Origin of the sequence: Paraburkholderia sp. SECH4 (assembly GCF_030511745.1) — a bacterium.
GTDB classification, from domain to species: Bacteria; Pseudomonadota; Gammaproteobacteria; order Burkholderiales; family Burkholderiaceae; genus Paraburkholderia; species Paraburkholderia madseniana.
In genome coordinates this window covers 113,216-170,886 of the sequence record NZ_JALOCP010000007.1, presented here as the reverse complement: position 1 = coordinate 170,886, position 57,671 = coordinate 113,216, and the positions used below count along the sequence as shown (strand labels likewise).

General features: G+C 63.0%; 41 protein-coding genes (2 of these 41 running past the window's edge). 25 read left to right on the top strand and 16 right to left on the bottom strand.

Annotated features, from left to right (window positions below; genetic code table 11):
• The 3 genes from M0D67_RS12935 to M0D67_RS12925 all read right to left on the bottom strand — a co-directional run.
• Nucleotides 1–1,459, bottom strand: the 5' portion of a protein-coding gene (locus M0D67_RS12935) for a ShlB/FhaC/HecB family hemolysin secretion/activation protein (RefSeq protein WP_154565226.1). It extends 251 nt beyond the left edge of the window; 1,459 of the gene's 1,710 nt are visible here — the first part of the coding sequence; it begins with the start codon at nucleotides 1,457–1,459; its stop codon lies beyond the left edge, outside the window.
• 249 nt (nucleotides 1,460–1,708) lie between these two features.
• Nucleotides 1,709–3,160, bottom strand: a complete 1,452-nt coding sequence (locus M0D67_RS12930) for a collagen-like triple helix repeat-containing protein (RefSeq protein ID WP_154565225.1) — start codon at nucleotides 3,158–3,160, stop codon at nucleotides 1,709–1,711.
• A 168-nt stretch (nucleotides 3,161–3,328) separates the two neighbouring features.
• Nucleotides 3,329–4,852, bottom strand: coding sequence for a collagen-like triple helix repeat-containing protein (locus M0D67_RS12925; protein ID WP_171926855.1), 1,524 nt, complete (start codon nucleotides 4,850–4,852; stop codon nucleotides 3,329–3,331).
• A 657-nt stretch (nucleotides 4,853–5,509) separates the two neighbouring features.
• Here M0D67_RS12925 and M0D67_RS12920 point away from each other — a divergent pair.
• The 14 genes from M0D67_RS12920 to M0D67_RS12855 all read left to right on the top strand — a co-directional run bounded on the left by M0D67_RS12920 (nucleotide 5,510) and on the right by M0D67_RS12855 (nucleotide 19,406).
• The gene (locus M0D67_RS12920; protein WP_154567920.1) at nucleotides 5,510–5,692 is read left to right on the top strand and encodes a Flp family type IVb pilin; all 183 of its coding nucleotides are present in this window, start codon (nucleotides 5,510–5,512) and stop codon (nucleotides 5,690–5,692) included.
• Between the two features lie 141 nt (nucleotides 5,693–5,833).
• Complete coding sequence (locus tag M0D67_RS12915) at nucleotides 5,834–6,334, top strand: prepilin peptidase (RefSeq protein ID WP_154567918.1); 501 nt, start codon at nucleotides 5,834–5,836, stop codon at nucleotides 6,332–6,334.
• Nucleotides 6,331–6,828, top strand: coding sequence for a TadE/TadG family type IV pilus assembly protein (locus M0D67_RS12910; protein WP_154567916.1), 498 nt, complete (start codon nucleotides 6,331–6,333; stop codon nucleotides 6,826–6,828). The genes M0D67_RS12915 and M0D67_RS12910 overlap by 4 nt, the downstream gene beginning before the upstream one ends.
• A gap of 91 nt (nucleotides 6,829–6,919) precedes the next feature.
• A complete protein-coding gene (gene cpaB, locus M0D67_RS12905) occupies nucleotides 6,920–7,864 on the top strand; it encodes a Flp pilus assembly protein CpaB (RefSeq protein ID WP_171926854.1) in 945 nt (314 codons plus the stop codon).
• Nucleotides 7,865–7,905: 41 nt separating this feature from the next.
• Nucleotides 7,906–9,303: a type II and III secretion system protein family protein gene (locus tag M0D67_RS12900; protein ID WP_171926853.1), complete on the top strand. Its 1,398-nt coding sequence runs from the start codon at nucleotides 7,906–7,908 to the stop codon at nucleotides 9,301–9,303.
• A gap of 132 nt (nucleotides 9,304–9,435) precedes the next feature.
• A complete protein-coding gene (locus M0D67_RS12895) occupies nucleotides 9,436–10,677 on the top strand; it encodes a fimbrial protein (protein WP_154567852.1) in 1,242 nt (413 codons plus the stop codon).
• A gap of 3 nt (nucleotides 10,678–10,680) precedes the next feature.
• The gene (locus tag M0D67_RS12890; protein WP_171926852.1) at nucleotides 10,681–12,063 is read left to right on the top strand and encodes a CpaF family protein; all 1,383 of its coding nucleotides are present in this window, start codon (nucleotides 10,681–10,683) and stop codon (nucleotides 12,061–12,063) included.
• The gene (locus M0D67_RS12885) at nucleotides 12,056–13,090 is read left to right on the top strand and encodes a type II secretion system F family protein (protein WP_266238901.1); all 1,035 of its coding nucleotides are present in this window, start codon (nucleotides 12,056–12,058) and stop codon (nucleotides 13,088–13,090) included. Before M0D67_RS12890 ends, M0D67_RS12885 begins: the two co-directional genes overlap by 8 nt.
• A gap of 2 nt (nucleotides 13,091–13,092) precedes the next feature.
• Nucleotides 13,093–14,106, top strand: a complete 1,014-nt coding sequence (locus tag M0D67_RS12880) for a type II secretion system F family protein (RefSeq protein WP_154564907.1) — start codon at nucleotides 13,093–13,095, stop codon at nucleotides 14,104–14,106.
• Nucleotides 14,107–14,116: 10 nt separating this feature from the next.
• On the top strand, nucleotides 14,117–14,998 hold the full coding sequence (locus tag M0D67_RS12875) for a tetratricopeptide repeat protein (protein ID WP_233465013.1): 882 nt from the start codon (nucleotides 14,117–14,119) through the stop codon (nucleotides 14,996–14,998).
• A gap of 37 nt (nucleotides 14,999–15,035) precedes the next feature.
• A complete protein-coding gene (locus tag M0D67_RS12870; protein WP_154564905.1) occupies nucleotides 15,036–15,431 on the top strand; it encodes a DUF3613 domain-containing protein in 396 nt (131 codons plus the stop codon).
• Between the two features lies 1 nt (nucleotide 15,432).
• A complete protein-coding gene (locus tag M0D67_RS12865) occupies nucleotides 15,433–17,247 on the top strand; it encodes a TadG family pilus assembly protein (protein ID WP_171926397.1) in 1,815 nt (604 codons plus the stop codon).
• A gap of 15 nt (nucleotides 17,248–17,262) precedes the next feature.
• Nucleotides 17,263–18,654 carry a sigma 54-interacting transcriptional regulator gene (locus M0D67_RS12860; protein ID WP_093632485.1) on the top strand — a complete coding sequence of 464 codons (1,392 nt, stop codon included), beginning with the start codon at nucleotides 17,263–17,265 and terminating at the stop codon, nucleotides 18,652–18,654.
• 47 nt (nucleotides 18,655–18,701) lie between these two features.
• Nucleotides 18,702–19,406, top strand: a complete 705-nt coding sequence (locus tag M0D67_RS12855) for a DUF2968 domain-containing protein (protein ID WP_154564901.1) — start codon at nucleotides 18,702–18,704, stop codon at nucleotides 19,404–19,406.
• A 501-nt stretch (nucleotides 19,407–19,907) separates the two neighbouring features.
• Here the strand turns inward: M0D67_RS12855 and M0D67_RS12850 are convergent.
• Complete coding sequence (locus tag M0D67_RS12850; RefSeq protein ID WP_154564899.1) at nucleotides 19,908–20,099, bottom strand: hypothetical protein; 192 nt, start codon at nucleotides 20,097–20,099, stop codon at nucleotides 19,908–19,910.
• Nucleotides 20,100–20,418: 319 nt separating this feature from the next.
• Between M0D67_RS12850 and M0D67_RS12845 the strand changes: the two genes are divergently transcribed.
• Nucleotides 20,419–20,646: a hypothetical protein gene (locus M0D67_RS12845; RefSeq protein ID WP_154564897.1), complete on the top strand. Its 228-nt coding sequence runs from the start codon at nucleotides 20,419–20,421 to the stop codon at nucleotides 20,644–20,646.
• A gap of 20 nt (nucleotides 20,647–20,666) precedes the next feature.
• On the opposite strand, the gene hfq is transcribed toward M0D67_RS12845, so the two are convergent.
• The gene (gene hfq, locus M0D67_RS12840) at nucleotides 20,667–21,176 is read right to left on the bottom strand and encodes an RNA chaperone Hfq (protein ID WP_154564895.1); all 510 of its coding nucleotides are present in this window, start codon (nucleotides 21,174–21,176) and stop codon (nucleotides 20,667–20,669) included.
• Nucleotides 21,177–21,528: 352 nt separating this feature from the next.
• Between hfq and M0D67_RS12835 the strand changes: the two genes are divergently transcribed.
• From M0D67_RS12835 to M0D67_RS12810, 6 genes are all read left to right on the top strand, one after another.
• Nucleotides 21,529–21,666 carry a hypothetical protein gene (locus M0D67_RS12835; RefSeq protein ID WP_166618265.1) on the top strand — a complete coding sequence of 46 codons (138 nt, stop codon included), beginning with the start codon at nucleotides 21,529–21,531 and terminating at the stop codon, nucleotides 21,664–21,666.
• Nucleotides 21,667–21,681: 15 nt separating this feature from the next.
• The gene (locus M0D67_RS12830; protein ID WP_168435880.1) at nucleotides 21,682–22,224 is read left to right on the top strand and encodes an RNA polymerase sigma factor; all 543 of its coding nucleotides are present in this window, start codon (nucleotides 21,682–21,684) and stop codon (nucleotides 22,222–22,224) included.
• Nucleotides 22,224–23,066 (top strand): anti-sigma factor, encoded by an 843-nt coding sequence (locus tag M0D67_RS12825; protein ID WP_154564891.1) that lies wholly within the window; start codon nucleotides 22,224–22,226, stop codon nucleotides 23,064–23,066. Before M0D67_RS12830 ends, M0D67_RS12825 begins: the two co-directional genes overlap by 1 nt.
• A 269-nt stretch (nucleotides 23,067–23,335) precedes the next feature.
• Nucleotides 23,336–23,824 carry a hypothetical protein gene (locus M0D67_RS12820; protein WP_171926399.1) on the top strand — a complete coding sequence of 163 codons (489 nt, stop codon included), beginning with the start codon at nucleotides 23,336–23,338 and terminating at the stop codon, nucleotides 23,822–23,824.
• A gap of 39 nt (nucleotides 23,825–23,863) precedes the next feature.
• Nucleotides 23,864–25,441, top strand: a complete 1,578-nt coding sequence (locus tag M0D67_RS12815) for an FAD-binding oxidoreductase (protein WP_171926400.1) — start codon at nucleotides 23,864–23,866, stop codon at nucleotides 25,439–25,441.
• Between the two features lie 45 nt (nucleotides 25,442–25,486).
• A complete protein-coding gene (locus M0D67_RS12810; RefSeq protein ID WP_154564885.1) occupies nucleotides 25,487–25,894 on the top strand; it encodes a hypothetical protein in 408 nt (135 codons plus the stop codon).
• A 4-nt stretch (nucleotides 25,895–25,898) separates the two neighbouring features.
• Here M0D67_RS12810 and M0D67_RS12805 read toward each other — a convergent pair whose 3' ends face one another.
• From M0D67_RS12805 to M0D67_RS12770, 8 genes are all read right to left on the bottom strand, one after another.
• Nucleotides 25,899–26,948: a DUF1571 domain-containing protein gene (locus M0D67_RS12805; RefSeq protein ID WP_233465012.1), complete on the bottom strand. Its 1,050-nt coding sequence runs from the start codon at nucleotides 26,946–26,948 to the stop codon at nucleotides 25,899–25,901.
• Between the two features lie 62 nt (nucleotides 26,949–27,010).
• Nucleotides 27,011–28,816 (bottom strand): AMP-binding protein, encoded by a 1,806-nt coding sequence (locus tag M0D67_RS12800; RefSeq protein WP_154564883.1) that lies wholly within the window; start codon nucleotides 28,814–28,816, stop codon nucleotides 27,011–27,013.
• Between the two features lie 150 nt (nucleotides 28,817–28,966).
• Nucleotides 28,967–30,268, bottom strand: coding sequence for an acetyl-CoA C-acetyltransferase (locus M0D67_RS12795; protein ID WP_171926401.1), 1,302 nt, complete (start codon nucleotides 30,266–30,268; stop codon nucleotides 28,967–28,969).
• Between the two features lie 179 nt (nucleotides 30,269–30,447).
• Nucleotides 30,448–31,368, bottom strand: coding sequence for a MaoC/PaaZ C-terminal domain-containing protein (locus M0D67_RS12790; RefSeq protein WP_154564879.1), 921 nt, complete (start codon nucleotides 31,366–31,368; stop codon nucleotides 30,448–30,450).
• Between the two features lie 2 nt (nucleotides 31,369–31,370).
• Nucleotides 31,371–32,783: a 3-oxoacyl-ACP reductase gene (locus tag M0D67_RS12785; protein ID WP_171926402.1), complete on the bottom strand. Its 1,413-nt coding sequence runs from the start codon at nucleotides 32,781–32,783 to the stop codon at nucleotides 31,371–31,373.
• A 124-nt stretch (nucleotides 32,784–32,907) separates the two neighbouring features.
• On the bottom strand, nucleotides 32,908–35,406 hold the full coding sequence (locus M0D67_RS12780) for an acyl-CoA dehydrogenase (RefSeq protein ID WP_266238900.1): 2,499 nt from the start codon (nucleotides 35,404–35,406) through the stop codon (nucleotides 32,908–32,910).
• A 282-nt stretch (nucleotides 35,407–35,688) separates the two neighbouring features.
• Nucleotides 35,689–36,555 (bottom strand): TetR/AcrR family transcriptional regulator, encoded by an 867-nt coding sequence (locus M0D67_RS12775; RefSeq protein ID WP_154564873.1) that lies wholly within the window; start codon nucleotides 36,553–36,555, stop codon nucleotides 35,689–35,691.
• A 437-nt stretch (nucleotides 36,556–36,992) separates the two neighbouring features.
• Entirely contained in the window at nucleotides 36,993–38,213 is a 1,221-nt protein-coding gene (locus M0D67_RS12770; protein ID WP_154564871.1) for an MFS transporter, read from the bottom strand.
• 478 nt (nucleotides 38,214–38,691) lie between these two features.
• Between M0D67_RS12770 and M0D67_RS12765 the strand changes: the two genes are divergently transcribed.
• On the top strand, nucleotides 38,692–40,023 hold the full coding sequence (locus tag M0D67_RS12765) for a chloride channel protein (protein WP_266238899.1): 1,332 nt from the start codon (nucleotides 38,692–38,694) through the stop codon (nucleotides 40,021–40,023).
• Nucleotides 40,024–40,123: 100 nt separating this feature from the next.
• Here the strand turns inward: M0D67_RS12765 and M0D67_RS12760 are convergent, their stop codons facing one another.
• The 3 genes from M0D67_RS12760 to M0D67_RS12750 all read right to left on the bottom strand — a co-directional run bounded on the left by M0D67_RS12760 (nucleotide 40,124) and on the right by M0D67_RS12750 (nucleotide 45,597).
• On the bottom strand, nucleotides 40,124–42,340 hold the full coding sequence (locus tag M0D67_RS12760; protein WP_266238912.1) for a TonB-dependent siderophore receptor: 2,217 nt from the start codon (nucleotides 42,338–42,340) through the stop codon (nucleotides 40,124–40,126).
• A 124-nt stretch (nucleotides 42,341–42,464) separates the two neighbouring features.
• Entirely contained in the window at nucleotides 42,465–44,780 is a 2,316-nt protein-coding gene (locus tag M0D67_RS12755) for a sensor histidine kinase (protein ID WP_171926442.1), read from the bottom strand.
• Nucleotides 44,781–44,787: 7 nt separating this feature from the next.
• Nucleotides 44,788–45,597: a response regulator gene (locus M0D67_RS12750; protein WP_171926405.1), complete on the bottom strand. Its 810-nt coding sequence runs from the start codon at nucleotides 45,595–45,597 to the stop codon at nucleotides 44,788–44,790.
• 446 nt (nucleotides 45,598–46,043) lie between these two features.
• Here M0D67_RS12750 and M0D67_RS12745 point away from each other — a divergent pair, with 446 nt between their 5' ends.
• The 3 genes from M0D67_RS12745 to M0D67_RS12735 form a co-directional block, all read left to right on the top strand.
• Nucleotides 46,044–48,011: a YadA family autotransporter adhesin gene (locus M0D67_RS12745; RefSeq protein ID WP_171926406.1), complete on the top strand. Its 1,968-nt coding sequence runs from the start codon at nucleotides 46,044–46,046 to the stop codon at nucleotides 48,009–48,011.
• 1,279 nt (nucleotides 48,012–49,290) lie between these two features.
• Nucleotides 49,291–57,363: an ESPR-type extended signal peptide-containing protein gene (locus tag M0D67_RS12740; protein ID WP_171926407.1), complete on the top strand. Its 8,073-nt coding sequence runs from the start codon at nucleotides 49,291–49,293 to the stop codon at nucleotides 57,361–57,363.
• A 32-nt stretch (nucleotides 57,364–57,395) separates the two neighbouring features.
• Nucleotides 57,396–57,671, top strand: partial view of an OmpA family protein gene (locus tag M0D67_RS12735; RefSeq protein WP_233468809.1) — the 5' portion only. It continues 492 nt past the right edge of the window; the window shows 276 of its 768 coding nt (coding positions 1–276); the start codon lies at nucleotides 57,396–57,398; its stop codon lies off the right edge, out of view.

Below are 57,671 nucleotides of genomic sequence, written 5' to 3'. Positions count from 1 at the left end.
GCCGGTTGACTTCGAACATTGCGCCCCAGCCCGAATCGCCCGACGCTTCGCCCGGTTCATAACCCTGGGCAAAACGTTGCGCGCCGAACGAGATCTGTTCCGACGTCGGCAGCGAGACGCCGCTGTACTGACCGGTCAGCGAAACCGCGGTGCCGATCTTCAGCGGCCACTCGTTGGTTTGCGAAAAGCTTGCACCGGTCCGCACGAAGTTGATCGACGCCGGATTCGTGACCGTCGTGCCGGGAACGTTCGAGTCGCCGGATTTCGACGCACCAAGGATATCGAAAGCCTTCGCCACGTTAATACTCGCGCGACGCACCTGGCCAGTTTCCACGTTGGTGTAGTCGGCCTGCAGTTGCAGCACCCGCACCTGTGAGCGAAAGCCGATCTGCGCGCCGGTGTTATGGTTGTTGTAGCGATCTTCGTCGTGCGACGCATAGACCGAGGCCGTGCCGATCACGCTCTGCTTGTTGCTCAACAGGATCGGATACGCCAGCGAGCCGCCGACCTTATCGTTGATGACCGTACGCTCGATAAAGGAGGGCAGGCCGGGATTGTCGGTGGGATTGCCGCGATAGTGCGACGCATCGATCTTCCCGATCAGTCCATTGCTGCCGATCGGCACCGTGGCGTGCGCGGCGAGATAGGTGACGTTGTCGCGGCCCTTCGGCAGCAACGCAGACACGCTCAGTTGTTCGCCAAGCGCGGTCAGGCCGTTTTCGGTGGCCGTCAACAGGCCTTGCACGCCGGGGTGATTGAAGTCGATACCCGTGCTGAGATCGAACGGTTTGCGGTCCACGTTCAATTCGAGTGTGGTGGCGCCGTCGGTATTTTGCGGTGGCGCCACGTTGGCCGCGACTTTCACGCCGGGCAACAGACCCAGCACGTTGATGTAACGCTCGAAGGTGGCACGCCGCAACGGCCGGTCGGCGACGATATGGTCGGCGATCGCGCGGATCTTGTCTTCGACCGCGCCCGGCTTGCCTGTCACCTTGACCGCGGACACATAGCCTTCGACCACCGTCACGCGCACCACGCCGTCGTCGAACGTCTGCGCGGGAATGAACGCAAACGAGAGCGCATAGCCGCGATCCTGATACAGCTTCGTAACGCCGTTGGCGACCTGAATCAGATCGCCGATGGTGGTGTCTTTGCCGACGAGCGGCGTGAAGCGCTGCGCGACTTCGTCGAACGGAATGGACTTTACGCCCTCGACCTGAATCTTTGAAGGCGTCAGATGGCGGGCGAGCAGTTCCTGAAGTTGGGGGGCTTGCGGCGTGACCTGCATGGTCACGTTCGGGCCTTTGTCGGGCGCCTTGATCTGCGGCAGCGAATCGAGAGGATTGCCGCCGACGGTCGGGCCGGCTGGGCGTGACTGCGCGTGTGCTGCTACTTGCATCCCGCTTGCCGCGATCGCCGCGAGCAGGAGGGTCCATTTACTACCGTACCCGAGTTTCATCGGATTTTCCTCGTATGCCGTTCTTGTCTTGCGGACGCGCCGCCAGGCCGGGCTGGTCGCGATCGCTTATGTGTGGCTCGACGCATACTGCCATGCTTGCATGTATTACGTCACGTGCTCCGTGGGGCTTGAGCATTGGCTGCAAAAAGCGCGGAGCACGTGATGAGGCGGACTGCTTATGCACGCTACATAGCGGGACGTCCAACGGGACGCCTTCTATGCGCGGCATCAACGAGCGACTTATGCGGACTACTTATGGCTCACCGGCACCAGGCCGCCGAGCAATGTCGTCAAGCCGCCCGTCGCACTACCCGAGCCGCTTGTCGAACCTGCCGCCGAGCTGAGCGTGCCGGTCAACTGGCCGACGAGGGCGGTCACTGGGGCGAGCGGGTTGCTGCCGCTGCTGCCCGAGGCGCTGCTGGTGACGCCGGAGAGCGCGCCGGTCAGCGTCGACAACGGATTCGATGCGCTACCCGAGCCGCCCAGCGCCGAGGTGAGCGAACTCAAGGGCGTGCCACCCAGCACCGAAGTCAGCGAACTCAGCGGCGAGCCACCCGAAGTCAGCGAACTCAAGGGCGAGCCACCCGAAGTCAGCGAACTCAAGGGCGTGCCGCTCAACGCCGAGGTCAGGCCGGACAGCGGTGTGCCGCCGAGCAGCGTCGACACGGAACCGAGCGGGTTGCTGCCGAGCCCGAGACTCGCGAGCGAGTTTTGCAGCGGGCCGAACGGGCTGCCGTTAGCAGGCGGCCCATTGACGACGGCCACGTTCGTGCTGCCGACGAGGCTCGTAATCAAGCCGGGAATCGGATTCGCGCCATTCGGGCCGTTCGGATTGACGAGGCCGCCGGCATTCGTCACCGTGTTGCCGAGCGAGCCGACCAGGTTGCCGAGATCGGCGCCGATCGGGTTCTTCGTTGCCGCGCCGACTTGCGAGCTGGTCGAACTCAACGTGCCGCCGATTTGCGCGAGCAGGCCGCCCACCGGCGCGCCGAGGCCGGTCTGCGTGCCGACCGTCTGCGTCACGAGTCCGACGGTCTGCACGATCGGCGTGATCGCGGTGCTGATCGGCTGGGTGATCTGCTGCACCGGCGCGGAGGCCAGCGAATTGCCGAGCGTCACGCCACCGGCGTTCAGGGCACCGGCGGTAGTGGAGAGGACCGTTGCCAGCGGCGTGGTGAGCGGCGACAGCGGCGCGAGATTGCCGGTGCCGAGCCCGCCGACCGCGGTGCTCAGACCTTGCACGACGCCGCTTGTCGAACTGACTACCGAGCCGAGTCCGGCGACCGTGGTGCCGACCGGATTGGAGGTCGTGCCGATTTGCCCGACGCCGCCGCTCACTGCGTTGGCGAGTGAATTCAGTGTGCCGCTTGTGCTCGACACCGCGTTGCCGAGACCTTGCGTGACCTGCGGGCTGAGGCCCGGGATGGTCTGCGAGGCGATCGTGTCGCCGAGGTCGCTGGTGGTCTGCGCGGCGGCGGTGGCGACGCCGGTCGTGCCCGACGACGTGCTGGGGGTCGGGCCGCCGCTCGTCGAACCCCCGCCGCTAGAGCTACCGCCAGCGGCTACGCTCGGTGGCGCAGTGACGCCATTGCCGCCACACGCGGCGAGCAAGCCTGCGACTGCAACGGCGATCAACGGTGCGCGCAACGACGACACTGTCGCGCACGCCGCATGGAGAGTAAAAAAACGTTGGCTGGACATAGGTGCTCCTCAGTATCTTCTAGGTGTCGTGTGCGTGGTTTGCGTGCGCCTGTGCAACGGGTGTCCGAGCGGCGCGGCTCAATTTCATTCAGGTTCCGGCGGAGCCGGGGGACGGCTGGCGGGCCGCACTCCGGGTGCCGGTCACTGCGCTTCTTTCGACGGCGCTGCTTACTTCTTCGTCAGGCCACCAAGCAGGCTACCGACGAGCGACGTCACCGGAGCGAGCGGGTTGCTGCCCGATCCTTTGCCGCTGGTGCTCGACAGCGACAGGCCGGGGCTCGAGGTGGTGGTCGTCGTCGCGGACGGCGTGGCGGCCGCCGTTGTCGTGACGCCGCCGAGCGCGCCGGTGACGCTCGCCAGCAAGCCGGTAACCGGGGCGAGCGGGCTGCTGCTGCCGCCGGTCGCGCTGCTCAGGCCGTTGGTCACGCTCGAGAGCAGACCCGTGACAGGCGCCAACGGGCTGCTGCCACTCGATGCACCGCCCAGCCCCCCTGTTACGCTGCTGAGCACGCCGGTGAGCGGAGCAAGCGGGCCGCTGCTGGTGCCGCCGGTCAAGCCGCCGAGCACGCTGGTGAGCGGAGCGAGCGGGCCGCTGCTAGTACCGCCGGTCAAGCCGCCGAGTACGCTGGTGAGCGGACCAAGCGGGCCGCTACTGGTGCCGCCCGTCAGGCCGCCGAGCGCGCTGGTGAGCGGAGCGAGCGGATTGCCGCCCGTGCTGCCGGTGAGCAGGCCGCCCACCGACGCGACCGTGGTGCCGGTGTCCGTCACCGTATGGCCAAGAGCCGCCGTGATCGGATTGCCGCCGGTTGCGCTGATCAGCGTGCCGGCTTGGCCGAGGCCGCCGCCGAGGGTCGCGAGCAGGCCGTTCAGCGGTGCGCCGAGGCCGGTCGTGTTGCCGACCGTCTGCGTGGTCGCCGCGACCATCGACGTAATCGGCGTGATCGCGGTGCTGAGTGTTTGCGTGATTTGCTGGACCGGGCCCGTCGAGAGCGCGGTGGTGAGCGTGCTGCCGCCATTGGTGACCGCATTGCCAAGCGTATTGACGACGCCGCCGAGCGGCGTGGTGATGGCTGCCAGCGGCGCGAGCGGGCCGCTGCCGAGGCTCGTCACGAGGCTGCCTGCATCCGTCACAGCGCCGCCGACATGACCGACCACGCCACCGAGGCTCGAGACCGTCGTGCCGACCGCGTCACCGCCGGTGCCGAGCTGGCCGAGCCCTTGCGATACACCGGTGCCGAGCGTCGAGACCGCCGAGCCGACTTGCTGCACGATCCCGCCGGCGGCCTGGGTGGTTTGCGAACTCACGCCGGGCAAGGTTTGCCAACCGATCACGGTACCGATGCTCGAGACCGTCGAGCCGGTATCGTTGACCACGCCGCCGGTGTTGCCGACGACCGTGCCGAGCGCATTCGCGACCGGGGTTGTGCCGGTACCCGTTCCTGTTCCGGTGCCTGTGCCGGAGCCGCTTCCCGAGCCGTTGCCGCTGGTGTTCGTGCCGGAACCGCCTGAGCCCATCGAACCGCTTCCGCTGCCGGTGGTGGTGGAAAGTGCGTTGCCGGAGGAGCCGCTACCGCCGCCGGTGCCGGCACTCAGGGTTCCGGAGCCTCCGCAAGCGCCAAGAGAAAGCATCGCTGCCACGCTGGCCGCAATCAGGGTTGTTCGAAGTGTGGTGTTGGCCGTTTGAATGTTCATGTCGCCCTCGCATCGCATGTGTTATTGGGTGTTGCTGCGTGCCTCCCTCTGCATGAGCCGTGCCATTTCGACTGATTAATGCAGAAGATTTTTTTGCAAAAGGGCTTAAAGCCATACGTGATATGGCTTTGCGAAGAATTGGTGGAGTGTCTGCTAACTCAGATATATCGCGAGAATATGAATTCGCTAAACGTTTGCGAGGGCTTTGTAACGTAACGAGCCGCGCGCGCCGTTACGAAACACGGCGTAACGCAAGCGCAGCGGGAGGGTCCCGGACGCTTGAAACGTTCTGTTCAAACAAATAATTAGTGCAGCAAATCTAACTCATGGTTAGTCCTATGTGCTGCAACGCACGAACTGCCGTTAACCTGAGTACGGCGCTAAAACGCATACGGTGTCGCGCTAAGGGCAGCGGACAATTGCTTAAATATGATTGTTCGGATATAAAACCCGAAAGCATCAAGGATTGACGGGGGAGGTGCGTAATCGAACAGACAGCTCATAGACATCTGTTTTATTGAAGCCGGCTGCAAGGCGGTGCTTCCGCAGCGCAACACGCAGGACCAGGAATGAGAGACCAATGGTCCGCAGCGCTGAAGAATCCGTCATCTGAAGCAGCACGTAAACAAACGAAATAAATGAAGTCCGAGGGTAAAAATGAAAAAGTTCACACAACGCTTTCTGAGAGATAACAAGGGCGTGACGGCCATCGAGTATGGTCTTATCGCGGGGTTAGTTGTACTCGTCATCGCAACGGCGGTCACGAACGTTGGCACGAGCCTTTCGACCCTGTTGGGCGACGTCGCGACCAAGATCACCGCTGCAACGCCTGCGGCGTAAAGGGCAATCTGCAACGTCCCGCGAGGCAGCCGACGTTATTGCGGTAGGCCGCTTCGCAGGCGTTTCTTAAAGCTTCGTCATATTGGCTAATGCGAATTGCATTGCAATTCGCGTGGCGTTGCTTCGCCTGTCGAGTTCGAAATGAATGTCTCCGTCGGTATTTTGTTATTTATCGCTTGGGCTGCGGTGGTCGCTATCAGTGACTGCCGCAGTCGGCGTATTTCCAATCCGGTTGTCGTTGCCGGTCTGACGGCGGCATTCGCCTGCGCGTTTCTTCAATGCGGGCCTTTCGGCGTTTCGTTGACCCAAGCGGCTATTGGAGCGCTGGTCGGCCTCGCCGCGTTGTTGCCATTTTTCGCGCTCGGCGTCATGGGTGCTGCGGACGTCAAGGTATTTGCGGTACTCGGCGCGTGGTGCGGCATGCATGCGCTGCTCGGTCTCTGGATGGCCGCTAGTCTTGCCGCAGGCGTGCATGCGCTCTGGCTGCTGATTACGACGCGAACGCGGCTCGCTGGTTTGGTCCGTCATCATGGTGTCACTTTTGAACTGGCTGGAAAAACTTCCACGCCGTACGCGGCATGCCTCACTGTGGCCGCCAGTGCATGGCTCATGCTGCAAGGACTGGCCGGGGGCGTGCGATGAAACGGGTAACAACCCAGCCCGCGCACTCGCCGCTCAAGCATATTCATACACGCTGCGCGCGCGCGCAGCGCGGCTCCACGGCTATCGAGTTTGCTCTGGTGTTTCCACTGTTCTTCACGATCCTGTACTCGATCATCACCTTCAGTCTGATCTTCGTGGCACAGCAGAACTTGACGCTCGCGGCGGAAGAAGGCGCGCGCGCCGCGCTGAACTGGCAGAGCAATACCTCGCTGCAAAACGCGCTCGTCAATCGGGGCAACGCCGCCTGCGCTGCGGCGAATCTGATGGTCGCGACGCTGGTGCAATCCATGCAATGCACGTCGACTTCCGCGCCCTGCGGCCCGGGCAACACGATGCAGTGCGTGAACGTTTTGCTGACTTACAACTACCAGGCCAATCCGTTGGTGCCGACCTTGCCGCTGCTGAGTTACACGTTGCCCAATACATTGTCGAGCAGCGCTACGGTACAACTCAATCCGGAGAATATTCAGTGACGCATGCGCCGGCTCCCAGCCTTTATGTCCGTCGACGCGACTCCGAACGCTCGCGCGGCACGGCATCGTTTAACAGAAGCAGTGAGTCGTCATGCCGAATCTGACCAAAATTCTTGCCGGCGTACTGATCGCTGTCGCATTGCTACTGGGTCTGTTTGCATGGACGCTGTCGCGTCGTCCGGCGCCGGTGGCCGTGACGCCTGCGACGCAGGCAAGCTTCCCGGTGGTGGTGGCCACCCACACGTTGCCAGCAGGTAAGCCAATCGCTGTCGACCAACTGCGCGTGCAGTCGCTGCCGATCAATCCGAACGGCGCCTTCACCGATCCGGCGCAACTGGCCGGCCGCGTGCCGAACGCGGAAATCAGCGCGGACTCGCCGGTGCTCGAAGCCCAGTTATCGTCGGGACTTGCCGAGCGTATCGAGCCGGGCGAGCGCGCGTTGGCCGTGCGGGTCGACGAGGGCAATGCGGTCGGCAACCGGTTACGGCCGGGTAATTTCGTCGACGTGTTTTTCACGCTCAAGCGCGACGGCGCCATCGGCAACGGCGGCGAAATCGATCGTACTCAGGCGCGTCTCCTGATGTCGAAAGTGCGCGTGCTCGCGTTCGGCAACGCAACCACTAGCGGCGACAGCGCCGGCGACCCGAACGGCATGGTGCGCACCGCGGTGCTGGCGGTGCCGGTCGCCGATGTGGACCGCCTGACGCTCGCCGAAAGCTCTGGTCGTCTGATCTTCGCGCTGCGTAATCCAAAGGATGCCGAAGTAGTCGATCAAAATGCGTTGCCAGCCTATCCCGGCGTGTTGAAGACGGTTGCCACCGCCGGCGCGGCCGGGCCGCTGCAGGATTCGACCCGCGCCGCGGCCGGCGTGTCGCTCGATGCCTTGTCGGGAAGCACCAATTCGGCAGGCGCCGGTGCGCGGCCGCCGTTGCCGCATATGCCGCAGCTGCCTACGCGCGTCGCGGGTAACACAAACAGTACAAAGAGCGGTATCGAAGTGATACGGGGTGGGCGCGCCGAGACGGTCGCCTGGTAAGCAGTTTCAGGGAGCGGGCGGCCGGACGCGTCCAAAACTACATGACAGAACGGATTTTTGTTTTCGGGAAAGTGGCGTGGGTCGGGTTGGCCTTGCTCGCCGTATCGGCTGCGACTGACGCGGCGGGTCCGGCGCAGCAAGGGCATTCCGCACAAGCGCCCCAGGCGGCTCAAGCTGCGCCCTCGCAAACCATCGACCTGAAGGTTGGCGCGCAGCAACCGCTCGCGACCGGCCACACCCTGAAGCGTGTCGCGATAGGCGACCCCGCAGTGGCCGATGTGCTGATCATCAAGGGTGACAAGCGCGGCGGCGTACTGCTGGTCGGCAAGGCGGCGGGCACGACCAACCTGATGCTGTGGGCGAGCGATCGCGAGGCGCCACTGATCTATACGGTCAACGTCATCACGCCGGCAGCGGCTTCGCTGCTCGGGCCCGATACGCCGAGCGTCAAGGTGCTCGGCGGCACGGCGGTGGTCTCCGGCTCGTCGGCGACGATGGAGGCGCATCAGCGCGCTGTGGTCGCGGCGGAAGGCTCGCTCGGCAAGGATGGCGCGGTGTTCGACACGTCGACGGTGGCGAGCCGCGCGATAGTGCAGGTTGATGTGCGGGTGGTTGAGTTCAGCCGCTCGGTGCTCAAGGAAGTGGGCTTCAACTTCTTCAAGCAGAACAACGGCTTTTCGTTTGGCTCGTTTGCGCCATCGGCGCTAACTTCGGTTTCCGCGACCGCGGGGCAGCAGCCGCAAACGACGGCTACGACGCCGATTTCGTCAGCGTTCAACCTGATTTTCAACTCCGCCACGCACGGGCTGTTCGCGAACCTGAGCCTGCTGGAGAGCAACAACCTCGCGCGCGTGCTGGCGGAGCCGACACTCGTGGCCTTGTCCGGACAGAGTGCCAGTTTCCTCGCCGGCGGTGAAGTGCCGATTCCCGTGCCGCAGGCGCTCGGTTCGACCTCGATCGAATTCAAGCCGTACGGCGTCGGACTCACGCTGACGCCGACCGTGTTGAGCCCGCAACGCATCGCGTTGAAGGTGGCGCCCGAGGCGAGCCAACTGGATTTCGCCAACGCCGTGACGATCAGCGGCGTGTCGGTGCCCGCGTTCACCACGCGCCGTGCCGACACCACAGTCGAACTCGGCGACGGCGAGAGCTTCGTGATCGGCGGCCTGATCGACCGCGAGACCGCATCGAATGTCTCGAAGGTGCCTTTGCTCGGCGATCTGCCGATCATCGGCACCTTCTTCAAGCAGTTAAATTACCAGCAGAACGAGAAGGAGCTGGTGATCATCGTGACGCCGCATCTGGTGTCACCGCTCGCGAAGGGCGCGGCCTTGCCGTCGACGCCGGGCGAGCAGTCCGAGCAACGTAACGGGCCGGTGTGGCGCTCGCTGATTGGTGGTGTGGCGGCGCGCGACGCAGCGCCGGGATTTTCGAAGTGAAGCCGGCGGTCGCCCAGGCGGCGCGCCGGATCGGTGGAGCAGTGAGCCAGCATGCACGCGAACCGCGCGAGCCCGCTGGCAAGCAGTACGACGCGGGGGCTTCGCAGCCCATGCCGCATAAGGATGTCCAACATGAACGCGAGAACGCATTCATTGACTGAACGGGCGGTCACCGATTATTTCGTGTTTGCGTCGCTGGCCGACGAACACGTGCATTGGCTCGCCGATACGCTGGTGGGCGCAGGTGTGGTCGAAGTGGCCACACTCGATCCCTCGATGCTGATGCAACGCATTGCGGCGCTGAATCCGTCGCTGGTGTTCGTCGACTTTTCCGGCGGCCGTGCCGCGGCGGCGAGTGCCGCGGCGAGCGCGGTGCGCGCGGCCTATCCCGGCATGCAGATTGTCGCGCTCGGTTCGCTCGCCGAGCCCGAAAGCGCCTTGGCCGCGCTGCGTGCCGGCGTGCGCGATTTCATCGACCTGTCCGCGCCCGCCGAAGACGCGTTACGCATCACGCGCCAGGTTCTGGACAATCTCGTCGAACCGGTTAGCCGCCATGGCAACGTCACTGCGCTGCTGGGTGCGCGCATCGGCATGGGCGTGAGCACGCTGGCCGCGAATCTATCGGTGATGTTGCAACGGCGCGACGTCGCGCAAGGACGGCAAACCGCCTTGCTCGATCTCGGCCTGCCGGCCGGCGACGGCTCGCTGCTCCTGAATACGCGCAGCGAATTCAATTTCGTCGAAGCCGTGCGCAACCTGCGCCGCTTCGATCAGACCTTCGTGCACACCGCACTGTCGCATCATTCGAGCGGTCTCGCGCTCACCACGCTGCCGCCGAATCTCGCTGACATGCGTGAGGTCTCGTACTCATCATCGATCGGTTTGCTGAATCGGCTGCGCGCGTTCTTCGATCAGCAGATCGTCGATCTCGGCGGCTTCACCAATAGCGAGTTCATTGCTCATGTCGTGCAGGCTGCCGACGAAACGTGGCTGTTGTGCGATCAGGGCGTCGCCTCGATCGTTTCGGCGGTCAGCGTGCTCGACGCGTTGCGCGAAGAGGGCGTGGACACGGCGAATGTGCGGCTGATCGTCAACAAGTTCGATGCCGACCTCGGTCTCGCCGCCGCGCAGATCGCCCAGCGTCTGGATATTCCGTTGCTCGCCACCTTGCCGGAGCGGCGCATCTCGCTCGGCCAGGCGGTCAACCAGGGGCATCTGCTGGCCGATGTCGCGGCGCGCGATCCCTACGTGCGCGCACTCGAACCCTTGATCGAACGGCTCGGCGGCGCCGCGCGCGCGGCCGCGCAAGCCCGCAGCAAATCGGCGCTCGGCGCGCTCAAGCGCTTCATTCCAACCACTTACAAGCGGTCATAGACGATGGCAAAAGAAATCGAATTTGCCGACGACGCGCCTTCGTTTGCGCATAGCCAGCAGTTCCAGGACATCAAGAACGCTGCGCACGAACACCTGCTGACGCGTATCGAGGAACTCGGCTCCGAGTTCGGCCGCTGGTCGCGTAACGCGATCAACCAGTTCGTCGATCTGGAAATGGACAGCTTCGTACGGCTGCGCCGGATTCCGATCAACGAGAGCGAAGTGCGGTTGATCGCCGAGGCGCTGACCAAGGAACTGGCGGGCTTCGGCCCGATCGAGGATCTGCTCGCCGATCCGGCCGTCGAAGATATTCTGATCAACGGCTACAACGACGTCTACGTGTCGCGTCACGGCATCCTGACCAAGATTCAGGTGCGCTTTGCCGACAACGCGCATCTGCTGCGGATCGTGCGGCGCATTCTTGCGCCGATCGGGCGGCGTCTGGACGAATCGAATCCGATGGTCGACGCGCGCCTGCCGAACGGTGGGCGTGTGAATGTGGTGATCGAACCGCTGTCGATCGACGGGCCGATCGTCTCGATCCGTAAATTCCGCAAAGATCCGATGCGTCCCGAGGATCTGCTCGCCAACGGCACCTACAATCCGGAAATCGGCGCGTTGCTCGAAGCGGCGGTCGCCGCGCGCTGCAACGTGCTGGTGTCGGGCGGCACGAGTTCGGGCAAGACCTCGCTGCTCAATGCGCTGGCGTTCCACATCCCCGAGCCGGAGCGGGTCGTGACGATCGAAGACACGGCCGAGCTGTCGCTGAACCACCCGCACGTGGTGCGGCTCGAAAGCCGTCCGGGCGGTTTCGACGGCGCGGGCGTCGTGACGATTCGCGACCTGCTGCGCAATACCTTGCGGATGCGGCCGGACCGCATCATCGTCGGCGAAGTGCGCGGCGGTGAGGTGCTCGAAATGCTGCAGGCGATGAACACCGGCCACGACGGTTCGATGGGCACCGTGCACGCCAGTTCGCCGCGCGAATGTCTGTACCGCCTCGAAATGCTGGCCGGGTTCGCGGGCTTCCAGGGCACGGAGTCGAGCTTGCGCCGGCAGATCGCCAATGCGATCGACTTCATCGTGCAGATCGGCCGCCTTTCGAATGGGCGCCGGCGAATTCTGTCGATCACCGAGGTCACGGGTCTGTCGGACAACATCATCGCGACGCAGGAGCTGTATCGCTACGAGCCGGTCGCGACCGCCGAGGGCGACGAACTCGATAACTGGGTGTCGCTCGGCATTCACCCGCACTCGCCGAAACTGGCGCGTTTCCGCCAGGCGTTGGGCGGTGGCGAGGCGCAGAACGGGTTTGGCAACGCGGGCTTCGGCGGTGGTGGCTTCGGAGGCGGCAGTGGCGGCTTCGGAGGAGGCTTCAATGTCTAGCGTGGTACTGGTCTTCGCGGCGCTCGCGCTGCTATGCGTGGCGCTCGCGTTGCTGCTATGGCAACGTGGCGCGCAACGCAAAGACCAGGCGAGCACCGAGCGTTATATCGATAGCCGCATGGCGGCGGCTATGCCGGGCGGCGCGGGGGCGGGCGGGTTGGCGAGTGGTGCGGGAGGCGGTCCGCGCGTCGCGCCCGCGCGCGCCGCCGCGGCGTCTGCGATTATCGCACCGCAAGCGCCGCCGGCCGATGCGGGCTGGCTCGCGCGAGGGCGCTACCTGCGCGCGCGCGTGCGTTTCATGGTCCAACACGCGACGGCTCGCGCGGGCATTGCCAGCGCCAAGGGTCCTGCCGCGATTGCCGGCGCAATCGTGCTGCTGCTGTGCGCCTGGGCCGCGTTGGTAGGCGGCGTCCTCGCCGCCGGTGCGACGCTGATTGCGTGCGCGATGTTCATCTATTTTCTGCTGGCGATGCGCGCGAACAAGCGTCGTCAACAGATCGTGCGTCAATTGCCGCTGTTCCTTGACGGTATCGTGCGTCTGATTACGCTCGGCAACAGCGTGCCCGCGGCGTTTCAGGCAGCGTTGCAAACCACCGAGGTGCCGCTGCGCGAATGTCTGGACTATGTCTCGCGGATGCTGCGCACCGGTGTCGAAATCGATCGCGCGCTGTCTCAGGTCGCGCTGATCTATGGTGTGCGCGAGCTCGAACTGGTTGGCGCCGTGCTGCGTCTGTCGGTCAAGTACGGCGGCCGTGCCGACGTGATGCTCGACCGCATGTCCTCGTTCATGCGCGATCTCGAACAGGCCGAGCGCGAACTCGTGGCGATGTCGGCGGAGACGCGACTTTCTTCATGGGTTCTGGCGATGCTGCCGATCGGCATTGGCGGTTTTCTGATCCTCTCCAATCCTAAATATTTCGCTTCAATGTGGTTCGATCCGACCGGGCGGCAACTCGTCTACCTGGCGTTCGGCCTGCAGGTCGCCGGCGTCTATCTGCTGTATCGCCTCACGAATCTGAGGACATGACGATGCAAGTCCATCAACTCGTCGCTCTCGCACTGGCACTGGCCGCGCTCGCGCTGCTGTTGATTGCCGGGCTGGTGTTGGCGCGCGTGGCCGCCGTGTGGCGCAGCGAACGCACGCTCAGACACGCGCTCGACGAACGCGCATTGCAGACCGCGGCGCTCGCGGCCGCTGCGGCCGCACGTGGCGCGGACGGCGCTCAGGGCGCCTCGAACGCGGCTTTGCGAAACGTGCGGCCCAAGGGTTTCAAAGGACTGCTCGAGCGCTTTGCGCACACCGGGATTCGTTGGCTCGACACGCCGTTCGGTCGCCAGGTCGTGGCGGAAGAAGACCGCCGCCTGCTTGAGCAGTGCGGCTTCGTGGATACGCGCACGCGCGGCCTGTTTCTGGTGGCGCGGCTGGCGGGCGCGCTGGTGCTGCCGGTGCTGGTCGGTACCTTGGCCCGCGGCTCTCTGGACGGTCCGCGCTACGTCGTGCTGGTGGTTATCTCGATCGTGGTGGGCTTCATGGTGCCGAAGATCGTCCTGAGGCGGCGAGCTAGCAAGCGCCGGCTCGGGGTGGTCGACGAATTGCCGCTGCTGGTCGATCTGCTGCGCCTGCTGCAGGGCGTGGGCTTGTCGCTCGATCAGAGCTTGCAAGTGATGGTCAACGATTTCCGCACGATGCTGCCCGTGCTCTCGAGCGAGCTGGAAATCGCGCAGCGCCAGTTTGCGACGGGCCGCACCCGCGAGCAGTCGCTGAACCGGTTGGCTTCGAGTTACGACAACGAAGATTTGCGCGCAGTCGTGCGCCTGCTGGTACAGGTCGACCGGCACGGCGGCGCTGTTCAGGAACCGCTCAAGCAGTTCGGCGACCGCCTGCGCGAATCGCGCCGGGCGATGTTGCGCGAACGCATTGGCCGTCTCGCCGTGAAGATGACCGGCGTGATGATCATCACATTATTGCCCGCGCTGATGATCGTCACAGCCGGCCCGGGCGTGCTGGCTGTCCAGCATTCGTTGCGCACGATGCATCGGTAAGGATTTAGCAATGGCTCACTGTCTATCGTTCGAATTTTTGACGCGCCCGGCTGATAGCGTGCGCCGTGCCACACGCTGCAGCGTGGCGCTGGCCGCGTTGTGCCTGCTCGGCGCGTGCGCGTCCAAAGACGTCGTGGGTTACGGCGTCGGGCCGCAGGCCGAACGAGCGGCGATGGCTCAGCAAGCCAATCGCGATCCCGCGCCGGACACGCCAGGCATGTATCTCGGACTGATCGATCAGATGCAGTCGCAGGGGCTTTACTTCGCCTCGCTCGCGCATATCGACGCGTACGAGAAGCAGTACGGTGCGAGCCCCGACACGATTTTGCTGCGCGCCGACGCGTTGCGGATGACCGATCAGCCCGACGCCGCCGCGACCGCGTACGGCCAACTGCTGAAGACGCCGCTCGCTACGCGCGGCTATCGAGGGCTTGGTCTGATCGCCGGCGCGGCTGGCGACTTTGCGCGTGCGGCTCAGGAACTGCAGCAGGCCGCGCAACTCGCGCCGACCAATGCGGTGACCCTGTCGGATCTCGGCTACGCGAAGCTGCGCGATGGCGATGTGAACGGCGCGCGCGTACCGCTTATGAAGGCGGCCGAGCTCGATCAGAACAATCCGAAGATCGTCAGCAACATGGTGCTTTATCTGCTCGCCAACGGTGACCAGGCACAGGCGCTGGCGGTGATGAACCAGCAGAAGTTCACGCCGGACGTGCGTGCGGCGATTCGCAGCGATGCGGCGAAGGTGGCCGCGGCGGGGCGCGCGCAAACACGCGGGTCGCAGGCGCAACCACAACAACAGTTCGGGCAGGCGGGCGCAGGCACCGGCACGGTTGCGAGCGCGCAGGGTATCGAACCGGCGCCGCGTTTATTGCAGCGTTTCGCGCAATGAGCGCGCAGTGACCGATCAGGCAATCAGGGGAATCGAGATGAATGACAGAACAACGAAGCGGGGCTGCAAGGCATCGGTGCTGTGGGGGCTGTGCTTCGGTGTGGCGATGGGGGTAGCGGCTTCAGCGGTTGCGCAGACAAACGACGCTGCTCAGCCGGTAAAGGCCACCGAGCCTATGGTTCGAGCAAGCGAAGTGGGTCACTCGACCCGCGCATGGCTCGACCTGCAAAGCAGCAACACGGAAGCCGCGCCCGCGCTGCCGATGCTCGGCGCCGAAGCCGGGCTTGCCTACCGTCGTTACATGGAATCGTTCAAGAGCAAAATTCCCGACCTGTACGGGTCGGCGCTGAATTCCGGCAGCGGGGGTGGAGGCAGCGGCGGTGGCGCGATGGGCGCAACCGGCGGGACTGGCCCTGGGGGCGGTTCGTACTGACATGCGCAGCCCCTCGACCTTTACCGTGGCCGCTCGCTATCCGCGCTCGCTGCGCGCGCGGCTCGGCCGCGCGCCGATGTCTGGCGCGCGCCGCCAGCATGGCGCGATCGCGGTTCTGGCGGTGATCTGGCTGGTCATCGCGATCGCGGCGCTCGGCGCGATCGATATCGGCAATCTGTTTTTCGTGCGCAGGCAGTTGCAGCGCACGGCGGATCTGGCGGCGATGGCTGCGGTCCAGGTCATCAGCACGTCGGGCGCCTGCACGACGGCGACCACGGCCGCGCAGCAGAATGCGTCGTCCAACGGTTTCACCGCCGACGGCACCAAGACCATCCTCAACACGACCTGCGGGCGCTGGGACACGAGTTCCAATACCTACTTCGGCACCACCGGCAACCCGCTCAATGCGGTGCAGGTGCAGACGAGCCAGGTGGTACCTTATTTCTTCCTCGGACCGACGCGCACCGTGACGGCGACGTCCACCGCGTTCGCGTCGAACATCGATGCGTTCTCGCTCAGTACCGGCATCGCGACGATCAACACGCAGCAATCGGCGCTGTTGAACGCGATCCTTGGTGGGTTACTGAATACCAGCGTGTCGCTCAGCGTGGGCGACACGCAGAGTCTGGCGACCGCGCATATCAAGCTGGAAGATCTGATGGTGGCGCTGGGCGCATCGACGATGCAGGGCCTGCTCACCACCACGGTGAGTTACCAGACCCTGATGGTCGCAATGGTCAAGGCGTTACAGGCGGGTGGCGATACCGTTAACGCCGCGATTTTGCAGACGCTGGCCGTCGCGATTCCTGGCGGTCAGAACATCACCGTGGGTGACGGCGGTACATCTGCGCCTGGGTTGCTCTCGCTTGGGCTCGCCAATCCGAATGCCGCAACGACTGCGACCATCAACGCATTCGATGCGGTGCTGGTCGCCGCGCAGATCGCGCAGCGTCCGGACCCAACGACCGGCGTTGCGCCGGTGATCAATGTGACGACAGGCTTGGCCGGTGTGGCGGGTATTTCGTTGCAGGTCATCAATCCGCCAGTGCTGGCCGTGGGTGAGGGCGGTACGGTAGGCACCGGCGCGAATGCTGTGTTCCGCACGCAGGCGCGCACGGCGGTGGTCAATGCGACCATCAGTCTGGTACCGGCGCTGTTGCCGACATTAACGGTGGGTTTGCCACCACTGGTATCAGCTTCGATCTCAGCGCTGAGTACGCCGCTCGTGGTGACGTTGGCCGTCGCGCCTGGCAAGGCGACGTTGAGTCCGGTCGACTGCGAAAGCACCAAGGCGGCCACTACCGCGACGATTCAGGTTACTCCAGGCATTCTTACAGCCTGTATTGCTGGAGATGCATCGTGCAGTGCACCGGTCAATGTGGCGACGGTCACGGCGACGCTCTTCGGTTTCACCGCGCACGTCGCAAATGTCGTATTGAACAATGTGCCCTTGAAGCTTGCTCCCGGTACGACTACGCCGCTGGTATTCAATGGGTCGTCCGGTAACTTTGACTACAGCCAGAGCGCGAACTCCAACGCGCTCGGCAGCGATGCTTCGGTATTGACCACGCAATTGCTCGGGAATCTGGGCAACATACTGAAGGTGTCGCTTTTAAACAATCTTATCGATATCTCTTCGCTCCTCACGGGGATTACTACAGCCGTGACGAACGCCCTGACACCTCTGCTGCAACCCGTCTTCGGCCTGCTCGACACCGTCATTGTCCCAACGCTTTCGCTGCTGGGCATGCAGGTCGGCACCGCCACGGTCCACAATATGTCGCTGACATGCGGCGTTTCGCAACTGGTCAACTAGCGTAACCAAGACAAGATGAGAACCAACCCCAAAATCGAGGAACTCGATATCTACGTCTGGGAAGGCAAGGCCGACATCGTCGACCGGGTCGCGCGCTGCATGGCGAGCTTCGACGTCGAAGTGATCCGCGCGGACGATATCGCGATCTCGCCTGAACGGACAGCGCTGCGGCCGTCGCTCGCGATCATCAGCGTGTCGGTGATCGACAGCGGCGCGCTGCTCATGCGCGACTGGCAGGCCGCGCACGGCATTCCCGTCGTGTGGGTCGGCGCCGCGCCGCGCGACCATGATCCGGCAACTTACCCGTCCGACTATTCGCACATCCTGCCGCTCGACTTCACCTGCGCCGAATTGCGCGGCATGGTCATGAAGCTGGTGCTGCAATTGCGCGCGCACAGCGCCAAGACGCACGAGTCGGATGCGATGATCGCCAACTCGGAGTGCATGCAGGCGCTGCTGCACGAAGTCGACACGTTTGCCGACTGCGACACGAGCGTGCTGGTGCACGGCGAAACCGGCGTCGGCAAGGAGCGCATCGCGCAACTGCTGCACGAAAAACATACCCGCTACGGCCAGGGGCCGTTCGTCGCGGTGAACTGCGGCGCGATTCCGGATGGTCTGTTCGAATCGCTGTTCTTCGGCCACTCGAAAGGCTCGTTCACGGGCGCGGTGGTCGCGCACAAGGGCTACTTCGAGCAGTCCGACGGCGGCACGCTGTTCCTCGACGAAATCGGCGATCTGCCGCTCTACCAGCAGGTCAAGCTGCTGCGCGTGCTCGAAGACAGCGCGGTTACGCGAATCGGTTCGGCCACGCCGGTGAAGCTCGATTTCCGGCTGGTGGCGGCGACCAACAAGCATCTGCCGCAACTGGTCAAGGACGGCACCTTCCGCGCCGATCTTTACTATCGGCTTGCAGTGATCGAGTTGAAGATTCCGTCCCTCGAAGAGCGGGGCGCGGTCGACAAGATTGCGATCTTCAAGGCGTTCATTGCGCAGATCGTCGGCAGCGAGCGTCTCTCCGCCTTGCCGGACCTGCCATACTGGCTCGCCGACGCGGTGGCCGACACCTACTTCCCTGGCAATGTGCGTGAACTGCGCAACCTGGCCGAGCGGATTGGCGTGACGGTACGTCAGATCGGCGCGTGGGACGCGGCGCGCCTGCAACGGCTGCTCGCGCTGGCGCGCACCAGCCAGCCGGTGCCGGCCGAGAGCGCCGCCGAGGTGCTGGTGGACCGCAGCAAATGGGACATGGCCGAGCGCAACCGCGTGCTGGCCGCGCTCGACGCAAACGGTTGGCGCCGGCAGGACACGGCCCTATATCTGGGGATCAGCCGCAAGGTTTTGTGGGAAAAGATGCGCAAATACCAAATTTTTGACGAAGAGCCCGAAACACGCGAAAGTGAGTAATAATGAGACGGTTGTACTAAAACAAAAACTGTTCAAGCAGGATTTACATGGACCGAAAGTCGAAACTACGGCAGATTGCCCTGGCTGCAATCATCGCTATGGGGGCCGTGCAGAGCGTGAATGCGCAGGCTCTGCCGGATAGCGGATCGAGCGCTGGCGTCGTTTCCCAGCCGGGCACGACGATGGCGTTGCCGTCCACTCAGGCGCAGACGAGCGCCTTGACGCCGGACGAAGCCAAGCAGTCTGCAGCGGGCAATGTAGCGGAATTGCAGCAGATGATCCGGGGTTCGGATCTGAGCGAATTGCGCACGACATACAACGGCAGCTATGGAGCGAGCTTGCTGTTTTATGGCAAGGAGATGACGTACTACGTGGCGTTGTTCCAGCAGAAGAACTTCTGGCGCGTCATCAAGACGCAGGACGCCACGCGTGCCGACATGATCTACAAGGATTTTGTGCGTCAGACGCTGCAACTGTCGGACGTCGAGATTCGCCGCACGCAGCTTGAAGCGCAGAAGGCGTTCACGGAGCGGATGATCGCGTTGTCGCAGGACCGCGCCAACCGCTTGCAGGCCGACCTCGACGTTGCGCATCAGCAGCAGACGATTGTTGCGAACCAGCAGCAGCAGACCCGCGCCGAAGCAACGGCGCTGGCACAGCAGAAGGCTGCCGCGCAAGACCAACTGCGCGCCGCACAACGCCAGGTCCGCGAACTGCAGCGCCAACTGGAAACCGGCCTGCCGTCGCATTGAACGCGATGGCCGGAATACCGGAAGATGGGCGGGCAAGGCGGCTTTGAAAGTGCCGCCCACCCCCATCAGACGTACGAGCCGGACACACAAGCCCAGCATACAAGCCGTTTAGTAACGCAAGTCACCCATCCCCGCAGTAGAAAGCTCTTTTCTGAAGCATCCCTGCCGCACGAACAGGCACTCGCACGCCCCCTGGTTTCCCATGCAGACCCGTCCGCGACGCACGTAGTGCGGAGTGGGAGCTGATGATACCTTTGTCACAAGCGCTGGAAGGTGCACGAGCCCGGATTCCACGGAGCCACTACCACTTGCAGGCCACGGTTCCCGCTTAGCATTAGCGGTTTGAGCCGCTTTCTTTGCTTACTTTCTTTGCGGCGGCAAAGAAAGTAAGTGCCGCCCCGCACAGGGGCAACGCTAATAGACCACTAGCAAATCAAGGAAAGGCACCACCCCAAGGCGCCCCACCAAAACGCGCGCCCTGCGAGGAAAAAAGCCCCCAATCTAATGCCGTTTCTTCCCCGCCGAAGGCACTTCATCCACAGCCGAGTGCCGCGGCTCACTCATATCGACTGCAATCGGATCACTAGCAGGAAAGCTTTCTTCAAGAGCTTCATCGAGACGGCTATCGGCTGACTCAGCGGGCGGCTGCACCGCTTCCTTGTGATGAGTTGCGTGTTGCTTCTGCTTGGTCATGACGTGCTCCACTGGAAGAGACTCGACAACTCAGCATAGCGCAAAGCAACCCCGGGCAGAGCATCAGCCGAACAACCCAATCCCCCGCACCGTAAGCATTTCCTTCAAACCCCAAAAAAACTGAAATCAGAAAACAACAAGCAAAAAAACAAAACTTAAAACCAACCCGCATCAAGTCGTTCTCCGAGTGTCGCCTGACAACAAAAAGCATCCGCCGGCCACACAGCCCGGCAAAAAAACACGGCATACCGTGAACGGGCAACGTCCAAGCTCGGGAGGGGAGCAACCAGAAGCAGCGAACAACAAGGCAGCGAACGACATGGACCGAAAAAACCCGGCGCGCGCGCAGCGCTTCAACGCATCACACGTGGTGGAAGCCGAACTGGAGCATCTGGATTGGGCGACACGGCAACCGGCGCTGCGCATGCTGGACGCCGTGTACTGGCGCCGCCGCGTGCTGGCGGTCAAATGCGGATTCGAGCTGACGGACTTGCAGGTGATGCGGCTGGAGAAAATCTTGCAGCGGCTCGGCTATCCGTCGGAGTAGCCGGCCGCCAAGGCGGCGTTTTATTCGTTGCCACCGCTGGTGCCACCGCCGGTGCCACCATTACCACCATGATTGCCGCCGCCATGGTTGCCACCGTCGCCGCCGCCCGTGCCGAACAGACGCCGGCGGCGTGTCACGACCACCGGACCGTCGGACGTGCTGTTGCTACGATCGGGCGCAGGGCGATCCGAAGACGGCGCGCCATACGACTCGCGCGGTTCACGCGGTTCACGGTGATCGCGCGGTTCACGCGAGCCGTGCGGGCCACGCGTGGTGTGCTCGCCGTGCGAAGGCCGCCCCCCGGCGCGCGGCGCCGGACGCGTGCCGGTGTCGAGCTGGATCGTCGAGATCGCGCGCTTGTAAATGCCTTGCAGGCCGACAGGCGTGCGCAGCATCACCAGATACTGATCGAACGACTCGATGCACCCTGTCAGGCGAATGCCGTTGACAAGATAGATCTCGACGCGCTTTCGTTCTTTGCGCGCAGCGTTCATGAAGTCGTTTTGCGGATGCGATTCTGCGGAAGCCATGGACAATTCAGGTTAGGAAGACGGTTGTTCGCCGCGATTCTACCCTGTGTGGGGGCAGAACGCGTCGGCGGGCGAACTGCGTCCACTATAACGGCTTGCGCGGACATAAGCATCTGATAACTATTAGCTGTAACGTTGAGTTACGAATCTGCCGACGAATAGCGCTTTCTTCGGCCACGTTCGAGCACGCCAGATCGGGGTGGCGGAAAAAGATGGTGCGTGTCGCTGCCGTACGTGGAATAAATCACAGCCCGCTCACGTTAATTCAGACATGGCAGCGTTGCATTTCGCACGTGGCCGATCGGATCCCCGGCTCGCAGGCGCCGGCCGGGCGCTCATCAGGAGACTCACCATGAAAGTATCCCGCATTCTTTCCGCCACCTTCGTGCTGCTGGCGCTCGCGCTGGGCTCGCTCGCAACGAGCGGCTGCACCACCGACAGCGGCGCTTCGGGCGCCAGCGGTAACAGTAGCAGCGGCGGCGGCTACTGATCGTTGCCACGCCGGGTGAGTTTCGAAGCTGAAGTGATTTCGTGGCTCCCGCAGTTGCGCCGCTACGCGCGCGCACTGACGGGCGACCGCGCCTGGGCCGACGACCTCGTGCAGGATACGGCGGAGCGCGCGCTCGCGCGCTGGTCGGCGTTCCGTCCGAACAGCAACCTGCGTGCGTGGCTCCTGACGATCCTGCGGCATCTTTACATCGATCAGTTGCGCGGCCGCCGCGAGATTGCCGTCGACGATGAAAGCGCGCCGTGGCGCAATCTCGAAGCGCCGCATGGCGAGGTCGACGGTCTGGTGTTACGTGATTTGCAGCGGGCGCTATATTGCCTGCCGGTCGAGCAGCGGGAAGTGCTGCTGCTCGTTTGCGTGGAGGAACTGTCTTATCAGGAAGCGTCGAAAGCGCTCGGCGTGCCGATCGGCACGGTGATGTCGCGGCTGTCGCGCGCGCGGGAACACATGCGCGTGCTGATGACGGAGGGGCCGCTTGAAGGGGGCGCTGTGGGGTTGGCGCGCAAAGTCCCGCCGCTGAAAGTAGTGAGAAATCCGTGATGAATAACGAGCACGATTCCAGCTTGCCTGAGGGGCCCGATCCGCGGGCGCTGTCGGCGTTTGTCGACGGCGAATTGCCGCCTGAGGAGCGCGCCGCGATCGAGGCGCAACTGGCGCAGCAGCCGCAGGCTGCCGCGAGAGTGGCGGCATGGCGCGCGCAGAAAGCGGCGCTGCAGGCGCTGTGCGGCGCGCCGCAGGGCAGCGAACGCAGCGAGAGCGTCGGACAGAGCGACGCGGACGACGAACCGGCCTTCATCGTGGTGCGGCGGCCGACGCCGTGGTGGCAACGCGTCGGCCTCGCGGCGTGCTGGCTCGCGGCCGGCGCGGGTCTCGCGCTCGCCTTGGGGCCGCTCGCCCCGCGTCTGACGGGCGGCGCGTGGAACGGGCTGGGCGGCCAGCCGCCGAGCTTTGCCGAGCGCGCCGATATCGCCTATGCGGTGTACACGCCCGAGCGGCGTCATCCCGTCGAAGTCGCCGCGAACGAGGAAGAGCATCTGATCAACTGGCTGTCCAAACGCCTGAACCGGCCGCTGTCGGTGCCGTCGTTGCAGGAGTACGGTTACTCGCTGGTGGGAGGGCGTCTGTTGCCGGGCGAAGCAGGACCGGCCGCGCAGTTCATGTACGAAAATACCAGCGGCGCGCGCCTCACGCTGTACATCACCGGAATTGCTCGCGACGAAACCGCATTCCGCCTGTTCCGCGACGGTAACCGCCGAACCTTCTACTGGGTCAGCGACCGCATGGGCTACGCGTTATCCGGGCCGATTTCGGAAGACAAGCTGCGCTCGATTGCTATCGAAGTGTGCAGCGCGCTAGGCGGCAAGCCGGAGGCCTGGCAGTAGCGCTGCAAGCGCGGCGAGCACCCGGACCAGGCAAAACGCTGATCGTCGGATTCCGTTGCAACACGTGGTAACAGAAACCGCCGTGCGCGCGCGTGTGCCGTCGGAATAGCGTCGCGCGGCGCCACGTTTACTCGCTGCAGGATCATGCTGTCCCGCCTTGCAAGCGCGTTGGGACGGCATGGTCTCGTGCGAGGCAAACCGACGGGGTCTTTACGGTGTCGACACGCTTTTTGCGAGTCGCAACGCCGGCACGTCGAGGCAGCGAAATCATGCTTACTTTTCATCAGTTCGGCACGGGGCTGCGTTTCGGCGTAGCGTGTCTGTGCCTGTGCGCCGTTTACGCGGCGCCGGTCGAAGCGCAATCGGATGCGAATGCGCCGCCGACGGACGCGTCGACCTGCCGCTTCGTGGTGGGTCAGGCGGAAATCGACGGCGTCATGCAGCAGGTCAGCGGTCGCGCGTGCCTGCAGCCCGACGGCAGTTGGCAGATCGTCGAAGACGATGCCGCCGCGCAGGCCATGGCGCCGGCGCCGGTGTATTACTACGATCCATGGTACTGGGGGCCGCCGGTGGCATTCGCTGGCGTGTCGGTCATTTTCGTCGACCGCTTTCATCATTTTCATCACATGGATCATGTGCGTTATGGGCACGGATCGTATGGAATGGGTGGGCGCGGCGGCTGGCACGGCGGCGGGTCGACGCACATGTGGGGCGGCATGTCGCACGGCATGTCGCACGGCGGTGGGATGCACCGCTAGCTTGCCGCCGCACACACGTATCGCCGCAAAGGAGATGCCTTGACGCGTAGCTTGCCGCCAAAAGTTTCCGCCGCCGGGTTCGATCGCGCGCTCGCCGGCTGGCGCGCGATCGTCGGCGAGTCGCACGTGGTGACCTCGGCCGCCGGGCTCGCCTCCTACCTCGATCCGTTCGCGCCCGGCGAGCGCGAAGCGTTTTCCGCGTCGGCCGCGTTGCTGCCCGCCTCGGTCGACGAGATTCGCGCGGTGTTGCGGATTGCCAATCAATTTCGCATTCCGTTATGGACGGTCTCGACCGGCCGCAACTTCGCGTACGGTGGCGCCGCACCGCGGCTGGCGGGTTCAGTCGTGCTCGATCTGCAGCGGATGAATCGCATCATTGAAGTGAACGAGACGCTCGCTTACGCGTTGGTCGAGCCGGGCGTCAGCTACTTCGATCTCTACGCGCATCTTCGCGAAAAAGGCTACAAGCTCTGGGTCGATCCGCCCGCGGCGGGTTGGGGCAGCGTGGTCGGCAATACGCTCGAGCGCGGCTTCGGCTATACCGCGTACGGCGATCACGCGGCGACGCAGTGCGGCATGGAAGTGGTGCTCGCCAACGGCGACGTGTTGCGAACCGGGATGGGCGGAATCGAAATCGGCACCGCGTGGCAACTGTATCAACCGGGCTTTGGGCCTTCCTTCGATGCGATGTTCATGCAGTCGAACTACGGCATCGTCACCAAGCTCGGTGTCTGGCTGATGCCCGCGCCGCCCGCGTATCTGCTCGGCGAAATCCAGTTCCGGCACGAAGAGGATCTCGAAACGATCGTCGATATTTTGCGGCCATTGCGGCTCGATGAAACGATCCGCAACAATGCGGTGATCGAAGGCGGTTTGCGCCGGGCCGCGGGTCTGTCGGCCCGTCAGCAGTGGTACGAAGGCAAAGGCGCCATGCCTGAAAGTGCGGTGGCGGCCATGCTCGACAAGCTGAACGTGGGCCGCTGGAATCTTCATTTCGCGCTGTACGGGACGCCTGAATTGATCGACGCGCGTTATGCGATCGTGCAGCGCGCGTTCTCCCGCGTGCCACAGGCGAAACTTTCGGCGGTTCGTTATACGGGCGATGCGCAACCCACCGCGGGCGGCGATCGCAACCTGGCCGGCATCCCCGCGATGAGCGCGTTTCGCATGCTCGACTGGCGCGGCGGCGCGGGCGCGCATGTGGACTTCGCGCCGGTGTGCCCAGCGACCGGCCGCGACGCGCTGCGTCAATATACGATGGTCAAGGCGCGCGCGGCGGAATACGGCTTCGATTACTACGGTGGCTTTACTGCGGGTGTGCGTCATCTGCATCACATCTTCGCGGCAATCTTCGACCGCGACGACGCGAATCAGGTCGAGCAGGCGGGCGCTTTATTGCGTTCGCTGATGAGCGATGCGCGCGCGGCGGGTTACGGCGAATATCGCGCGCATCTCGCGTATATGGATTTCGCGGCGGCGCAGTACAGTTTCAACGACGGCGCGTTGCTGCGGCTTTCGGAAACGATCAAGGACGCCCTCGACCCGAACGGCATTCTCGCGCCGGGCAAGCAGGGGATCTGGCCGGCAGCGTGGCGCGACCGGCGGGGTTATACGTGAGGCGCGTGAGTGAGTTAGTGAGTCAGTGAGCGAGGTGAACAGGCAATGGACCGACGCGCTTTCATGATGACCGGCGCATGGCTCTCGACCGCGGCAGGGGGCGCATGGCCGTGGCTCGCCGATGCCGCCGCTCGCCGCGACACGCTCGCCGTGATCGATTCCACCCTCGCGGGCGGCCCCGCATTCGCCGACTACGTCGCACGCATGAAGCTGCCCGTATTCGAAGCCGGTGACGACATCGGCGCCCTCTGGTACACGACACTTGCGCCGCGTTTCAGGCAGACACCCACGCAAACACCGGCGTCGCTGATCGGCCTCACACGCGCATCCGATTACTTCGTGCTCAGGGAACTTGCCACCCGCGTAGGCCAACTGGTCGAGCACAGCCACGAGCAGGGTGCGGGGCTCGTCGCGCATGTCGCTTTCGCGTTGACGCCGCGTCTTATCCGCTAGAACCCTAGAACTTATAAGCTTTGTTCTTTGGATCGAAGGTGGAATCGTCGAGCGTTTTCGGTGTGATGCTTTCGAAGACGATCTTCTCGAAGATCTTGCCGTCGTTGTCATAAGACTCGACAGTGCGGAAATACGGATGCCGCAGATCCAGCCCGAGCGTTTCTTTCTTCGCATAGAACTGCGGCGGGCCGTTCGGTGTTTCGAAGGTGAAGGCGACCACGCGCACGCCGTCGATCGTTTTCACTTCCACCTGATTCGAGCGCGGTATGCCGGCCTCAATGTATTTTTTGCATTCAGAGAGGTACTGACCGGCAATGTACTCGGTGCCGAGATCGCGCACCTGGTGGTTCGATTGCGCACGAGCGAGGGCGCCGTTCAACGCGGTCCAAAGCGGCATCACATTCATGATGCCGCCAAGGTGGCCGTACATTTCGTCGGTGCGCTTGGACTCGTCGTAGATGATTTCCTGCCCGGCGTGCGCACCGTCAGGCAGCCACTTTGCGTAGATTCGCAGCGGATCGTGGGCGATGCGCACCAGCATGTGATCGGGCTTGTCGGGCCACTGGCCATGAATGCGTTCCGAGCGCGACATGGTGAACTCGTATGACGGAAAACCGTTCGGCCCTTCCTTGATGTAGCGCGGTAACGCAAGCGGATCGAGCGACTGGAACAGCGCGACCAGTTGCGCGTCGTCGAGCTTCTCCATGGCGCCGCTCTGTTGCGCGGCGCGCAGCCACTTGACCTGCTGGTCGAGCGTGAGCTTGCCGACCTGCGAGGACGGCGTGGTGGGCGCCTTGACGGCGCTGTTGGTGTCGAGCGCGGGCGGCGTGTCGTCGTTCTGTGCGAATGCCGGCGGCGTTGCCAGCGCGGCGACGCTGGCCACTAGCGCGCCGATCAGAAGTCCCCGTGACGAAACCGCACGCAATGAAGCGGCTAGGGACGCGCCCAACGTGGCGGTCTCCGACGAAAGACGGGCGAGGCGCATGAAGGCCGGCGAGCGGCTCGAACTACGCGAGCGGCTCAAGCTACTCGAGCGGCGTGAGCGTGCGGACATGCTGTGCTCCATGAATCTCTCCGAAAGGACGGCGCAAGGCGTGGTGCCAGGCGCCTTGCCTGTCAGGCAGGTTTTTGCTTCGCGAGTTCCTCGTCGCGCAGCGCGCGGCGCAGAATCTTGCCGACGTTGGTTTGCGGCAGCTCGTCGCGGAACTCGACGAGCTTCGGCACCTTGTACCCCGTGAGGTTCTTGCGGCAGTGGGCGATCACCTGTTCCGCGGTCAGCGACGGATTGCGCTTGACGATGAACACCTTCACGCGCTCGCCTTGCGCCGCATCGGGCACGCCGATTGCGGCGACTTCGCGCACGTCCGGAAGCATCGCGATCACGTCTTCGATTTCATTCGGATAGACGTTGAAGCCCGACACCAGGATCATGTCTTTCTTCCGGTCGATCAGGCGAATGAAGCCGCGCGAATCCATTACGCCGATGTCGCCGGTGGCGAGCCAGCCGGCGTCGTCGATCGTCTTGGCGGTTTCTTCCGGACGATTCCAGTAGCCTTTCATCACCTGCGGACCCTTCACGCACAGTTCGCCGGCCTCACCGATGTTTGCCCACGACCCATCGTCTTTCCTGAAGCGTACTTGCGTGGACGGTGCGGGCAGACCGATCGAGCCTTCGAAGTCGCGAAGATTGGTCAGGTCCACTGGATTCATCGACACGATCGGCGAGCACTCGGTCAGCCCATAGCCTTCGATGATCGGCTTGCCGGTGACCGCCTTGAAGCGATCGGCGACCGATTTCTGCGTGGCCATGCCGCCGGCCATCGCGAGTTTCAGGTTCGAGAAGTCGCGCTTGCAGAATTCTTCGTTGTCGAGGAACGCGTTGTAGAGCGTATTCACCGCGGTGATGCCGGTAAATTTCTCGTGACGGATGATCATCATCACGCGCTTCATGTCGCGCGGATTGGCAATCAGGATGTTGCGTCCGCCGAGGCCCATGAAGATCAGCGCGTTCACCGTCAGCGAATAGATGTGATAGAGCGGCAGCGGCGTGAGCACCGTTTCGATGTCGCCGCTCAACTGCCCCTCGGACCAGACCTTCGCCTGCAGCAGGTTGGCGATAATGTTCCTGTGCGTGAGCATCGCGCCTTTGGCCACGCCCGTGGTGCCGCCGGTGTATTGCAGGAACGCGATGTCGTTGTGCGTGGGACGTACGGGCGTCAGCGGCCGCGTGTAACCGATCGAGAGCGCGTCGAGCAGCGGCACCGCTTTCGGCAGCTTGTATTCCGGCACCATCTTCTTCACATGGCGCAGCATGAAATTGAGCAGACGTCCCTTCAGATTCAGGCCGTCGGCGAGCAGATCGCCGAGACCCGTCACGATGACGTTCTGTATTTTGGTGCCGGGCAGTGCGTCTTCGACGGTCTTCGCAAAGTTCTCGAACACGATGATGGTTTGCGCGCCACTGTCCTTCAACTGGTGCGCGAGCTCGCGCACCGTGTAGAGCGGATTCACGTTGACCACTACGCCGCCCGCCTTGAGTACGCCGAACAGAGACACCGGATACTGGAACGTATTCGGCAGCATGATCGCGACGCGCTCGCCGGGCTTCACACCGATGCTTTGCAGATACGCGGCGAATGCGGCGGCCTTGCGGCCGAGCTCGCCATACGTCATGTTCGCGCCGACGCTCACATACGCGACGCGCTCGCGGAACTTCGCGATGCATTCGTCGAAGAACTGCACGAGCGATTCGTACTGGTTGACGTCGATCTCATGCGGAACGTCTGCCGGATACGACGCGTACCAGATGCCGTCGGTGTTGGGCGCGCGATTCGCCGCCTGACTGGGCACCGGGTCCGCTGCATTCGCAAGCGGTGTGGATCCGGCGGCGGGCGAGAGCGGGACTTGCGTGGGCTGGGTCATCGGTCGTCTCCTGAAGCAGTCGCTTCATCGGTTTGTATGCTGGTCTTGCAGCCAGTCATTGAAGTCATCAAGGCGGCAATCAAAGCGGTCATTGCTGCAGCCTTCGAAACAAGGCATTCATTGAAACACGCGCTGAGGCAAGCGCGACGCCTAGCGTTCCAGAATTGCCACTACGCCCTGGCCGCCCGCCGCGCAGATCGAGATCAGTCCGCGCGCGGTGCCGGCCGGCTTGTCGAGTTGCGCGAGCATCTTCGCGAGTCCGGCGACGATACGGCCGCCCGTGGCGGCAAACGGATGGCCGGTGGCGAGCGAGCTGCCATTCACGTTCAATTTTGCCCGATCGATCGCACCGAGCGGCCCAGGCAACCCGAGCTGCGTGCGGCAATACTCGTCATCCTGCCACGCCGCGAGCGTGCACAACACTTGCGCCGCGAAGGCTTCGTGAATTTCGTATAGATCGAAGTCCTGCAAGGTGAGCCCGGCACGCGCGAGCATGCGCGGCACGGCGTAGGCGGGCGCCATCAGCAGGCCCTCCTTCTTGTCGAAAAAGTCGACGGCGGCGGTTTCGGACCAGCTCAGATACGCCAGCACTGGCAGGCCATGTTTGGCTGCCCATTCCTCGCTTGCGAGCAGCACGGCGGACGCGCCGTCAGTCAGTGGCGTCGAATTGCCTGCGGTCAGCGTACCCGCGTCGCGATCGAATACCGGCTTCAGACCGGAGAGTTTTTCGAGCGTCAGGTCGGAACGCAGATTGTTGTCGCGCGCAAGGCCACGATACGGGGTCATCAGATCGTTGACGAAGCCGCGCGCATACGCCTCGGTGAGCTTGCGATGGCTGTCGTAAGCGAGCACGTCCTGCGCTTCGCGCGAGATGTTCCAGCGCTTGGCCATCAGCTCGCAATGCTCGCCCATCGAAAGTCCGGTGCGCGGCTCGCCGTTGCGCGGCAAAAGCGGTTTGAAGAACATACCCGGCCGCAGTTTGGCGAGAGCACCGACACGTTGGCCGGTGCTCTTGCCGCGATTCGCTTCGAGCAGGATCTTGCGCATGCGCTCGTTGACGCCGATCGGTGCGTCGGAGGTCGTATCGACGCCACCCGCGATCCCCACTTCGATCTGCCCAAGAGCGATCTTGTTGGTGACGAGAATGGCCGCCTCCAGCCCGGTGCCGCAGGCCTGCTGCACGTCGTAGGCGGGCGTTTCCTTGGCGAGCGTGGTGGACAGCACGGATTCACGCGTCAGGTTGAAGTCGCGCGAATGCTTGATGACGGCGCCGGCCGCCACTTCGCCAAGACGTTCGCCGTGCAGGTTGTAGCGGTCGATCAGGCCTTGCAGCGTGAAGGTCAGCATGTCCTGGTTCGACGCGGTCGCGTAAGCGGTGTTCGAGCGGGCAAACGGAATCCGGTTGCCGCCGATGATGGCGACGCGGCGCACGGCGGGCAGCGGGTTGGACATGCTTGGCTCCTTTGGGTCGTTCCCTGGTTATTGAACGGTGCGAACGGTGCAAATGATACGAACGGCGAGTAAGGCTGCTTTGCGTTGGTGTGTCTGCAAGCTCAGCAACGATTTGCAGGCGGCTTCAATTCCATGCGGTGACGAAAGCATGCGCGTGCCTGTGGGTGTCTGCCGGTGCCTCATAGCAGCTTCCACTGCATACGGCCACGCAAATGCGGTTTTTCTCCGGTAATGTCGCGCACCTCGATGTCGCGCTCGATCAGCGAAGGCGATGCGCTCCACAGCGACGCCTCGCCCGGCAGCAGCATCGGCAATTTGAATTCGGCACTCAATGTAGCCTCGGCGAGCGGTTTCGGCGGTTGCAGCGCGGCGGCGGCGCGCGCCAGCGTCCACATGCCATGTGCAATCGCACGCGGAAAGCCGAATGCCTTCGCGGACAGCGCGCTCAGGTGGATCGGGTTGTAGTCGCCGGATACGCGCGCGTAGTCGCGGCCCAGTTGCGGCGGCAGTTGCCAGCGCGAGATGCGTTCCAGCGCGACGTGCCCGAGCTCCAGCGGATCGAGCGAACTGCCGCTCGCCGGCACACCGCGTTTCAGATAGACGCTGTCGCCATCCCAAACCGCTTCGCCACGGCGGTACATGCGGGTATGCAGCACGAACGCCTGGCCCTTGTCGTGACGCAGCAGCGCGCCGAATTCCACCTCGACGCGCAACATGTCCTTGTAATTGAGCGGCCGGCGCAGCCGCACGTGGTTCGCCAGATGCACGAGGCCGAGCGCGGGCCAGGGAAACGCCGGGTCGGTGAGCATCAGCAGATGCAGCGGGAAGGCCAGCAGATGCGGATACGTGAGCGGCACGCCATGCTCGGGGATGAAGCCGCAGACCCGCGAATAACGCCAGATCGGCCCCGGGTCGAGGGCGACTGCCGGGCGCACGAGGCGCAACGCCGGCAGGTGTGTGTCGCGCCCGCGTTTGACGATGCCGGACAACGCGCGCCCATACAGTTTCGCCGGCGCAGGCAACTGCTCGATGAAGACGGTCTTCGGACGGGCCGCGCCCGCTGCGTGACCACCCCGGAACGGATCACCCGGTTCACTCATGCTCACGCTCCAATCAGGCTTTGTCCGCACACGCGCACGATCTGGCCGCTCACGCCCGCCGATCCCGGATGCGCGAGCCACGCGATGGTCTGCGCGACATCTACCGGCTGTCCACCCTGGCTCATCGAATTCATCCGGCGGCCGGCCTCGCGGATGGTCAACGGAATCTTCGCGGTCATCTGCGTTTCGATAAAGCCGGGCGCCACCGCGTTGATCGTGATGCCGCGCGCGCGCAGATGCGGCGCCATGCTTTGCACCCGGCCGATCACGCCGGCTTTCGATGTGGCGTAATTGGTCTGACCGAGATTGCCGGCAATGCCGCTGATCGACGACACGCCAATGATGCGGCCACCGTCGCGCAGAATGCCCGCCGCGAGCAGGGCGTCATCGATCCGTTCCTGCGCGGACAGGTTGATGTCGATTACGCTTTGCCACGCGGCGTCGGTCATCTTTGCGATGGTTTTGTCTTTCGTGATGCCCGCGTTGTGCACGACGATGTTCACGCCCTGTTCGTCGAGCGCCGCGGCGATCTGCGCGGGCGCTTCGGGCGCGGCGATGTCGAAGGCGAGGGCGGTGCCGTTCAACTGGCGCATGGTCGAGTCGAGCGCCTCGCGCGCCGTGGGAATGTCGATGCCGATCACGTGCGCGCCTTCCGCGGCGAGCACGCTCGCAATCGATGCACCGATGCCACGCGCGGCGCCGGTGACCACGGCACGCCGGCCTGCGAGCGGTTGAATCCAGTCGAATGCCGGCAGGGCATCGGCACCGGCGTGTACGCCGATGCGCACCACCTGGCCCGACACATACGCGGAGCGCGGCGATAGAAAGAATCGCAACGTCGCTTCGATATCGTTCTCGGCGCCTTGCTCCACGTAGATGAGATTCGCGGTAGTGCCGCGCCGTGCCTCCTTGCCGAGCGAACGCGTGAGGCCCTCGAGCGCGCGCTGCGCGGTCCATTGGCGCGGGCTCGCGCAGGCTTCCGGCGGCCGCCCCAGTACGATGATGCGGCCGCACTTGCCGAGCGAGCGCAGCGTATCGTGGAAAAAGCTGTGCGGCGGTTCGAGCTGGCTGCTGTCTTCGATACCGCTCGCATCGAACAGCAGGGCGGCGAGCTTGCCGTGCGAACCGGACTCCGCCGGTTCGAAACGGCCCGTCATCAAACCATGGCGATTCGCGAGCGGCACCCATAGCCCCGCGCTTTCATGGGCCACGCTGGTCATGCCGATGCTCGTCACGAGATTCGCGAGCGCATCGAGCAGACGCGGTTCGCGGCCCGCCCCGATCGCGATCAGTCCGTCGAACTCAGGCCGGTCCGCGCGATAACGGTGCAGCACCTCGGGCTTCGGTAAGCCTAACGAGCGCGCGAGGCGCGCGCCGAATGGCGAGTTGACGAAGTTCAGGTAAGAGTCTTTCATATTATTGATTGCTCCGCTGGCCACGCTCCGAAGGAAGTCCCATCGGGGACTTCAAACGTGTGTCAGTGTGCACCCAGTTTGGGGCATCTGGGTGAGCCCCGCCTGGATGTTTTTTTCAAGGCGCTCAGGCCGCGAACTCCAGCGCTTTTTCGAGCGCGTCCTTGCGCTTTTGCAGATTGGCGAGCATGTCGAAGTCGGGCGGGAAGTCGTCGACCTTCACGACTTGCGCGCCATACCGCGCATAGTCCTCGAGCACGCCGCGATCGTCGGCGTCGATCAGGCCTTTCTGTTGCGCCGTCTCGGTCCACGCGGCCAGTTGCGGCAGGCTCTGCGGCATCGGTTCGAGCAGGCCTTGTTTGACTGCGTCGCGCAGTTTCTGGTCGATCTGCGTGAAGCGCGGGTTCAACTCGAACACCAGCTCGCCGTAGCCGAGCGCGTCGACATCCGGATGCGGCACGTACGAGTCGGACACGAGGCGGTTGCGTGCCGCGCCCGGCGTTTGCATCAGCTCCGCGATCTCCGTGCCGAGGCGATCGGACGGCTCGCGATACGGCAGGCCGAATGGGAATGCCAGCACGCGCACGAGACCCGCGGCGAGGCGGTTCGGGTAATTCGCGAGCACACCGTCGAGCGCGTGCTGCGCTTTGTACAGCGAATCTTCGACGCCCCAGCGCACCAGTGGCAGGTCTTCTTCCTGACGGCCTTCGTCTTCGAAACGTTTGAGCGTCGCGGAGATCAGGTAGAGCTGCGAGAGCACATCGCCGAGGCGCCCGGAGATGCGTTCGCGCCGTTTCAGATCGCCGCCGAGCACGAACATGGAGACGTCGGCGAGCAACGCGAAAGCCGTCGAGATGCGAGTGGCCGCGCGGTAGTACGACAGCAGCGGGGCGTACGCCGTGCGCGGTTTGGTGATGAACGCGCCGCCCGTGACGCCATAAACGAAACTGCGCACCACATTGGAGAGCGTGAAGCTGACGTGACCGAAGAAGGCCGCATCGAAATCGCGCAGCGCCTTGCTGCGATCCGTTTCGCGCGTGGCCTCCATTTCCTTCAGCACATACGGATGACAGCGAATCGCTCCCTGGCCGAAGATGATCAGGCAACGCGTGAGAATGTTCGCGCCTTCCACGGTGATCGCGATCGGCACCTGCTGATAGGCGCGCGCGAGGAAGTTCGACGGCCCCATGCAGATGCCCTTGCCGGCGGCGACGTCCATGCCGTCGTTGATGACCATGCGGGCGCGTTCGGTGATGTGGTACTTCGCGATCGCCGAAATCACCGATGGTTTTTCGCCGAGGTCCACCGCCTGCGCGGACAGGCGGCGCGCGGCGTCCATCACGTAGAGATTGCCGCCCATGCGGCCGAGCGCTTCCTGCACGCCCTCGAACTTGCCGACGGGCGTGCGGAACTGGCGGCGTATCGCGGCATAGGCACCGGTGCCGCGCACGGCGATCTTCGCCATCCCCACATTCGACGACGGCAGCGAAATCGCGCGGCCCGCGGCGAGACACTCCATCAGCATGCGCCAGCCGTTGCCGACTTGCGCGCGGCCGCCGATCACCCAGTCGAGCGGAATGAAGACGTCCTTGCCCGAGTTCGGACCGTTCTGGAACACCGCGTTTAGCGGCCAGTGACGGCGGCCGATGTTGACGCCCGGATGGTCGGTCGGAATCAGCGCGCAGGTGATGCCGGGCTCTTCGTCCGAGCCAAGCAGATGGTCCGGATCGAGCGCGCGGAATGCAAGGCCGAGTACGGTCGCGATCGGTCCCAGCGTGATGTAGCGCTTGTCCCACGTGACGCGAAAACCGAGTGTCTCGCGGCCTTCGAACGTGCCCTTGCAGACGATACCGACATCGGGAATCGCCGCTGCATCGGAACCGGCGTAAGGGCTCGTCAACGCGAAGCAGGGGATATCGTCGCCACGGGCGAGGCGGGGCAGATAGTGGTTCTTCTGCTCTTCGGTGCCGTAGTGCATCAGCAGCTCGGCCGGGCCGAGCGAATTCGGCACCATCACCGAAACGGCGGCGGCCGAGCAGCGCGTGGAGAGCTTCATGATGACCTGCGAATGCGCGTAAGCGGAGAACTGCTTGCCGCCGTACTGCTTCGGAATGATCATGCCGAGAAAGCCGCGCTCCTTGATGTACTGCCAGGTTTTCGGCGACAGGTCCTGCCACACCATGGTGGTTTCCCAGTCATTCGCGAGATCGCACAGATGCTCGCATTCGACATCGAGAAACGCTTGTTCCTCGGCGGTGAGCGTAGCCGGGCCGTAGCCGAGCAGCGTGTCCCAATGCGGGCGTCCGGAGAACAGTTGGGCGTCCCACCAGACGGTGCCGGCTTCGATGGCGTCGCGCTCGGTCGGCGACATCTCCGGCAGGATCTTGCGGAAAATGTCGAGCACCTGTTTCGTGAGCCACGTACGGCGCAGCGGTTTGATCGTGAGGACGAGGGCGGGGAAGACGAAGACGATCGCGAGCAACGTTGTCGCCACTGGCCCCGCCGCTCCGCTGATATGCGCGGCCGCCACCCAGACGATCATGAAAGCAAGCCACCATGAGGCGCGCGCCTGAACGTAGACGAGCGCGAGAGCGGCAATGACGAGTACTAGGGTGAACCACGACATAACGTTTCCTCCTGTTTCGATGGTGCGTGCAAACGCATCCACGGGTCGCGGACGGCTCGCGTTCTGTTGGTCTTCTGACTGGCGGTGTTACTGCTGCGTCGCGCGCTCGGGGCGCTTTTGCGTTGCGCCCCTGCTGCGTTCTTCGTGTCGTTTTTTCAATTCGACAGCGTGATGTTGTTTAGGTGCGGGACTTAGACGTGCTGCTCGGATATGCGGTATTCATTCATGTTTTTGCACGCGGACGGCCCATCGCAGCACCGCCCGCATCAGCTTCAGTTCCGATCAAGCCGTGCCGTGCAACGCGGGCTGAAACGGACTCGCCTCCATGCTGCCGCCGCGTTGTTCGCCGTCCGAGACTGCGGGTCCCGACGATTCAAATCCGCCTGAGGCCTGCTGTGTACCCGCTGCCGGGTTCGCGCATTCCATCTGGCCTTCGGCGCCGCCTTCGGTGGCGTCGCCCAGCACGGCGGCAAACGTGGCCAGTTGCGAGCCGTCGGGCAAGGGCGCTTTCAGCGCGGCCACCATCAGCGATGCAAGACGCGCGATCAGTTGCAGGTCGTTCATCGACTTGCCCTGCGAGAACTCCGAGATCAGGCTGTCCGTATCGGTGCCGGCCAGCACCCCGGATAGCGCGCCGATCGCGAAGTGCAGACGCCAGCCGAGTTCTTCACGCGGCAGATGCGGCAGCGCACGCTGGAACGCATCGAAAAAGCGAATCGCAACGGACTCGTAATGCGCATTGAGAAAGTCGCGAATGAACGACGACGGATCGGTATAGGCACGCCCCAGCAGGCGCAAAAACGCCTTGCCGCCGATGCGCGGATCGCGCGACAGCCGCAGCGCCGGAATGAACATGGCGCCGAGCACGTGCTCGCAGGTCAGACGCGCGCCGAGCATTTCGTCGAAGCGGTCGAGCAGCTTGAGCCGCTCCTGGTTGAGCCGGTCGAGCCGGCGCGACAGCATCGAGTGAATCAGCGATTCCTTGCTGCCGAAGTGGTAGTTGACTGCCGCGAGATTCACTTCGGCCCGCGAAGTAATCTGGCGCAGGGACATGGCCTCATAGCCGCATTCGATGAACAGTGTTTCGGCGGCGTCGAGGATGCGGGACTTCGTGTCGCCGGCATGCCGGCCTGTTGTGCGAACTGCCATTTTGCGTCTCCCAGTTGCCGGGCATCCGGCCCGCAAACAAGCGATTCAAATGACTATTTGAAACAGCCGTTTTTTTCAGGATAAAGAAGGATCGGGACTGCGATCAAGGGCTCGGTGTGGACTAACTCCTCTAGAAGACCTGACGAAGGTCCGTTTTTCCAATGCGCGCGGGCGCGTCAAACCGCGCGGAAATAAAAAAGGCCGTTCCGATCGAAATCGGAACGGCCTCGTATTGCTTGCTACCTGTGTTTGGCCTTGCGTTTGTTTTCTGACGCCGGGTTCGCGCGTTCCTGCTTTGCGTTTGCCCGGCGCCTGCATTGCTGCTTGCGCTGCATTGTGGCGGTTCGAGCCGCCTTTGTAGCTATTGTGCCCGATAACGCGCCGGCGAAATAGCTGTTTAGTTCGAACGCTTGAAGCTGTGCCGCGAGGCGGCTTCCTTAGGTGCTTGCCGCGACCTCTTTCGCCGATTGTGTCATGTCGATGCCGCGGCGTTCGCGGCTGAACGGAATCAGCGCGGCGATCACCACCACCACGATACCGATCACGACGGCCATGACCAGTGCGTAGTTGTTGCCGTGTGCTTCGGCAGCGCTCGCCTGCAGAGGGCCGTTCACCGACGCGATCAGATTGCCGAGCTGGTACACGAGGCCCGGGAACGTCGCGCGAATTTCATCGGGCGAGATTTCGTTCAGGTGCACCGGAATTACACCCCATGCCCCTTGTACGGAGATCTGCATCAGGAAGGCACCGGCCGCGAGCAGCACAGGCGTGGTGGAGAAAGCCCACAGCGGCAACACCGGCAACGCGATCAAGGCGGCGATGAAGATCGCGCGCTTGCGGCCGATCTTCTCCGAGAACCAGCCGAAGAACAGGCCGCCGCAAATCGCGCCGATGTTTAGCGTGATCGTGATCCACGACACCGTATGCGCGTCGAATCCATGCTGCACGCGCAGGAAGGTCGGATACAGATCCTGCGAACCGTGCGAGAAGAAGTTGAACGCGGTCATCAGCACGATCGAGTAGAGCGACAGGCCGATGTTCTGCTTCAACGTGGCGACGAGACCCGGGCGCACTTTCTTCTCGAGCGTCTTGAAGGCCGGCGACTCCGGCACGTGTGCTCGCACGTACAGCACGAGCAACGCCGGCAGCACGCCGACGAAGAACATGCCGCGCCAGCCGATGTATTGATAGAAGACGCCGAACACGACGGAGGCGAGCAGGTAGCCGCTCGGATAGCCGGCCTGCAGGAGGCCCGAGACGATGCCGCGCGACTTGGGCGGCACGGTTTCCATCGTCAGTGCGCCGCCCACGCCCCATTCGCCGCCCATCGCGATACCGAACAGGGCGCGCAGCACGAGCAGGGTGGTCAGGTTAGGCGAAAAGCCGGACAGCAATTCCAGCAGCGAGAAGCACGCGATGTTGACCATCAGCGTCGGACGGCGACCGTACTTGTCAGCGAGCCAGCCGAAAATCAATGCGCCGACTGGACGCATTATCAGGGTCAGCATGATGCCGAAGGCAACCGTCGGGATGTTTGTATTGAATTCCGCCGCGATATCTTTCAATACGAACACCATTAGAAAGAAATCGAATGCGTCGAGAGTCCAGCCCAGATAGGCGGCGATCGTGACGTTTCTCTGTTCCCGTGTCCAGCTCATTGATTGTTCTCCTGAGTCTCCAATAACCCGTGTTTGACGACGGGCGGCTCTGCAGCCCCGTGCGACCCGTGGCGCGGGCTTCGAGCGAGTGTACGCCGAGCGTTAAACGCTTGCATGGTTGATGCCGCGTTTATCCGTATTAATCCCTGGAGCGAATTCCGGTGCGAATCTCAATGCATGGCGGATGTCGGCTTAATGTAATTATCGTATTAACCGCGTTTGATAAATTGTTTGTTATTCGTAATGTATTTCGTGTCGGTGAACTGAGGTAAGACGAGCGGTGGGGGGCGACAAATGCATGCGTCGTCCGCTCTCATGATCCGGACAGGCTGAAGGGCTTACGTTTCTGTTGCAGGAAGCGGATGCGTGCCACCTATGCGCATGACGCATCAGTCGAGTAGAAAAAGCAATTTGATTCATGTTGCGACGCGGAATAAGATGATCGCTATCCCATTAATTCCGCCTCTGTCGACGCACCATGTCAGTCAAATCAATTACTTCGGAGCCACGGCGCCGCGCGCGCAATCCACTTGCAGCATTGGCCGTCGTCACGTTGCTGACGGGGATCGGCGCCGGTCTCGGCGGCATGTTGCTCGCCTTGCTGCTGCACGGCATTCAGCACCTCGCATATGGCTACAGCGTGACGCACGTCATCAGCAGCGAGAGTTTCCTGGAAGGTGTCACCGATGCGACGCCTGAGCGGCGTGTGCTCGTCCTGACGATGTGCGGACTGGTGGCCGGGCTCGGCTGGTGGTTGCTGTATCGCAACGGGCGGCCGCTCGTCAGCATTCGCCAGGCCGTCAAATCCGACGATCCGCGTATGCCGGTGGTGAGCACCACCGTGCATGCGCTGCTGCAGATCGTGACGGTGGCGCTCGGCTCGCCGCTCGGACGCGAAGTCGCGCCGCGCGAGATCGGTTCGGCGCTGGCCGGCTGGCTCTCGCGCCGCGCGGGCTTATCGGTCGAGCAAAGCCGGATCATGGTCGCGTGCGGTGCCGGCGCGGGTCTGGCCGCTGTCTACAACGTGCCGCTCGGTGGCGCGGTGTTCGTGCTCGAGGTTCTGTTGGGCACGTTTGGCTCGAAGGCCTTGGTGCCTGCCGTGGTGACATCGGCCGTCGCGGCGCTGGTCGCGCAATTCGGTCTGGGCAACGAGCATCAATATCTGGTGCCGTCGTTGACGGTGAGTACGTCGCTGGTCGTCTGGTCTGTGGTGTGCGGTCCGATTTTCGGTGCTGCTGCGTGGGGCTTTACGGAGCTGACGAAACGCGCGCGTGCAGAGGCGCCCAGGGATTGGCGTTTGCCCGTGTTGTCGCTGTTGAACTTCGCAATCATCGGCGTACTGGCGATGCACTTTCCGCAGTTGCTCGGCAATGGCAAAGGGCCTGCGGGCCTGGCGTTCGACGGCAACCTGACGATGGCGCTCGCGGCCATGCTGCTGGTGCTGAAGGTGGTGATCACCGCGAGTAGTTTGCGTGCGGGTGCTGAAGGCGGCTTGTTGACGCCCGGGCTTGCGAATGGCGCGTTGTTGGCGATCGTGCTCGGCGGGGCCTGGAGTCTGTTCTGGCCGGGCGCTTCTTCAGGCGCGTTTGCCGTTGTCGGCGCGACGGCGTTTCTGGCTGCTTCGATGCAGATGCCGGTTACGGCTGTGGTGCTCGTTTTTGAATTTACCCGGGTGAGCCACGACTTTCTGATTCCAGTTTTGTTTGCCGTCGGCGGCGCTGCGTTGAGTTTTCAGGCATGCGCGAAGTGGGCGCCGGCGCTGCAGTTCAGTTCTGGTTTCAACTGGGGTGGGGCGGGCAAAGCGCGATAGGTTTTTTTGCCTTTGCCGTCTTGCCCGCCAGTCGTGGCTGACGGCTTGGCGTGGTTTAAATTCCGTTATCTGAAGCTGCCCCAAAATCGGGGATGCTTTATCACCAGGTGTATTTCGCGTTGGCTAGCACGGTTCGCTCGTTGCCGAACGCGCAGACCGAGTACGATTGGCAGCCGCTGATGTAGTGACGGTCGAACAGATTCGCCACGTTCAGTGCGAGACGCCAATTGCGGGTGTGATAGTGCAGTGCCGCGTCGTACAGCGTATAGCTTGCGACCGTCAGCGAGTTGTCCGGCGCACCCGCGGACGCGCTCTGGTAGCGGATCCCACCACCGATCCCGAAGCCGGCGAGCGCTCCTGTATGCCATGTCCAGTCGGTCCACAGCGATGCCATCTGGCGAGGGCGAGGGACGTCGACCGGCCAGTTGTTCAGCGACGCGTCGTTTGCCTTTACGTTCTTCACATCCTGATAGATGTATGACGCGATAATCGACAGTTCGCGCGACACATCTCCGACCGCGTTCAGCTCGATACCGCGCGAACGCACCTCGCCAGTCTGCACGGAGGACGTGCCGGTCGGGTCGAGATTCGTCGGTGTCGGTGTCACGACGTTCGTCTGGTTGATCTGATAGACGACTGCGCTCAACATCAGGTTCTTGCGCGGCGGCTGCCAGCGCAGGCCCGCCTCGATCTGCCTGCCGCGCGTCGGCTCGGGCAATCCGCGGCCGAACATCCTCACGCCGATAACCGGATTGAACGAGGTCGAATAGCCGACGTACGGTGACAGCCCGTAGTCGCCCTGGTACGTGAGGCCGACGCGGCCCGAGAACGCGCTGACATCCTGTTTCGTCTGTGTGCTGGCCTCGTGGTCGTCCTGCTGCATGTTGACCCAATCCTCGCGGCCGCCGAGCGTCAAGGCCCAGCGGTTCCATTTGACCTGGTCCTGCGCGTACACGCCGAACGTGTTCATTGCCGTGTGCAAGTCCTGGCGGCCGAACGACGTCGGGCCCGAGAAGATCGCGGTCGTGACCGGCGTGTAGACCGGGTTGTAGAGGTTCAGGTCCGGCGCCAGCGCGAGCCATATGCTGTCGGTCGTCGTCTGCCGGTTGTACTGAAAGCCGAGCAGCAGCAAATGCTCGAGCGGCTCCGTGCCGAAACGCGCCTGCGCGTTGTTGTCGATGTCGAAGCGGCTGTAGTTCAGTTGAAACAGCCCTGCGTAACGAGTAATGTCGGTCGTGCTGCCCTCGGCAAGACCGCCGCCGAAGACCGACGCGTCGTCAAGCGACAAGTGCATCCAGCGCAGGTTCTGGCGCAACGTCCAGATCGAATTCAGATCGTGCGAGAACTGGTAGCCGAGCGACCACTGTTTCTTTCGGTAGTCATTAAATGTCGGTTCTCCCGTGTAGACGTCATGTGACAGTTGACCATTCGGGTTTGGCAGGACGGTGCCCTGCGCGGGCAGGAAGTTGTGTGAAATATCATTCCAGTCCTGCAGGTAGGTCGCAGTAAGCGTCAACGAGGTGTCAGAATCCGGCCGCCAGCGGAGCGACGGTGCCAGCGCGACGCGCTGGTCCGCGTTCGGGCCGCTCAGCGCATTGCCGTCGCGCGCGACGCCAACGAAGCGATACGCGTACTTGCCGTCGTCGTCGAGCCTGTCGCCGATGTCGAGCATCGTCTGCTTGCGCGCGTAGTTGCCGATCTGCACGCCAACCTCGCGCACGCGCTCGCCGTCGGCCTGCTTCGTCTGCACGTCGACGATCGCGCCCGGATCTCCGGCCCCATACAGAACCGACGCTGGCCCGCGTAGCACAGTGACGCTGTCGATCATATACGGGTCGACGCGCCAATTCGCGATGGGTGTCGTATTCGGCGCTTGCAATCCGTCGACGAACAAAGTCGGAGTAAAGCCGCGTAGTGCTGCATACAAATCGGTGCGGCTGTCGGACCCAAACGATGCGAAGCCTGGCACGTAGTGCAGCGCCTGGTTGAGGTCGGTTGCGCCCGTCATTTCGATCTGCTGCGCAGTGACGACGTTGATCGTTTGAGGAACCTCGGTGATCGGCGTGTCGGTCTTCGTGCCGGTCGCAGTGCGTTTGCCGACGAGCCCGACGGACGACAGGTTCGCCACGTCTTTCACCTTTATCTCCGACAGCGTGACGCCGGGCGCAACATCCGCCTGTACCGCGGTGTCCTTCGCTTGCGCATCATTCGCTGGTTGTGTCACCTGCGCGTGCGCGTGGCCGGTAGCCGCTGCGCAAAATATCCCCCTCGCAGCAACCGTGATCGCACGTCGCCCCGTGCCCGTTGCCCACCCCATCTTCTGTTGCTCCATCTAGCTGGCCGCCTGCCTGGCCGGCCCGTTTTTCAATGAGCGACAACCGTCCGGCCGTCGCTCCCATTCCAGGTTGCGCGGCCAACACCGGTGACAGCATCCTGTTACGTTACCAGGGGCGCGAGACATCGTTTGTTTCGTGCGGTGCGAGAGCAAGAGCCTCGATGCCTGCGAAATCCAGCGCTTCGAGGCAGCGCCGCATTTCAGTCAGAAACGCTGCGCACGAGGGGTGAATCCTGATCATGTTTTCTATCCATCGCTCTATGTCCGTCAGGCGTCCGTCCTTCGCGAGAACTGCCAGTTCCCGGCGGTCGCTCTCTGGAGGAGCGGAAACGGCGAACCCGTGTTTGCGTTGTGGGCGGATATGAGCAGAGCCGCCGGAAGAATACTGTGCGACGTTCGACGGCGAAGCATCCGCATCTTCCGTAATGGGAGCGATGAGTCCGAAAGAAAACGAGGTGCCACGTTGCGGCGCGCTTGAAACGCGCAAGTCGCCGCCCATTGTGTTGACAATGCGCTGCGCAATAATGAGGCCGAGGCCAGTGCTACCGTTCACCGCCTGTATCTGGCGAAAAGCCGTAAAGAGTTTCGATTGCGCTTCAATGTCGATACCGATGCCGGTATCGGCGACCTCAAAACTCATGTGCCATTGATCGTCCTGCAGGCGCGCGCTCACGGTCATCGTGACGAAGCCGTCGCGGGTGAACTTGGACGCGTTCGACAGCAGATTGAGCAATACCTGTTGCAACCGGCGGCCGTCGATCGTCAATCGACGGGGCAACGACGTCAGTGCCTGATAGTTGAACTGGTTGTTCAACTGCGCGCAGAGTGCGAGCGCGTATTCGGCAATGTCGTCGAGAAGTGCAGGCAGGTTGGTTGCGACCGGGGCGATATCCAACGGCTGCAACTCAGTTTTCGCGTACCCAACCAGTTCGTCGATCAGGCCGAGTTGATAGTTCACGCTGCGCTCGATTGCCTGGATCGGTCTCACCTGCTTCGAATCCGCCAGATCCCGTAGCTGTCTGGCGTAACCCGTAATCGTAGCGAGCGGCGCACGGAGGTCATGACTGACATAACCCAAGGTTTCGATCAGTTGCTGGTTTTTCTCCTCGGCGTAAAGCAATGCTTCGTTCAGCTCCAATGTGCGCTGCGCAACTTGTTCGCGTAGGCGGTCGTGTTCGGTTCTTTGCCAGTCTGCAAGTTCGGTCCTTGCCGCTATTCGCTGCTTTCCGACGTGGTTTATCCACGCTGCAAGCACAATAAGGTTGGTGGCTAGGCCAATAATTGCAACGACGGGGTTCGGATGAATGTCGGACTTCAGCCAGGCGAGAGCTGTCGGCAAGGACCCGAGCGTTTCGAGCATGCGCAACGCAAAGCTGAACAGCGAGAAGATCATGACGAGCAGCATGATCCGCGCGGTGGGGGTCGACTGACGCGCGAGGCGTGCTGCGATAATCACCGTGAAGACACCGAATAGCGCATTGACATACACGCCGACTTGCGCGAACACGAACAGATTGCCGAATGCGGCGCCTATTGCGGCAACGCACTCCAGCAACGCAAACCCGAACAGTATGTAGCGTGCTGGCAGGTTTGCTTTTTCGCTGTGAGAGATGCGCAGGATAAAGACAATGAACAGCAGCACGGCAGTACATCCGAGCACCGTCACACTTCTCGCACTCCACTCGGTTGCGAACGGCCACAAATATAGCTTCGTATAGCCGCGATCCGCAGCTTCGAACAGCGCTGTCATGGCACACAGTGCTGTCAGGACGAGAAACGAGACACTGCGGGAAAAATAGGCGATGAGCAGCGCGCACCACGCCAGTGCAAGTGTGCCGCCAATCAATCCTCCGTCCCAGAGCGCTGCGCGTTTCTCCAGCGCGTCATATGCCGCTGCGGAATACAGCCTCGGTTCGAGCGTGAGTGCGGTATCGCTGGCCACCCGGATGAGGAAAAGGCACTGTTCACCGGGAGCGAGCGTGAAATCCGCCAATGGATAGCGCGACGAAAAGGACTGGGATGCGAGGCGGGCGGGATAGATGACGTCATGTGTCCAGTGGCCGCTGCGTCCGGTGTAAAAGTCTACGTTCTCGAGGCGCGCGTCCGGGAGCACGAGAACGAGCGGGAGGGCTGTTGAACTGTGGTTGCTCACCGACACGCGGAGCCACCATGCCGAGTGGGTGAAACCTGGTTTCAGTCGACTCCGTTGCATGGGAAGGAAGCCTTGCGTGGCTCCCGCGGACAGTGTGAGTATGTCGTCCAATCTCATCTTGCCCGAGACGTCTTCGAATACCTGCACCTGGTCCAGGGTGGGGACCCGTTGTGTCTGTTTCCCAGTCGCGTCGAGACTGACGGCCAACGAGTGAGTGGCCCACCAGCTCAGACATAAGAACAGTAAGCGGAGCCACCGAGTCGTAGTCATGATGTCGTTACTCTGCCTCGAGGGCGGGTTCCACGGTATCAGCCAGATCCCGACTGCGAAATTCCTCCCGATAGGTTGACGGGGGCATACCAAATCGCTCGCGAAACGCCGTGGCGAAATTCGCGGCACTGGAAAAACCAATTTCTTCGGCGATGCTGGCGATACTCAACGGGGTGCTGCTCAATAGCTTTTGTGCAATCCGCAAGCGTTCGTCGCGGAGATACTCGAATACTGTTTGGCCAAGGTTGTCCCGAAACGCACGCGACAGTCGTTTTTCATTGGTCCCCACGAGGCGGGCGAGTTGTTCGACCGTTGGCGCATCGTTCAGCCTTTGCGACAAATGTCGAATGGCCGCGCGAACGATGACGCTGTTGCCTGTGAAGTCCGAAGCGGATACCTCATCGTCGGTGTGCCGATTGCCGCGCGTCCGGGTGAGGTGTACGCGAATCCGTGCAAGTACCTCGTCCGCCTCGAATGGCTTGAGCACGTAGTCCACGCCACCGATTTCCAGACCGTTGATCCGATCGTGAAGGTCCCCAGCCACGGTCAGAAATATGACGGGAATCGCAGAGGTGCGGGGGTCCGCGGCAAGAAGCCGGCAGGCAGCGAATCCATCCATCCGCGGCATCCGTACGTCCATCAGGATCAGGTCGGGTGAAATCGCCAGTGCTCGTTGATAAGCCTGTGACCCGTCGAATCCGACGCTGATCCGGCATCCAGCATTGCGCAATACGTCAATCAACAATCGAAGCTGGTCTGGCTGGTCGTCTACCACAAGAAGATGGGCATCCGTGAGGGCAGTGTTTCGGGGCGACATCGTGTAGGCGAAAGGAGCTGACGGGTACGTTCCTGGTTAACGGCGGCTGATTGCTCAGCTTGAGGCTCGCGGGGATCGGTCGCCAGCATAAAGCCGCGAAGCGTACCAGATTGTTAATTCAATTTAAATCGAGCGGTTTCCACACGGATAGCAAAAGAATTTTCCCTCCGGCAAAGCATTTCGACCCTCGAGCAAAACGATTGCAGCAGTAACGCTGCCCATAATTCCTCGCGTCCTTACACAAAGTTGCTAATTCATACATTCGTAAGTGTAGGAATCAGCGGCTTGACTGCGACGGTCGACGCCCTGTAGCAACAGGCGCTATCGAACGGCACGCCGGGGAAAACCGGACGGCGCGGGCAAGCCAAAGACTCATCAAATTGAGCGTGACGGAGACCAGATATGAATCCCTTTATTGATCATCAGACAAGCGAGAGCGGAACGTAATGAACAAGAGCAGATATAAGTTGGTTTGGAATCGTCGACTTGGCGCGGTGGTCGCGGCAGCCGAGACGCAGCGCGGCGTGCAGGGCGAAGCGGGACAAACGGAAATGGGGCAGGGTGGTAGTCCGCTCACGTCCAAAGTACCGCTGGCTGTATTGACAGCACTCATGCTGTCGGCGGGATATGCGCATGCGGACAACCTTGCAGTGGGCGGTGAAACCGGAACTACCGTCGTAACGATTGGTGGTGCAACGGCGCCGGTCGCCAGTACTGGCGGAGGTGGTTTCGTTGCTGCGGCTGGTGCCGACGGCTCAAGCCAGAATACTGCTGTTGGCGTTAATGTGTCAGCGCAGGGCGGGGCCGCAACCGCTCTGGGTGATACGGTAACTGCAAGCGGCCAGAATGCCACGGCAGTTGGCGCAAATTCGGTCGCAACCGGCAACCAAGCAGTAGCTTTCGGCGGTGGGTCGAGCGCGGCGAATCCTAACTCGACTGCGATTGGTGCTCAGGCACACACTACTTTTCAGTTCTCAACGGCGGTCGGCACCAATAGTTCAGCCGCGGGCGGCACGGCGGTGGGTTTTCAGGCGAACGCGAGTGCAGGTGACGCTACGGCCATAGGTGTGGATTCCGTTGCATCCGGGATCGGTAGCGTTGCAGTTTCCCGCGCACAGGCAACTGCCCAGAACGCAATCGCTATTGGTGAGAATGCCTCGGCAGTTGATGTGAATTCCGTAGCGGTAGGCGCCGGGTCGAACGCAAGCGGCAACAGCGCAATGGCAGTGGGTCTTTCCGCAACGGCAAGCGGCGGTAGCGCGGTGGCGCTTGGTAACTCGAGCGTGGCGAGCGGGGGATCGGCCATTGCAGTTGGTCAGTCTTCAACCGCATCATCAGGCGCCGCTGTCGCGATTGGTTTCGGGGCGAATGCCGCATCGGCCAATACGATTGCGCTGGGTACTGTCACACAGGCGACGGGCGCCAATTCAATCGCGATCGGTAACGCGGCCGTGGCTTCGACCGCCGAATCGACGGCGCTCGGTTCCGGCGCTGTCACACGTGCAGCAACGAACGTGAGTAGCGTCACATTGAACGGGGTTACGTTCGGTGGCTTCGCAGGCGCGACGCCGACCGGTGTCGTGAGTATCGGCGCGGTGGGTCAGGAACACCAGTTGCAAAATGTCGCCGCAGGGCAGATTAGCGCAACGAGTACGGACGCGGTGAACGGCTCGCAGCTTTTCTCGATTGCTTCGCAGGTTTCGGCACTCTCGACCAATCTGGCGTCAATCACCACCACGGTCGACAAGATCTCGACATCCGGCTCGAATGGCACGGTTGCAGACCCGACAGGTACGGCAGTTGGTAACAATTCGGTCGTATCCGTTCCCAACGGAACCGCTGTCGGTAACGGCTCGAATGTCTCGGGTCAAGATGGTACGGCAATCGGCACGAACTCGACTGTCACGGCTGCGCGTGCAACCGCCATCGGCACGAATTCCAAAGTCACAGGCACGGATTCGACCGCAATCGGCACCAACAGCCAGGCCACCGCGAATAATTCGGTTGCCCTGGGTGCAAATTCGGTCGCAGACCGGGACAACACAGTTTCGGTTGGTGCGCCGGGTGCTGAGCGTCAGATTACCAACGTTGCAGACGGTACGGCTCCGACTGATGCAGTCAACGTGCGGCAGTTGAATGGCGCAATCAACAGCGTTCGCGATGACATGCAGAAATATCGCCGTGACGCGAGCGCGGGTACAGCGTCCGCAATCGCCATGGCGAATTTGCCGCAAGCTGTGTTGCCGGGTGAGAAGGTTGTAGCACTCGGAGCCGGCAACTACGGCGGGCAGTCTGCGATGGCTCTGGGTCTGTCGGTCGCGACGCAAAAGTGGATGGTCAAAGGCTCGATTACTACGGGTGTTTCTGGTCACGGTTCCGTGGGTGCAGGCGCGGGCGTTGGCTATCGCTGGTAAGTGATTTGTCGCTATCCCGCTGCCGCCGCCCTTGTGTCGCGGCAGCGGGCGAAGCGCCGGGGAAAGTTGCAGAGGAAGAGCATGTTAATAAAAGTGTGAACTGGCACGAAAAGAAAATGCTTCAATAATCCGCTCCTGCATCTACGAAAAACGAATCAGTCGGCGCGGGCGGACGTTGAAGGAGTAGAAGCGTCTGGGAACACAGCAGTATCGAATGAATTTCCATTTCATTTTCACTCCCTGGCTTTCACAAGGGCGTGAGAACAATGGCGAGACTGGAAGAGTCTTCGTTATCTGTCTTGCATGAATTTAATTAATAAGAATTGTTTCACAAAACTGACTTAAAAAATACCGGGAAAAGTACAGGAAATCCTTAGTTTTCCGTAAGGAAATCCCGATGCGTATTTAATCTGTATGGCGTTGAAAGGATTATGAAATAAATTACGTTCCGCGCATCGATGACTTTCGCAGCAAGGCTCGGCAGCCCGCTGGCAGCGATTTATGGCCGCAATGCAAACACCATGCCGCGTCGAGCGTGACGCAGTCCAAAGGCGAATTCGCAATAGGTTCATGGCTCACCAATTGTTAAATTTTGCAATGCCCAGATGTCGCAAAGGCTTTTTGTAGACAAATTAAAAGACCTATGAGAAAGTTCCCCGCGAGCACTTAACTTTCTTTTCATTACACGATTTAATAAAGAGAGATGTCGCATTCGATGCGAATAGCTTGGCGGTCTTCGTCTCACATAGTGCTCAAGATGTTGCGAGAAAGAAAAGCGGTGCGTGTAGCCTGGCGCAAGACTATTTGTCATGCCACGAGCCGAGGGAACGTTGCAACAGGCTACTGAGGGGCAGTAACGATGAATATCCCAGTCGGAACAGAGCCGGGCACTGGCTCGGCGAAGAAAGCGCATCAGTCTGGCCGGCAATTGGCGCTCCGCCACGCGACCGCCTTTCCTCTACGTCTCCCCTTCGGACCTTCATAACCCAGACATTCGTCGAACGCATCAGCGGCCAGCTCCGCCGAAAGCCGGCCATCGGACCGACCCTCATCGCCTAATTAGTCATGCGAATTACATCGTCTGCGTGGGTATTCGCTCGCGCTCAGAATTCGTCATTCACCGAGGGCGGAAACAACTTGCCGGAGCTCCAGCGCTAAAGCAACTCGCGCCGTAGCGAGACGTCTTAAACACTATAAATAGGCATCCTTAGTAAATAGGGTGCATGCACACGCTCGTGCTTATGAACTTCTCATTTCAATTATCTGGTGAGGCAACGACATGAACAAAGCATATCGGACCATCTGGAACAAGGCGCTGGGCGCCTTCGTAGCCGCGTCGGAGTTGGACACGTCGCGCGGCAAGGGAAAGTCAGGAGCGGCTGCCTCCCTATGCGATGGGCGCAGCGGTGAGCATGGTGAACATGGTGCTTCGGCGCTGCACGGTGCCAGTCCGCGTGTCGTCACCGTACTGTTGTTGATGGGTTTGGGGGGGTGGGCCGCGCAGGCGCAGGCGCAGGTGAGCTGCGCTACGGCACCCTTCAACTTCTATAGCGGCAGCACCACGTGCGTGGGCTTTCAGTCCACGGCCTCTGGAGGCGGAGCCACTGCGGTAGGTTATGCCGCCAACAGTACTGGACTTAATGCCTTGTCCGTTGGCTTTCAAGCCATTGCCAGTGCTACCAACGCTATCTACCTGGGTGCGCGCAGCGCCGGGGGTACCGGCGCGACCGCACAGTCGGCGATTGCCATTGGCACGGATGTCGCCGCTACCGGAACGTCGGCCATCGGTGTTGGCCTTGACGTCGTCTCGAGCGGCAACCAGTCGACTGCCGTCGGCCCCTTGGCGAAAGCAACTGGAGATAACGGCGTTGCACTGGGCGCGAGCGCCAACGCTGCCGCGTCGGGCGTCGTCGCGTTGGGCAGCGGAGCCACCGGTTCGCAAACCAACGGTGTAGCCGTTGGCTCGGGAGCCAGTGCCACTGGTGTCAACGCCGTTTATCTGGGAGCGCGCACCGCCGCGGGTACCGGTTCGACGGGGATATCGTCCATTGCCATTGGCACCGACGTTACCTCGAACGCTGACTATGCCACCGCGATTGGCTTCCAGGCGGTGGTGAGCGGGCCTGGAGCCGTCGGGATGGGTTATGTCGCCACAGCCTCCGGGACGCATGCTGTCGCAGTCGGTTTTCAATCCATCGCAAGCGGCCTCAACGCCGTTTATCTTGGGCCGCGTGCCGTCGCAGGCACGGGCGCAACGGCGGCGGGTGCGATTGGCATTGGCACGGACGTGACTGCATCCGGTCCCTCTTCGCTGGCCGCCGGCACAGTGTCCAAAGCCACGGCACAGAATGCGGTGGCATTGGGGGCGGGCGCCGCCGCCTCAGGGCTCAACTCGCTCGGCATGATGAACGGCTCCAATGCGAGTGGTGCTAATGCGATAGCGTTGGGCGGAGCGGATTCTGTCGCGGAAGGCGGCGCGTCTGCCCCAGCGACGGTGGCGGGCGCCGCGGCGTCGGGCATCCGCGCCATTGCGATTGGCTCTGGCGCGAGTTCGGCTGGCTCCTCGTCCATTGCGATAGGCGATTCGGCCCAGACGGGAGCCAATACCGATGCCGTCGCCATGGGTACCTCAGCAACGGCTAACGCGACCAATGCCTCTGCCATAGGCAATGGCGCACGTGCGCTCGCCGCCTCCACGGTTGCCATCGGCGACGGCAGCACCGTCGCTGCCGCAGCCGGCGCGGGTTCATTCGCCGGCGGGCACAACTCACAGGTACTCGGCGGGACGGGCGCAGTGGCGCTCGGTCAGGCGCAGACCGCCAGCGGCAACGGCGCGGTCGCGATTGGCGATCCCAATACCGCGACCGGCAATGGTGCTGTCGCTGTGGGTGCGAACAATACCGCCACGGGCGATGGCGCAGTAGCGCAGGGCAACGGCAATACCGCCAATGGTCAAGGCGCCGTCGCGCTGGGCAACGCGAGCAACGCGAACGGCGCGAGCGCGCTGGCACTTGGCGATTCGGCGGTGGCCAACCAGGCCCGTGCGATCGCGCTGGGTGCCGGCGCGTCAGCCAGCAACGCGAACGACGTCGCGTTGGGTGCGGGCAGTACAACGGCAGCGCCACATACGGGCACCACTGCGCTTTACGGCGGCACGGCGGCCGGGATCGCGAGCGCGGCCAATGGCGTGGTGTCGGTCGGCTCGGCTGGGAAGGAGCGGCAACTGCAGAACGTGGCGGCGGGCGTGATTTCGGCCGCCAGCACCGATGCCATCAACGGCTCGCAACTGAATACTGTCGTCACCGGCGTCAATAACCTGGGCACGTCGACAGCAAGCACATTAGGCGGCGGCGCCAGCTATAGCGCAGCCACCGGCAATCTCACCGGCTTTAGCCAGCCGATCAACAGCGTCAGCAGTACCGGGGCCGTGACCGGACCTACGGCGCAGACGACGGTTGCGGGTGCCTTGACTGCGCTGAACACGAACATTGATAACACTGCAAATATCGCGGTCAAGTACGACGCGGCGGGTGGCACGAAGATCACCCTCGGTGCGACCGGCGGCGTGGGCGCACCCGCGGGCGGCGTCACTATCACCAACCTCGCCGCGGGGGTCAATCCAACCGATGCGGTGAACGTCAGTCAGTTGACCAGCTCGACCACCTCGGCGGCAAACAGGTGGATCACCGGTAATCCGACCACATATACGGCGCCAACGGCGACCGGCACCAACAGCACGGCGGTGGGTTCAGGTGCGGTGGCCAACGGCGCGGGGGATGTCGCGCTCGGTAACGGCACGACCAGCAACGGAGCGGACGCGACCACCACCTACACGACGGCCAATGCCGTGGTGAACGGCCAGACTTTCACCGTGCGCCAGGCGCCGACCAACGGTGCGGTGGCGGTCGGTCAGCGCCAGATTACCCAACTGGCCGACGGCGAGGTGAGCGCCACCAGCACCGATGCGGTGAATGGCAGCCAGTTGTACAACGTGGGCCATACGCTGAGCGGCCAGGTGACCGGTCTGGGCAACAGTGCGGCCTCCAGCCTGGGCGGTGGCAGCACCTATAACACCACGACCGGTGCGTTGACCACCAGCCTGAGCTACGGCGGCAATACCTATACCTCAGTGCAGAATCTGGTCAACGCCTTGACCGGTGGCGGCACGACGCCGGGCATCAAGTACTTCCACGCTAACTCGAGTGCACCGGACAGCCAGGCGCTGGGCGCCAACAGTGTCGCGATCGGACCGAACGCGTCGGCCAGCAACGCGAATGACGTTGCGCTGGGTGCGGGAAGTACAACTGCAGCGCCGCATGCGGGTACCACTGCCCTCTACGGCGGCACCGCGGCCGGCATCGCGAGCGCGGCCAATGGTGTGGTGTCGATCGGCTCGGCGGGGCAGGAGCGGCAACTGCAGAACGTGGCGGCGGGCGTGATTTCGGCCGCCAGCACCGATGCCATCAATGGCTCGCAGCTGAATACCGTCGTCACCGGCGTCAATAACCTGGGCACGTCGACGGCGAGCACATTAGGCGGCGGCGCAAGCTATAGCGCAGCTACCGGCAATCTCACTGGCTTTAGTCAGCCGATCAACAGCGTCAGCAGTACCGGAGCCGTAACCGGACCCACGGCGCAGACGACCGTTGCGGGTGCTTTGACTGCGCTGAACACGAATATCGATAACACGGCGAATATCGCGGTCAAATACGACGCGGCTGGTGGTACGAAGATCACCCTCGGTGCGACTGGCGGAGTGGGAGCCGGGTCCCCGGTGACGATTACCAACATGGCGCCGGCTGCGTTGAACGCAACGAGCACGGACGCTGTGAACGGGTCGCAATTGTTTGCAACGAACCAGAATCTGACGTCTATCGTCAACGGCCAGTCTGGTCCATTTGTATCGAACAACAGTGTGACGGCAGTACAACCGGTATCGAGCGGAGCCAATGCCAGTGCCGGTGGTTTCGGCGCGAGCGCGACGGGTGCATCCTCCACGGTGCTGGGCAACCAGTCTACTGACAACGGTAATGCCGATGCGACGGTATTGGGCCAGGGCGCGAGCATTTCGGCTGGCACGACCGGCAGCAATGTTGCACTGGGCCAGGGCAGCACTGTGACAACTGGCGCTGTCGCCACCAGCGGTGCGATCATTGGCGGCACGGCTTATACATTTGCCGGCGGTGCGCCGGCAGGTGTCGTGAGCGTGGGCACGGCAGGCGCTGACCGGCAGATTGCAAATGTGGCGGCAGGGCAACTGAGCACCACGAGCACGAACGCGGTGAACGGTTCGCAGCTGTTTGCAACCAACCAGCAGGTATCGGTCAATACCACGGCGATCTCCAACATCAACAATGGCGCCGGGATCAAATATTTCCACACCAATTCGGTGCTGGCGGACAGCGTTCCAACTGGCACCAACGCGATTGCAGTGGGGCCGGCTGCCAATGCTTTCGGCAACGATTCAATCGCCCAGGGCCTGAATGCGGTAGCCGGCGTGAATGGCGCGCCGACGACGGCCAACGATATTGCCTTGGGCAACGGGGCTCAAGCCACGGGCGGCGATTCGATCGCCCAGGGTACCGGGGCAATCGCGAACACGGCCGGTGCCATAGCGATTGGTCAGACGGCAACGGCCACAGGTGGCAAGGCCGTGTCGATTGGCGTTGGCAATACGGCCAGCGGCAATGGCGCGGTCGCCATCGGCGATCCGAACTCGGCGATCGGGACCGGTGCAATAACCATGGGCGCGAACAATACGTCCAACGGCCAGGGCGCGGTGGCGCTCGGCAATGGCAATACAGCGACTGGGCAGGGCGCTGTCGCGCTCGGCAATGCATCGCAAGCGAACAATGCCGGTTCGGTTGCGTTCGGCGACGCTGCTACGGTGTCGGCCGTGGCGACGCAAGGCGTTGCGATCGGCTCCGGAGCCACGGTCACCAATGCCGGCGCGGTGGCACTGGGTGCGGGAAGCACGACGGCCGCAGCGGTGGGGACGCCAGGGGCGACCATCAACGGCACCGCCTACACGTTTGCGGGCACCACGCCGGCGAGTACGGTGAGTGTCGGCAAGGTGGGCGCGGAACGCACCGTGACGAACGTTGCTGCGGGCCGGTTGAGCGCGACCAGTACCGACGCCGTGAACGGCTCGCAGTTGTATGCGACCGATCAGGCAGTCGACACTCTTTCCTCGACGGTAACCGCCAACAAGACGCATTACTACAGCGTCAACGACGGCGGTACACAGGGCGCCAACTATGCCGACGACGGCGCCACTGGCGTTAACGCCCTCGCTGCGGGTGTCGGCGCCCTGGCTTCGGGGGTAAGCAGCACGGCGCTGGGCAACGGTGCCCAGGCGCTGGCGAACAACGCAACTGCATTCGGGCTGCAAGCGACTGCTTCGATCGTCGGCGGTGTGGCGATCGGATCGGGATCGGTTTCAGATCGCACGGTTCTGCCCGGGGTCGGATCTATCGCCAACGGCTCCCACGCGATTCCGTTCAATACCTCCGACGAGACCTTGCTGGGTGCGGTGTCCGTCGGCAGTAGCACCGCCTACCGTCAGTTGACTAACGTCGCCGACGGCACGCAGGCGCAAGACGCAGTCACCGTCAGGCAACTCGCGGGCGCATTGTCATCGTTCTCGGTGACGGGCACGAACTATTTTCACGCGAATTCGACGGCGGCCGATTCGCTGGCGGTGGGCGCGCAGTCGATCGCCGTCGGACCGACGACTGTCGTCAACGGAGACAACGGCGTCGGTGTCGGCGACGGGGCAGTGGTCGATACGACGGCGCCTGGTGGGATCGCAATCGGCCAGCAAACGCATTCGGCCGCGGCCGACGCCATGGCGCTCGGCAGCGGCGCAGTCGCGAGCGGTGCGCAGTCGATCGCGCAAGGTGCCAACGCGAATGCCGCTAACCAGGGCGGCGTTGCTGTGGGCTCCGGCGCGCAGAGTAGCGCCACGGACGCCGTAGCGCTTGGAGCAGGGGCGAGCTCGACGTTTGCCAATAGCGTGGCGCTGGGCAGCGCATCGACAACAGCCGCGGCGGTGCCGACGACAGGCGTCACGATCAACGGCACGGCCTACACGTACGCCGGTACTGTCCCGACGAGCACGGTGAGCGTGGGCAGCGTAGGCAACGAGCGCACGGTGACCAACGTGGCGGCAGGCCGGGTGAGCGCGACCAGCACCGACGCAGTGAACGGCTCGCAGCTATATGCGACCGATCAGGCAGTCAGCAGTCTGTCCACGACGATAACCGCCAACAAGACGCACTACTACAGCGTCAACGACGGCGGTACTCAGAGTGCCAACTACGCTGACGACGGCGCCACCGGCACCAACGCGCTTGCGGCGGGCGTGGCCGCCACCGCGGCCGGCGCCAGCAGCACAGCCCTGGGTCAGGGCGCGGTGGCCAATAACGCCAATGCCGTGGCGCTGGGCAGCGGTTCGACCACGGCTGCGGCAGTGGTAACGACCGGCGACACGATCAACGGCACGGCCTACACGTACGCAGGGACTGCCCCGACGAGCACGGTGAGCGTGGGCAGCGCAGGTAACGAGCGTACGGTGACCAACGTGGCAGCTGGCCGGGTGAGTGCGGCCAGTACCGACGCGGTGAACGGCTCGCAGCTGTACGCGACGGATCAGGCGGTCGGCAGCCTCGCCAGCGTAGTGACGGCCAGCAAGACGCACTACTACAGTGTCAACGATGGCGGCACGCAGGGCGGTAACTACAACAACGATGGCGCCACCGGCACCAACGCGCTGGCGGCGGGCGTGGGGGCAACCGCAAGCGGCGTGAGCAGCTTCGCTGGCGGCAACGGTGCTGCCGCACAAGCGGACAACGCGCTTGCACTGGGCGCTCTGTCGAGCGCATCGGTGGCCGGCGGGGTCGCCATCGGCTCGGGATCGGTGTCCAATCGCGCGGTTCTCTCCGGCATCGGCTCGATCGCCAACGGCACCCATGCGATTCCCTTCAACACGTCGGATCAAACACTGCTCGGCGCAGTATCTTTCGGCAGCGCGACCGGCAATACGTATCGCCAGTTGACCAACGTCGCGGACGGCACGCAGGCGCAGGATGCGGTGACCATCAGGCAGCTTGCCGGCGCGCTGTCGTCGTTCGCCGTTAGCGGACAGATGTACTTTCACGCGAACTCGACGGCGGCGGATTCGCTCGCGGTCGGCGCGCAGTCGATTGCTGTCGGGCCGACAACGGTGGTCAACGGCGACAACGGCGTGGGTATCGGCAACGGGGCAATCGTCGATTCGACGGCGCCGGGTGGCGTCGCGATCGGCGAAAGCTCGAATGCGGCACAGGCCGACGCAATTGCGCTCGGCAGCGGCTCCATCGCAAGCGGCGCCCAGTCGATCGCACAAGGGGCGAACGCAAAGGCTGCGAATGCAGGCGGCATTGCTATCGGTTCGGGGGCGCAAAGCAGCGCCATCGATGCGGTCGCGATGGGTTCAGGCGCGAGCGCGTCGATGGCAAACAGCGTTGCGCTAGGCGCGGGATCGGTGACGACGGTTGGTGCCTTGAGTAATTACATTGCGTACGGGTTGAGCAGTCCGCAGTCGTCCGCGGGCGAGGTCAATATCGGCAATCGGCAGATCACCGGCGTGGCAGCCGGCAAGGCTGGAACCGACGCGGTGAACGTAAGCCAGCTTGCCGCAGTCACCACGCAGTTGACCACGCTGATCAATAATCAAAACGGGGGCGGCGGTGCCCCCTTCTCGTCCACTCCTGGTTCTTCACCCGCGTCCACCGGATCGAATTCTTCGGCGGGCGGGCAGGGCTCGGTAGCTTCCGGCTCGAATAGCACGGCGGTCGGCAACAGTTCGCAAGCCAGCGCGAATGGCGCGACCGCTGTGGGTGTCGGCGCAGCCGCGAGCGGGAATAACTCGGTGGCGCTGGGTTCCAATAGCACGGACGGGGGCCGCAGCAACGTGGTATCCGTCGGCGCACTTAACGATACGCGGCAGGTGGCGAATGTGGCGGCGGGAACGCAGGGGACGGATGCAGTCAACGTGAACCAGCTCAATGCCGGGCTCGCGCAGGCGAATGCCTATACCGATCAACGGGTGGACCAGTTGCAATCGGGCATCAACTCCGTCGCGCGCAACGCTTATTCCGGTATCGCCGCAGCGACGGCATTGACGATGATTCCGGAGGTCGACAAGGACAGAACCTTGTCATTTGGCATCGGCACGGCGGGTTTCCGCGGCTATCAGGCCGTCGCGCTGGGCGGAACCGCGCGCATCACCGAGAACATCAAGATGAAAGCCGGTGTGGGCATGAGTCCCGGCGGCACGACCTTCGGGATGGGCGCGGCCATGCAATGGTAGAGCGCAGACGCCTTCGCTCAAGTGCGGACAACATGATCGTGCTCCGAACCGGACGTACGAAAAACAGTATGGAGAACACAATGAAGCAGTTTTCTGGATGGGGCTTATCGCTGAGCCTTGCTTTGCTTGCCGGATGTTCGAGTGCATCCGGGCCGACGTTTAATGCTTATACGGTCACGGCCGCGGACGGTACGAGGCTTCATCAGGTCGAATGTCATGGGCTCTTCGAGGGACCCGCCACATGCATGAAAGTGGCCCAGCAGATATGCCGCGGAGAACCTGTTCGAGCGGTGCAGAAGGTCGGGCGC

Coding starts and splice junctions, on each gene's coding strand:
- M0D67_RS12835 (WP_166618265.1), top strand. CDS start 21,529: ATGAAAGTATCCCGCATTCTTTCCGCCACCTTCGTGCTGCTGGCGCTC.
- M0D67_RS12780 (WP_266238900.1), bottom strand. CDS start 35,406: ATGTCGTGGTTCACCCTAGTACTCGTCATTGCCGCTCTCGCGCTCGTC.
- M0D67_RS12785 (WP_171926402.1), bottom strand. CDS start 32,783: ATGAAAGACTCTTACCTGAACTTCGTCAACTCGCCATTCGGCGCGCGC.
- M0D67_RS12755 (WP_171926442.1), bottom strand. CDS start 44,780: ATGACTACGACTCGGTGGCTCCGCTTACTGTTCTTATGTCTGAGCTGG.
- M0D67_RS12775 (WP_154564873.1), bottom strand. CDS start 36,555: ATGGCAGTTCGCACAACAGGCCGGCATGCCGGCGACACGAAGTCCCGC.
- M0D67_RS12810 (WP_154564885.1), top strand. CDS start 25,487: ATGGACCGACGCGCTTTCATGATGACCGGCGCATGGCTCTCGACCGCG.
- M0D67_RS12825 (WP_154564891.1), top strand. CDS start 22,224: ATGAATAACGAGCACGATTCCAGCTTGCCTGAGGGGCCCGATCCGCGG.
- M0D67_RS12855 (WP_154564901.1), top strand. CDS start 18,702: ATGGACCGAAAGTCGAAACTACGGCAGATTGCCCTGGCTGCAATCATC.
- cpaB (WP_171926854.1), top strand. CDS start 6,920: ATGCCGAATCTGACCAAAATTCTTGCCGGCGTACTGATCGCTGTCGCA.
- M0D67_RS12845 (WP_154564897.1), top strand. CDS start 20,419: ATGGACCGAAAAAACCCGGCGCGCGCGCAGCGCTTCAACGCATCACAC.
- M0D67_RS12795 (WP_171926401.1), bottom strand. CDS start 30,268: ATGTCCAACCCGCTGCCCGCCGTGCGCCGCGTCGCCATCATCGGCGGC.
- M0D67_RS12920 (WP_154567920.1), top strand. CDS start 5,510: ATGAAAAAGTTCACACAACGCTTTCTGAGAGATAACAAGGGCGTGACG.
- hfq (WP_154564895.1), bottom strand. CDS start 21,176: ATGGCTTCCGCAGAATCGCATCCGCAAAACGACTTCATGAACGCTGCG.
- M0D67_RS12770 (WP_154564871.1), bottom strand. CDS start 38,213: ATGAGCTGGACACGGGAACAGAGAAACGTCACGATCGCCGCCTATCTG.
- M0D67_RS12870 (WP_154564905.1), top strand. CDS start 15,036: ATGAATGACAGAACAACGAAGCGGGGCTGCAAGGCATCGGTGCTGTGG.
- M0D67_RS12895 (WP_154567852.1), top strand. CDS start 9,436: ATGAACGCGAGAACGCATTCATTGACTGAACGGGCGGTCACCGATTAT.
- M0D67_RS12760 (WP_266238912.1), bottom strand. CDS start 42,340: ATGGGGTGGGCAACGGGCACGGGGCGACGTGCGATCACGGTTGCTGCG.
- M0D67_RS12790 (WP_154564879.1), bottom strand. CDS start 31,368: ATGAGTGAACCGGGTGATCCGTTCCGGGGTGGTCACGCAGCGGGCGCG.
- M0D67_RS12890 (WP_171926852.1), top strand. CDS start 10,681: ATGGCAAAAGAAATCGAATTTGCCGACGACGCGCCTTCGTTTGCGCAT.
- M0D67_RS12900 (WP_171926853.1), top strand. CDS start 7,906: ATGACAGAACGGATTTTTGTTTTCGGGAAAGTGGCGTGGGTCGGGTTG.
- M0D67_RS12910 (WP_154567916.1), top strand. CDS start 6,331: ATGAAACGGGTAACAACCCAGCCCGCGCACTCGCCGCTCAAGCATATT.
- M0D67_RS12850 (WP_154564899.1), bottom strand. CDS start 20,099: ATGACCAAGCAGAAGCAACACGCAACTCATCACAAGGAAGCGGTGCAG.
- M0D67_RS12765 (WP_266238899.1), top strand. CDS start 38,692: ATGTCAGTCAAATCAATTACTTCGGAGCCACGGCGCCGCGCGCGCAAT.
- M0D67_RS12750 (WP_171926405.1), bottom strand. CDS start 45,597: ATGTCGCCCCGAAACACTGCCCTCACGGATGCCCATCTTCTTGTGGTA.
- M0D67_RS12805 (WP_233465012.1), bottom strand. CDS start 26,948: ATGTCCGCACGCTCACGCCGCTCGAGTAGCTTGAGCCGCTCGCGTAGT.
- M0D67_RS12745 (WP_171926406.1), top strand. CDS start 46,044: ATGAACAAGAGCAGATATAAGTTGGTTTGGAATCGTCGACTTGGCGCG.
- M0D67_RS12915 (WP_154567918.1), top strand. CDS start 5,834: ATGAATGTCTCCGTCGGTATTTTGTTATTTATCGCTTGGGCTGCGGTG.
- M0D67_RS12930 (WP_154565225.1), bottom strand. CDS start 3,160: ATGTCCAGCCAACGTTTTTTTACTCTCCATGCGGCGTGCGCGACAGTG.
- M0D67_RS12880 (WP_154564907.1), top strand. CDS start 13,093: ATGCAAGTCCATCAACTCGTCGCTCTCGCACTGGCACTGGCCGCGCTC.
- M0D67_RS12885 (WP_266238901.1), top strand. CDS start 12,056: ATGTCTAGCGTGGTACTGGTCTTCGCGGCGCTCGCGCTGCTATGCGTG.
- M0D67_RS12820 (WP_171926399.1), top strand. CDS start 23,336: ATGCTTACTTTTCATCAGTTCGGCACGGGGCTGCGTTTCGGCGTAGCG.
- M0D67_RS12925 (WP_171926855.1), bottom strand. CDS start 4,852: ATGAACATTCAAACGGCCAACACCACACTTCGAACAACCCTGATTGCG.
- M0D67_RS12800 (WP_154564883.1), bottom strand. CDS start 28,816: ATGACCCAGCCCACGCAAGTCCCGCTCTCGCCCGCCGCCGGATCCACA.
- M0D67_RS12860 (WP_093632485.1), top strand. CDS start 17,263: ATGAGAACCAACCCCAAAATCGAGGAACTCGATATCTACGTCTGGGAA.
- M0D67_RS12865 (WP_171926397.1), top strand. CDS start 15,433: ATGCGCAGCCCCTCGACCTTTACCGTGGCCGCTCGCTATCCGCGCTCG.
- M0D67_RS12875 (WP_233465013.1), top strand. CDS start 14,117: ATGGCTCACTGTCTATCGTTCGAATTTTTGACGCGCCCGGCTGATAGC.
- M0D67_RS12740 (WP_171926407.1), top strand. CDS start 49,291: ATGAACAAAGCATATCGGACCATCTGGAACAAGGCGCTGGGCGCCTTC.